General features: G+C 51.9%; 31 protein-coding genes and 2 pseudogenes (1 of these 33 cut by a window edge). 23 read left to right on the top strand and 10 right to left on the bottom strand.

Going from position 1 to position 42,457, the window contains the following annotated elements; translation table 11 throughout:
* Positions 1 to 452: 452 nt before the first annotated feature.
* Entirely contained in the window at positions 453 to 1,859 is a 1,407-nt protein-coding gene (gene abnB / locus HYD27_RS05890) for an arabinan endo-1,5-alpha-L-arabinosidase AbnB (RefSeq protein ID WP_219212487.1), read from the top strand.
* A gap of 184 nt (positions 1,860 to 2,043) precedes the next feature.
* On the opposite strand, the gene fabF is transcribed toward abnB, so the two are convergent.
* The gene (fabF, locus tag HYD27_RS05885) at positions 2,044 to 3,285 is read right to left on the bottom strand and encodes a beta-ketoacyl-ACP synthase II (RefSeq protein ID WP_219212484.1); all 1,242 of its coding nucleotides are present in this window, start codon (positions 3,283 to 3,285) and stop codon (positions 2,044 to 2,046) included.
* Positions 3,286 to 3,546: 261 nt separating this feature from the next.
* On the opposite strand from fabF, the gene HYD27_RS05880 reads away from it, so the two are divergent.
* Together HYD27_RS05880 and HYD27_RS05875 are read left to right on the top strand one after the other, a co-directional pair.
* Positions 3,547 to 4,404, top strand: coding sequence for a helix-turn-helix transcriptional regulator (locus HYD27_RS05880; RefSeq protein ID WP_219212482.1), 858 nt, complete (start codon positions 3,547 to 3,549; stop codon positions 4,402 to 4,404).
* Between the two features lie 110 nt (positions 4,405 to 4,514).
* Complete coding sequence (locus HYD27_RS05875; RefSeq protein WP_219212481.1) at positions 4,515 to 5,618, top strand: citrate synthase/methylcitrate synthase; 1,104 nt, start codon at positions 4,515 to 4,517, stop codon at positions 5,616 to 5,618.
* A 96-nt stretch (positions 5,619 to 5,714) separates the two neighbouring features.
* Here HYD27_RS05875 and HYD27_RS05870 read toward each other — a convergent pair whose 3' ends face one another.
* Positions 5,715 to 6,002 carry a hypothetical protein gene (locus tag HYD27_RS05870; RefSeq protein WP_219212479.1) on the bottom strand — a complete coding sequence of 96 codons (288 nt, stop codon included), beginning with the start codon at positions 6,000 to 6,002 and terminating at the stop codon, positions 5,715 to 5,717.
* 260 nt (positions 6,003 to 6,262) lie between these two features.
* On the opposite strand from HYD27_RS05870, the gene HYD27_RS05865 reads away from it, so the two are divergent.
* On the top strand, positions 6,263 to 7,030 hold the full coding sequence (locus tag HYD27_RS05865; RefSeq protein WP_219212536.1) for an exodeoxyribonuclease III: 768 nt from the start codon (positions 6,263 to 6,265) through the stop codon (positions 7,028 to 7,030).
* A gap of 181 nt (positions 7,031 to 7,211) precedes the next feature.
* On the opposite strand, the gene HYD27_RS05860 is transcribed toward HYD27_RS05865, so the two are convergent.
* Together HYD27_RS05860 and HYD27_RS05855 are read right to left on the bottom strand one after the other, a co-directional pair.
* A complete protein-coding gene (locus HYD27_RS05860; protein ID WP_228744996.1) occupies positions 7,212 to 8,678 on the bottom strand; it encodes a serine hydrolase domain-containing protein in 1,467 nt (488 codons plus the stop codon).
* Positions 8,679 to 8,779: 101 nt separating this feature from the next.
* Positions 8,780 to 9,913: a VanZ family protein gene (locus tag HYD27_RS05855; RefSeq protein WP_219212474.1), complete on the bottom strand. Its 1,134-nt coding sequence runs from the start codon at positions 9,911 to 9,913 to the stop codon at positions 8,780 to 8,782.
* Between the two features lie 139 nt (positions 9,914 to 10,052).
* Between HYD27_RS05855 and HYD27_RS05850 the strand changes: the two genes are divergently transcribed.
* The 4 genes and pseudogenes from HYD27_RS05850 (at position 10,053) to HYD27_RS05835 (ending at position 14,477) form a co-directional block, all read left to right on the top strand.
* Positions 10,053 to 10,400, top strand: coding sequence for a hypothetical protein (locus tag HYD27_RS05850; protein ID WP_219212473.1), 348 nt, complete (start codon positions 10,053 to 10,055; stop codon positions 10,398 to 10,400).
* A 215-nt stretch (positions 10,401 to 10,615) separates the two neighbouring features.
* Positions 10,616 to 11,848 (top strand): aminopeptidase, encoded by a 1,233-nt coding sequence (locus HYD27_RS05845; protein WP_219212471.1) that lies wholly within the window; start codon positions 10,616 to 10,618, stop codon positions 11,846 to 11,848.
* A gap of 969 nt (positions 11,849 to 12,817) precedes the next feature.
* A pseudogene (locus HYD27_RS32895) lies at positions 12,818 to 13,354 on the top strand (sigma-70 family RNA polymerase sigma factor).
* Positions 13,344 to 14,477 (top strand): DUF4179 domain-containing protein, encoded by a 1,134-nt coding sequence (locus HYD27_RS05835; protein ID WP_219212469.1) that lies wholly within the window; start codon positions 13,344 to 13,346, stop codon positions 14,475 to 14,477. The pseudogene HYD27_RS32895 and the gene HYD27_RS05835 overlap by 11 nt, the downstream one beginning before the upstream one ends.
* A 12-nt stretch (positions 14,478 to 14,489) precedes the next feature.
* On the opposite strand, the gene modD is transcribed toward HYD27_RS05835, so the two are convergent.
* The gene (gene modD, locus HYD27_RS05830; RefSeq protein WP_219212467.1) at positions 14,490 to 15,335 is read right to left on the bottom strand and encodes a ModD protein; all 846 of its coding nucleotides are present in this window, start codon (positions 15,333 to 15,335) and stop codon (positions 14,490 to 14,492) included.
* A 22-nt stretch (positions 15,336 to 15,357) separates the two neighbouring features.
* A complete protein-coding gene (locus HYD27_RS05825) occupies positions 15,358 to 15,903 on the bottom strand; it encodes a GNAT family N-acetyltransferase (RefSeq protein WP_219212464.1) in 546 nt (181 codons plus the stop codon).
* A gap of 163 nt (positions 15,904 to 16,066) precedes the next feature.
* On the opposite strand from HYD27_RS05825, the gene HYD27_RS05820 reads away from it, so the two are divergent.
* The 7 genes from HYD27_RS05820 to HYD27_RS05790 all read left to right on the top strand — a co-directional run bounded on the left by HYD27_RS05820 (position 16,067) and on the right by HYD27_RS05790 (position 25,476).
* On the top strand, positions 16,067 to 16,402 hold the full coding sequence (locus HYD27_RS05820; protein WP_219212462.1) for an antibiotic biosynthesis monooxygenase: 336 nt from the start codon (positions 16,067 to 16,069) through the stop codon (positions 16,400 to 16,402).
* Between the two features lie 460 nt (positions 16,403 to 16,862).
* Positions 16,863 to 18,104: a sugar ABC transporter substrate-binding protein gene (locus HYD27_RS05815; protein WP_219212460.1), complete on the top strand. Its 1,242-nt coding sequence runs from the start codon at positions 16,863 to 16,865 to the stop codon at positions 18,102 to 18,104.
* A 166-nt stretch (positions 18,105 to 18,270) separates the two neighbouring features.
* Entirely contained in the window at positions 18,271 to 19,125 is an 855-nt protein-coding gene (locus tag HYD27_RS05810; RefSeq protein ID WP_228745004.1) for a carbohydrate ABC transporter permease, read from the top strand.
* Positions 19,126 to 19,169: 44 nt separating this feature from the next.
* The gene (locus HYD27_RS05805) at positions 19,170 to 19,994 is read left to right on the top strand and encodes a carbohydrate ABC transporter permease (protein ID WP_219212456.1); all 825 of its coding nucleotides are present in this window, start codon (positions 19,170 to 19,172) and stop codon (positions 19,992 to 19,994) included.
* Between the two features lie 43 nt (positions 19,995 to 20,037).
* Positions 20,038 to 21,030, top strand: coding sequence for a LacI family DNA-binding transcriptional regulator (locus HYD27_RS05800; protein ID WP_219212454.1), 993 nt, complete (start codon positions 20,038 to 20,040; stop codon positions 21,028 to 21,030).
* Between the two features lie 15 nt (positions 21,031 to 21,045).
* Positions 21,046 to 21,804, top strand: coding sequence for an alpha/beta hydrolase (locus tag HYD27_RS05795; protein WP_228744994.1), 759 nt, complete (start codon positions 21,046 to 21,048; stop codon positions 21,802 to 21,804).
* A gap of 285 nt (positions 21,805 to 22,089) precedes the next feature.
* Positions 22,090 to 25,476, top strand: a complete 3,387-nt coding sequence (locus tag HYD27_RS05790) for a cellobiose phosphorylase (protein ID WP_219212453.1) — start codon at positions 22,090 to 22,092, stop codon at positions 25,474 to 25,476.
* 1,290 nt (positions 25,477 to 26,766) lie between these two features.
* Here the strand turns inward: HYD27_RS05790 and HYD27_RS05785 are convergent.
* The 4 genes from HYD27_RS05785 to HYD27_RS05770 form a co-directional block, all read right to left on the bottom strand.
* A complete protein-coding gene (locus tag HYD27_RS05785; RefSeq protein WP_219212451.1) occupies positions 26,767 to 27,819 on the bottom strand; it encodes a suppressor of fused domain protein in 1,053 nt (350 codons plus the stop codon).
* A gap of 71 nt (positions 27,820 to 27,890) precedes the next feature.
* Positions 27,891 to 29,030, bottom strand: coding sequence for a toxic anion resistance protein (locus tag HYD27_RS05780; RefSeq protein ID WP_219212449.1), 1,140 nt, complete (start codon positions 29,028 to 29,030; stop codon positions 27,891 to 27,893).
* Between the two features lie 179 nt (positions 29,031 to 29,209).
* Positions 29,210 to 30,898 carry a vWA domain-containing protein gene (locus HYD27_RS05775; RefSeq protein WP_219212447.1) on the bottom strand — a complete coding sequence of 563 codons (1,689 nt, stop codon included), beginning with the start codon at positions 30,896 to 30,898 and terminating at the stop codon, positions 29,210 to 29,212.
* Between the two features lie 14 nt (positions 30,899 to 30,912).
* A complete protein-coding gene (locus HYD27_RS05770) occupies positions 30,913 to 31,605 on the bottom strand; it encodes a hypothetical protein (RefSeq protein WP_228744993.1) in 693 nt (230 codons plus the stop codon).
* A 588-nt stretch (positions 31,606 to 32,193) separates the two neighbouring features.
* On the opposite strand from HYD27_RS05770, the gene HYD27_RS05765 reads away from it, so the two are divergent.
* The 8 genes and pseudogenes from HYD27_RS05765 to HYD27_RS05730 form a co-directional block, all read left to right on the top strand.
* Positions 32,194 to 33,156: an EamA family transporter gene (locus tag HYD27_RS05765; RefSeq protein ID WP_219212445.1), complete on the top strand. Its 963-nt coding sequence runs from the start codon at positions 32,194 to 32,196 to the stop codon at positions 33,154 to 33,156.
* Between the two features lie 380 nt (positions 33,157 to 33,536).
* Entirely contained in the window at positions 33,537 to 34,490 is a 954-nt protein-coding gene (locus HYD27_RS05760; RefSeq protein WP_483874570.1) for an ABC transporter substrate-binding protein, read from the top strand.
* 233 nt (positions 34,491 to 34,723) lie between these two features.
* A complete protein-coding gene (locus tag HYD27_RS05755) occupies positions 34,724 to 37,108 on the top strand; it encodes a polyprenyl synthetase family protein (protein WP_219212441.1) in 2,385 nt (794 codons plus the stop codon).
* A 149-nt stretch (positions 37,109 to 37,257) separates the two neighbouring features.
* A pseudogene (locus HYD27_RS05750) lies at positions 37,258 to 37,398 on the top strand (class I SAM-dependent methyltransferase); the annotation flags it as partial.
* A 254-nt stretch (positions 37,399 to 37,652) separates the two neighbouring features.
* Positions 37,653 to 38,261 carry a universal stress protein gene (locus HYD27_RS05745; RefSeq protein WP_219212438.1) on the top strand — a complete coding sequence of 203 codons (609 nt, stop codon included), beginning with the start codon at positions 37,653 to 37,655 and terminating at the stop codon, positions 38,259 to 38,261.
* A 65-nt stretch (positions 38,262 to 38,326) separates the two neighbouring features.
* On the top strand, positions 38,327 to 41,191 hold the full coding sequence (locus HYD27_RS05740) for a Na+/H+ antiporter subunit A (protein WP_219212437.1): 2,865 nt from the start codon (positions 38,327 to 38,329) through the stop codon (positions 41,189 to 41,191).
* Positions 41,191 to 41,526, top strand: a complete 336-nt coding sequence (locus HYD27_RS05735; RefSeq protein ID WP_219212434.1) for a Na(+)/H(+) antiporter subunit C — start codon at positions 41,191 to 41,193, stop codon at positions 41,524 to 41,526. Before HYD27_RS05740 ends, HYD27_RS05735 begins: the two co-directional genes overlap by 1 nt.
* Positions 41,523 to 42,457: the 5' portion of a Na+/H+ antiporter subunit D gene (locus HYD27_RS05730; RefSeq protein ID WP_219212432.1), read on the top strand. The gene runs 544 nt beyond the window's last position; the window shows 935 of its 1,479 coding nt (coding positions 1-935); its start codon is at positions 41,523 to 41,525; its stop codon lies beyond the right edge, outside the window. Before HYD27_RS05735 ends, HYD27_RS05730 begins: the two co-directional genes overlap by 4 nt.

Raw genomic sequence — 42,457 nt, 5'->3', positions numbered from 1 at the left:
GCAGGTTCTCGGCCCTCGTCTGCGATTGCCACCGCAATTTTTTCTTTAGACACATCCAAACCGACGTATTTTATGGTATTCTTCATAGTAACAGCTCCTTTCGCATGTAGCTCTGAAATGGTGGTTTCCACTTCCATTTTAACCTACGGTGTGCGAACAGGGGCTGCCTTTCGTTCATCATAACTTGTGTTTCTGCCGGGTCTCAGCGGCAGGGAGAAGGAAGACACGCTTTCAAAATTCAGATTTATATGTTTTACCTGAAAGCGATATGCAGTCCACGCTGCTTCGGAAGCATACGCTCCTGTTGAGGGCAGCGCAGACGTTTCCGCTTGTGACTGAATAGATAATATAGTTTATATAATAATAAAATGAAACTAATATACATAAATAAAACTATTGACTATTTCAGATTTTGGCAGCAAAATGAAAGGGTATACATAGGAGGCTGAAGCATGAAAAAGAGAACATTTTCCGGACTGTTGTCGTTATCCTTACTTACTGCCTGCAGCAATAGCATCCCTGAATTCACGAATGCGTCTGTGCATGATCCATCCGTAATCAAGGTGGACGATACGTATTATGTCTTCGGCTCCCATCTGGCTTCGGCCAAATCGAAAGATCTGATAGCCTGGTCACAGCTGTCTTCGGGGGTGGCCGACGGCAATGTGCTCATCCCCAATGTAATTGAGGAATTGAGTGAGACACTCCGGTGGGCCCAGTCAGACACTCTGTGGGCACCGGATGTCATTCAGCTTGCAGATGGAAGGTTCTATATGTACTATAATGCCTGCAGGGGAGATTCTCCGTTATCGGCAATGGGCATCGCTGTAGCCGACAAGATCGAAGGGCCTTACAAGAACAAAGGGATTATTCTCAAATCCGGCATGGCCGGCACCGGCGACGACGGGGAAATTTATGATGCCACGGTGAAGCCGAATGTGGTGGACCCGGATGTGTTTTTTGACAAGGATGACAGGCTGTGGATGGTCTACGGCTCCTATTCCGGGGGGATCTTTATTCTGGAGCTGGACCAGGCAACGGGTTTTCCGCTGCCGGATCAAGGCTATGGCAAGAAGCTGCTCGGCGGCAATCATGCCCGGATCGAAGGCCCTTATATGCTGTACAGCCCTGAAACCGATTACTATTATTTATTCCTCTCTTACGGCGGGCTGGATGCAAACGGCGGATATAATATCCGTGTTGCCCGCTCCAGAAATCCGGACGGGCCTTTTGAAGACGGGGAAGGCCAAGCGATGATTGATGCGCAAGGCACAGCAGGCGTACTGTTCGATGACCCGGCTTACGCTCCCTATGGAGTGAAGCTGATGGGCAGCTTTGAATTCCTGGCTACTGGGGAAGAACCGGAAGCTGTCGGGGCTGGATATGTCTCTCCGGGCCACAATTCGGCGTATTACGATGCCAACACCGGACAATACTATCTCATCTTCCATACCCGTTTTCCTGGCAGGGGAGAGGAGCATGAGGTGCGGGTGCATCAGATGTTCATGAATAATGCGGGCTGGCCGGCAGTTGCTCCACACCGCTACAGCGGCGAGAAGATCGGGAAATACACGGCCCGGGAGATCAGCGGCGGATATAAATTCATTGATCATGGCAAGGAGATTACGGCAGATATTGCCGGATCGGAGCAGATTGAATTAACAGCTGACGGGAGGATCACTGGGGCGGTTGCAGGCAGCTGGAAGCTGGCTGGAGACCATGAGGCTGAACTGACTCTTGACGGAGTGGTGTACAGCGGGGTGTTTTTGCAGGAATGGAGTGAAGCTGCAAGCGGCAATGTGATGACGTTTACGGCCGTTTCAGCGACTGGGGTCTCCCTCTGGGGAAGCCATAATTGACCGGGGAAGGAATATTGGCCGGTAACCTGGCAATGGACTTTGATCCGTTCATGATGCTTCGGGATAATGGTGCAAGATTTGGAATCAAGCAGAGGTGAGCGACTATTATGCCCCCTGCCCCTTCTGCCGGAAGGAGCGGGGGGTTTTTTGCCAAAATATATGAACTTGTATGGTTGCACTATAATTATCCTTCTGAATATTTCCGCAGGACAATGACAGCATTATGGCCTCCGAAGCCGAAGGAGTTGGAGATTCCGACGTTCAGGTCCGCTGTGCGGGCGGTGTTCGGCACATAATCCAGATCACAGGCTTCATCTGCCTCCTCCAGATTGATGGTAGGCGGGATGAGTCCTTCTTGGATACTTTTAACCAGTGCAATGGCCTCAAGCCCTCCTGCGGCACCAAGAGCGTGCCCGGTCATCGATTTATTGGCCGTAACCGGAATCCGGTAGGCCTGTTCACCGAACAGCTTTTTGATCGCCATGGTCTCTGACCGGTCACCCGCCGGGGTGCTTGTGGCATGGGCGCTGATCACATCGACTTCATCCGGATGGACTCCGGCCTCGCTCAGGGCCAGCTTCATCGCCTGATAGGCCCCTATGCCTTCCGGATGGGTGGCCACCATATGGTAGGCATCCGAGCTGGCCCCGTAACCCGTCACCTCGCCGTATATCACGGCATTCCGCCGCAACGCATGGGACAGGGATTCCAGAATGACAATCCCGCCGCCTTCACCGATGACAAACCCGTCGCGCTGCGCGTCAAAAGGGCGGCTTGCCTTGTGCGGCTCCTCATTATGCGCGGAGAGTGCTGTCGCATTTCCAAAGCTGGCCAGTGATATCTCGGTAATTGCCGCTTCGGCGCCCCCTGCAATAATCACATCGGCCCCGCCGCAGCGGATCAGCCGGAAGGCTTCGCCTATAGCCGTATTGCCAATGGAGCAGGCGGTTACCGGGGACAGCGCCGGCCCCGACGCACCCAGCTTAATGCTGATCAGCGCCGCAGCCATATTGGAGATGAGCATCGGTATCAGCGTGGGACTTACTCTCTCCGGACCGCGGGACCGCAGCACCTCGCCCTGCTCCATTAAGGTCTGAATGCCTCCGACCCCGGAGCCAACGTATACTCCCAGCCGTTCCCGGTCTATCTTGTCCAGCTGCAGCCCGGAATGGGCCCACGCGTCTTCGGCAGCGGCCAGCGCGAACTGGCTGAACCGGTCCATCCGCCGCGCCTCCTTGCGGCCGAAGCGGCCTTCAGGATCGAAATCCTTCACGGCTCCGGCAATTTTTGTCTTGAAATGTGCGGTATCAAATGAAGTGATCGGCGATATCCCCGACTCACCTGCAGTCAGGCGCTTCCAGTACTGGTCTACTGTGTTTCCAAGCGGCGAAATCAAGCCCATGCCGGTAATTACTACGCGTTCCATTATAAATCCCCCTAAAAGTTTTGTTAGCATTGACTACTGTGGCCTTGCTTCGGCAAAACTGGCTTCGAAAGCATAAACTTAGTTTTGTTAGCATTGACTACTGTGGCCTTGCTTCGGCAAAACTGGCTTCGAAAGCATAAGCAAGCTGCCATGATCGTGATACGTTTATTTTTTCACTTAATTTATCCTATTACAAGTTGGCATTTATCATAGTATAATTACTACTATCCAAACATAGATTCAGGAAGAGGCGTATCGATCATGGCTACTCAGACAAGGCTGCAGGCCTTATCGGATTTCTTAAAGGCGCGGCGGGCGGCGATATCCCCCGCTTCCGCGGGGCTCCCCCAGGGCGCACGCAGGCGCACTCCGGGTCTGCGGAGGGAAGAGGTTGCACAGCTCGCCGGAGTGAGCAATACCTGGTACACCTGGCTGGAACAGGGCCGGGATATTAAAGTATCGCCTTCCGTATTGGATTGTATTGCCGCCGCTTTGCAGCTAACCCAAGATGAGCGCAGCTATTTATTTGCCCTGGCGCTGGAGAACGGCCCCGGGGCTGCGCCTTATCCGCAGGAGGAAATTTCCGTGATCAGCCCTTCCCTGGAGAAGATTCTCCAGGAGCTGACTACCTGCCCGACCCTGATCTCGGACCGCCGCTGCGGCATTGTGGGCTGGAATGAGGCGGCGGCCCATGTCTTCCTTGACTTTGCCATGCTGCCGCCGGAGGAACGGAATATGATCTCGCTGCTGTTCGCGCGCAAGGAATTCAAGCGTCTCGCCGTGAATTGGGAGCAGTTCGTCCGAGGGTATCTAGCGATCTTCCGAGCCTATTACGGCCGGTATGTGGAGGACCGCTGGTATGATGATTTCATTGCCGAGATGAAGCAGCGGCACCCGGAGTTCAACGGGCTCTGGGAGGAGAGCAGGGTCAGTTCGGCTCCGGATGTGGTCCTTGAATTCCGGCATGCCAAAGCCGGCAAAATGCTCTTCCATCTGACCTCGCTTCAGGTCCATGGCAGCACAGACCTGCGCTGCAGCATTTATACGCCGGCGGGGGATTCCAATACTGAAGCCAAGCTCAAACAGCTTATGGATCAGCAGGTCCAGGAGCAACGATAAAATATATTTATGAATTCATAAAAAATTATAAATATGCAATATTGGATTTGAAGTTTATACTCCTATTATTATGTTCAATTCTTATTGAATCGGAAAAGGGGCAAAGAATAATGGCAAAAGTGACCGGATTGGAAGGCGTAGTTGCAGGAGAGACTGACATCGGCTTGGTGGATGGGGAAAAGGGTTATCTGGTATACCGGGGATATTGGGCAAAAGAGCTTGCCGTGACACGCGGCTATGAAGAAGTGGCTTATTTATTGTGGAATGGGCATCTGCCGTCAGCGGAAGCGCTGGAGCTGCTGAAGAGCGAGATGGCCGCGTCCCGGCAGCTGCCGGAGTACATCCGCCGGATGATTGATCTGATGCCCGCTTCCGTGCCGACGATGCTGGTGCTGCAGAGCACAGTGGCCGCTCTGGGGGAGCAGGGGAACACGGCTTGGCCTCCGGCTCAAGGGCAGGCGGTAAGATTGGCGGCGATCCTTCCGACGATCATTGCATACAGATACCGTACGCTACAGGGATTACCACCTCTGGAACCGTTATCAGAACTTGGGCATGCCGCCAACTATTTATATATGCTGACTGGACTTAAGCCGACGGAAGCCCATGTACAGGCGCTCAGTGCTTACCTGATTCTGTGCATGGAGCATGGCATGAATGCTTCAACCTTCGCCGCCCGCGTGGTGCTGTCTACCGAATCGGATATGTGCGCTGCGGTCAGCGGAGCGATCGGCGCCATGAAAGGGCCGCTGCATGGCGGTGCACCTTATGAGGTGATTTCCATGCTTGAGGACATCGGGACGAAGGAGCGGGCAGAGCCGTGGCTGCGCAATGCGCTGGAGGGCGGAGCCAAGATCATGGGCTTCGGCCACCGGATCTACAAGACCAAAGATCCACGCGCGGAAGCGCTGCAGATCGCGACCCAGGAAATGATCGGCAAAGACGCTTCCTTTGACCTGGCGCTTTATGTGGAAGCTACCGCTATCCGTCTGCTTGAAGAATACAAGCCTGGCCGCAGACTGTTCACCAATGTGGAGTTTTATGCCGCCGCCATTCTGAAGGCACTGGAGCTTGCGCCGGAAATTTTCACCCCGACATTCACGGCCGGAAGAATTATCGGCTGGACAGCCCATATTATGGAGCAGGCCGCCAACAACCGGATTTTTCGTCCGCAATCCGTCTATACCGGACCGATGCCCGAAAATGAGTTTTAATAAGCATGCCAAACATCCCCGTCCGGCAGGCGGCCAGGGATGTTTGAGCGGAGGAATGATCATGAGAGAGTATGAGGGGGATACTCTGGCATTATCTTAGAAATCTGAAGTTGCAACTTCGATTGTGCCGAATGCTGGCCCGGCAGCCGAGCTGAGAAGAGCGGCAACCAGCAGATCATTAACGGACAGTGTGAGGCTGTTCTGTGCAGGGATAATATAAGTGACGACAGCAGCGTTGACCCGGTAAATTACAAGATCCACAGGAAATGTAGAGTTGTTATTTACGGTTACAGCCGCATTGATGCCACCGGCAAGGTTTTCGTAGTAGGATTTGCCCACAGAGGGAGCCAGATTGAAGAATTGTTGCGGCAACAAGATAGCCATGGTAACGACCTCCTTTTCATTTTATAGAATATTCTATTCGGCTAATCTCTTATTGCATTGACGAATGTCTTGGGAGATTAGCACAATTTAATAGCTGCCTAATAGATGCCGGTGCAGCCGGCAATTAGCCCCTTCCATGGCGGAAGAGGGCTGTTTGTGATTCTATGGAATATAGTGGAAGTGAGCCGGACAGGACATTCAGAAGCTTATAGTATGTTAAACTGAGAATAATTCTGTTAATAGTAAGGAGAGTAAAGATGATCAAGCTGGTGTCCTGGAATGTGAACGGGCTAAGAGCCTGTGTGAGCAAAGGCTTCATGAATTACTTCAAAGAGGCTGCCGCAGATATCTTCTGTGTTCAGGAGACTAAGCTTCAGGGAGGACAGATTCTGCTGGAGCTGGGAGAAGAGTACGTGCAGTACTGGAATTATGCGGCCAAAAAAGGTTATTCGGGAACGGCGGTTTTCACCAAAATCAAGCCGCTCTCGGTAAGATACGGCATGGAGGAGGATTCGGAGCCCGAGGGACGGATGATCACATTGGAATTTGGCGGCTTTTACCTGGTGAATGTCTATACACCGAATGCCAAGCGCGATCTGACGAGACTGGAGTACAGAATGGAATGGGAGGACCGTTTCCGCAGCTATCTGCTGGAGCTGGACCGGAGCAAGCCGGTGCTGGTGTGCGGAGATCTGAATGTTGCCCATCAGGAGATCGATTTGAAGAACGCAAAGGCCAACCGCGGAAACTCAGGCTTCACCGATGAAGAGCGGGGGAAAATGACGGCATTGCTGGAGTCGGGCTTCGTTGATACGTTCAGACACCTGCATCCCGATCAGGAGGGAGCGTATACCTGGTGGTCCTATATGCCAAAAATCAGGGAGCGGAACGTGGGCTGGCGCATTGATTACTTTCTGGCCTCCACACGGCTTGCACCGCAGCTGGAAATAGCGGGGATGGAGTGCGGTGTAATGGGCAGCGATCACTGTCCGGTAATTTTACAGCTTGAGGAAGGCATACCGGAATAATACGCTGTATTAGCGAAACTTGAACAAGGGCCGTGCATCCCGCAAGGGGGTGTATGGCCCTTTTCTTAAAAATAGAATTTATATGCTTTGCACATTAAATGATGATCCTTCTATTTCCCTCTGAAACGCCCCGTCCCTTATAAGGACGGCGCAGCCGTTTCTGCTTGTCCGCAGCGAACGTCTACGCCAAATGTCCGACGGTTACCGCTTCCAGATCTTTGGCGGACATGGAGACATTGAATTGCTGCTTGAGCACAACGGAAGATTCTCCAAAAGTTGCTTCCATGCTGAGACAAAAAGGAGTTTCCACGAACAGCAGAGTCAGCTTAAGCTTGTCTTCGGTGGTCCAGGTAAAGCTTGCCATAATCAGGTTCGTAGCATGATTCAGAATTTGGGCGGAGCTTTCTGCCCATTCGCCGCGGCCAAGAGTGACCGTCTGTTCACCTGACATGGCTTGCAGCGTTAACACAGCCTTGCTGTCGTCAAAAGAAACCGCAAAACTGCCCAGCTGCAGCGGATTTTCCTCCAGTCGATATGCGTTGCCGTCCACTACGCTCTCCAGCGCTGAAGCGGAATGCGGCCGCTCGGGCGGAATGGATAAATGATCGAGAAGTGCTGTAAGCTCCGCTGCAGCGGCAGAGCCGCTCCCAGTGTCCCCCGGTTCCGTTTTCATGGCAGGCAGCAAATGCTCCCATACCCCGTTCATAATACTCTGCATGTCACTGCTGCCGCTTGTAATGGCCAGTACGGCATCCTGCTCCGGCATCACTATGCAGAATTGTCCAAAGGCTCCGTCGGCACGGTACGCTCCATGGCGGCAGCGCCAGAACAGATAGCCGTAGCCCTGTGACCAATCGCTGGTGCCGGCATCGGTGCTGCCGTCATGATTGTCGATTTGCCTGGAGGTTGCGGAAGCAATCCATTCCCTGGACAGAAGCTGTCTGCCATTCCACATCCCCTGCTGCAAATAGAGCTGTCCGAATTTTGCGATATCCTCGGTCGTGACGCTTAATCCGAATCCTCCGGCATTGATTCCCCGCGGGCAGGATTCCCAGGTTGGATTGCTGATTCCCAGCGGAGCAAACAAGCGGGGCTCCAGATATTCCAGCAGGGTGAGACCGCTTACTTTTTGCAGAATGGCAGACAGCATGTACGTTGCTCCGGTGTTGTACAGAAAATGGGTACCCGGGGTCTTCAGGACGGGAAGCTCCAGGAAGGCTCTGGCCCAGTTTCCGTCTTCGCTGCCCAGCATATGTGAAGCCGTGTCCTCTGTGTGTCCGCTTCCCATCATCAGCAGATGGCTGATGTCCATCAGTGCGAGCTTGGGGCTGATTTCCGCTGGTGCATCTTCGGGAAAGAAGCCAACAACCTTGTCCTGCAGCGAAAAAAGCCCTTCCGCCGCTGCCAGCCCTACCGCCGTTGAGGTAAAGCTTTTGCTAAGTGAAAACAGGGAATGCGGCAGCTCCGGCCGGTAGGGCGACCACCAGCCTTCCGCCGCGACTGTGCCATGGCGAAGCAGCATGAAGCTGTGCAGCCCGAGCTGCTGCTGCTCCATAGCATTTAGGAAAGCGGAGATTGCCGTTGACGGTACTCCTTGCGCTTCGGGCAGGCTTCTTGGCAATGGGCTTGCCGTTCGGACAGTTTTCATAATCATATCTCCCTTGATCAATAAGAATAAGAGCATTGTCTACTATATTATACCGGTTTAGAACATGAAACAGGGAGCCTTCATCGAGACTACCTGTTCTGTTATACGGAATCTGCCATGGCGTTTTCGTGCTGCTTGTGCTGCTTGTCGGGCCAGGCAATGATGCTGCGTGTCCGGCTCAATTGCTCATACACGAGCACAGGGTTCCGCTGGAATCCCCGGATTAACAGGTGGATGAAAAAGATAAAATCCATGAGCACTGCCGCGCCGTACAGAATTCCCGTCCATTGCCGAGGCAGACCGGGCAGAAAGGAAGGGGCAAAGAGAATACCATTTGCTCCCAGCAGAATTCCATACAGGAGCATATATTTTACAATCAGGCCCCATAACCGGTTGTGGCCGGGCTGGGCGCTGATCCGGATGCGTACGATCCATTTGCCGAAGGTCCGCCCGCAGGTGCAGGCCGGGACAAGCACGAAATAAAATGCGGTTGTAATCCAGTAAGCGCCCGGCAGCTGCCACGAATGGAGCAGCAGGAAGGCGGTCATCCAGATTGGGGCATCCAGCAGAAAGGCGATGCCCCTGCGGGTATACGTGACTCTTTTGGCCGATAAATCAACCCGGCTATCCAGCTGTTCGATACGCGGAAGCAGTCCGGATATCCAGAGCGCAATCCGGTAGCCCATAATTCCGCCAAGGGTGTTGGTAATCAGGTCGTCGACATCGAAAATCCGGTAGGGATAATCAAAGAAGCCGTAGATGCCCGTAATCTGGGTAAGCTCGAACAGAAGCGAAAGGATAAAGGAGAGCAGAATGCAAACCACCCAGCGTGTCCGGAAATAATACCCGAGGAATAAGCCGAACGGCACCAGCAGCACCACATTGAAGAGGGCTTGCAGGAATTCCGGCAGCTGCAGGAGCAGCAGGTAGGAAGCGGGGTCCTCCGCGTTAAAGGCGGAGCTGCGCCTGATATCCTGAATGAATTGGAGCGGGATGTGCTGGATCATGCTGCCGGAAGGCGGGAGATTATGCCGCGAAGCCGGCATCGGGAGCATGACCAGATAGAAGGCGTTCAGCAAGTAGAGCAGCAGCAGATAAAGAACAAGCGCTCTGACTTTGTTGATATAGCCATGCCTCCGGTATTGAACAACCATAAAGGGGAGCGTGAACAGCAGCGCCGCCACCGGAAAAGACATGAATGCATAGGAGATTGGAAAAAGATAGGATTGAAACATGGTCCACCTGCCATATGTAGGGTAGTAAATGCAGTGCAATTCAGACATTTCAGATATTATAGTGTTCATTGAGCAAGATCACAACTTATTTATTGTGCTTCCCCGGCATACATATGTCTGGAGAGGAGTGTGAAGCAGCATGGAGAAGAAGGTGCAGCAATATTATAAGCTTAAGATCAAGCAAAAGGAGCTTGAGAAGGAACTGGGCGAGCTGCGTCAGGACATCCTGGCATACTGCGCCGAAAAGGGGGAAACGGACAGCGAGATCGGCAGCTACAAGGTGAAGCTGGTCACGCAAAACCGTAAAGAATATGATGATGACAAGCTGTATCAGACTTTATCCGACCCAGAGGTATGGCGGCTGCTCTCCAAAGCCGACCCCGCGAAGATTGCCGGTCTGACCAAGCTGAATATCATCCAGGAAGACAATATCTCGCATACCTATAAGGTTAAGAAGGTTACATTGCTGCAGGTGGAGAAGAAATAGGCCGAGGCTTTTTTCAGGAGCAGAGATGAATAAATATACATTGGAAATGAATAAGGATTAAAGCCGCGGCAGCCGGCAAGAAAGCTGAAGCGACTCTTTGAGAGGCAATGTTTACTGCAAAAAAATCGCCACCTCCGGCATTTTGCGTTAAAATAACAGAAGTGTTTATCTTTCTGTCAGATAACAGCAATCAAAGATACGGAGGAAACGAAGCGATGAAGGATTTTGATATGATGCTTGAGAAATACGCAGATCTGGTTGTTAAGGTCGGAGTGAATGTGCAGCCCGGGCAAGTGCTGATGATTCATTCGCCGCTGGAAACTGCCGGGCTTACCCGCCTGATTGTAGGCAAGGCGTACGAAGCTGGCGCCAAATATGTGCTTGTGGATTGGGATGACGAGAAGGTAACACGCATTCGCTACGAAAAGGCTGCGGACGATTCTTTTGAATACTATCCGGCGTGGCATGCAGATATGCTGGAGGGCTTCGCGGAAGAGGGCGGAGCCATTTTACATATTAAAGTGCCTGATCCGGAATTGTTCCGCGGCATCGACTCCCGGAAGGTGTCAGCCGCAGTGAAGGCGGCGGCCGTTGCACGCAGGAAATATCAGAGCTACACCCGCAATAACCGGATCAGCTGGTCGCTGATTAAGGCGCCTACGCGGGCGTGGGCAGACAAGGTTTTTGCGGACCTTCCGGAGGAGCGGCGTGTGGAAGCCATGTGGGAAGCCATATTCCAGATGAACCGCGTCGGCAGCGAGGACCCGGTAGCCGCCTGGCGCGCGCATATTGCCGATCTTAAGAAATCCCAGGAACGGATGAATGCCAAACGCTACAAAAGCCTGCATTACCGCGCTCCGGGCACGGATCTGCATGTAGAGCTTCCGGAGGGGCATCTCTGGCGCGGCGGCGGCGGCGAGAATGCGGGCGGGGTATATTTTGTGGCAAATATGCCAACAGAAGAAATATACACTATGCCGCACCGCAAGGGAGTCAACGGTACAGTGGCAAGCACGCTTCCGCTGAATTTGAACGGACGGCTCGTGGAGGGCATTACGATTACTTTTACCGATGGCAAAGTAACGGCTTATGATGCCGCATCCGGACGGGAGCATTTAACCTCACTGCTGGAAACCGACGAAGGAGCCTCTTATCTGGGGGAAGTGGCCCTGGTGCCGCATGATTCTCCTATTTCACGGCTGAACAGAGTGTTTTATAATACCGGCATCGACGAGAATGCTTCCTGCCACTTTGCGCTCGGCAGTGCGTACCCGGTGAACATCGAAGGCGGAACCTCGCTCGGCAGCGAAGAGCTGCTGGCACGCGGAGCCAATGTGAGCTTGACGCATGTTGACTTTATGGTTGGCTCCGCAGAGCTTGATATCGACGGCGAATTGGCCGACGGCACCATCGAACCCGTCTTCCGCAAGGGAAACTGGGTGCTGTAAACCGCTGTGAACCACGGCAGATTGTACGGACAGATTGCATGCGACAGGCTGAAGAGGCTGCAAGCCCGCTTTAAGGTGGGCTTTGCAGCCTTTTTTGAAAGATAAGAATTTATCCTGGATTTCGAAAGTAAGTATCCACAAATCATCTAAAAAAGCTCTACACGAAGGGATGTCTTGCTACAAACAGCTTGCACCCAATGGGTGAAGGAAAAAGAGGGGTTATCCCTTGTCCGATCTGGATGGGTTCCATTCACTTTCGGAATTCAGGATGAATGGAACCGGAGAGCCTGAACAAGCTGATGAAAAGCAAGGAGGTTCATAAGGAACGAAAGCGAAGTGGAAAAAGTAACACTAATGGGCTGGAATTCTGGCATTAACAGGCTTTAGTGGGATTTTGTACACTTAATGGAGGCCCGCTCGCCCCATACGGCTGATTTCAGCCCAATTAGTTGTACTTTTTCCCACTAGGGATGATCCGGAATCCGAATGCGTTACCTTAGTTGTACTTTTTACCACTAAAATAGCTGCCCTTTGGATGAATGGTCAAGTTCATCTCAATGTAGGCGTATTCCTCTGCAAGGGAGAGAAACGGATCGATTAGGGTTCCTTTTTCCCACTAACGCAAGTGAAAAAGCGGCCGGGCGAATATGAAGTGAACTATTCCACTTGGCTTCCCGCCTGGCTTCAGCAGCCAGCCTTACACCTGAAATGCAAACAGCTGCGCTGCCCGGCCAAGGACGGCGCAGCCGTTTCTGCTTGAAAGATAAGAATTTATAGGTTTGACGCTATCCATTATCCTTCTATTTTTGGAGAAACGGATGCCGCCTCTTTAAGAGGACGGCGCAGCCGTTTCTTCTCAGGATAATAGTTCACTCATTTTGCGTTAACGGCATAATTTGAATCCCGCGAAAACTGTTTAGGCGAGTTCTCCGTCTTAAACAATATACAGAGAAGCAAGGAGGGGAACAGATGATTACTCCCAAGGCGGAAATGAAAAAGCTCGCCGGCGCTGTGGCGGAGGAAGATAATGGCTTTTATGACTCCGTGATGGAGCACAGTGACCAGCTGTACCATATCGCCTACAGCTATTTGCGGAACCGGAGTGACGCGCTGGAAGCCGTACAGGAAGCCACCTGCCGCGCCTGGATCAAGCGGGCTACACTGAAGGACCCGCAGGCGTTCAAATCATGGATGATCCGGATTCTGATCTAAGTCTGCATCGATGAGCAAAGAAGAAGGAAAAGGTCTGTGCCGACACCGGAGGCGGCGATGCAGGAGCCCGTCATGCAGGACAGCAGCCGCAAGCTGGAAATGCTGTGGGCTGTGGAGCAGGTGAAGCCGAAATACCGCCATGTGCTGCTGCTGAAGTACTATAACGACATGACCTTGCCGGAGATTGCGGAATTGCTCCGGAAGCCGGAAGGAACGGTGAAAACCTGGCAGCATAAGGGGCTGAAGCAGCTTAGAACCATTATGAAGAATCGGGGTGAATGGAATGACCGGTAGCAGCGAAGAGCAAGCCTTGCTGAACGATGCTGTCCGCCTGCAGGAAGAACTGGACAGGGATGCAGTCAGCACCGCCTTAAGAACGGCAGTCCAGTCAGGAATGGAGCGGGGGGAGCGGAGGATCAGGAAGCGGTTTTTCTCCAAAAGCATGGGACTTGGCATCACCGCAGCCGCAATAACCGCAGCTGTACTGTTTATACTTCCGTATCTTCTGCCCGTTCCGCAGCCTGCCGGCCAACCGGAGTCAGCCGACTGGGGAGAGCTTGAAGCATTCAGGGACAATGCCGTATTTGGCATGGATGTACCTACGCTGGACTCGGCAATCCGGAGCGGATATATCCAGCTGGTGAACAAAACGGCGGAAAGTGAAGGATACGCAATTACGTTGAATGCCATTGCCGCAGATGAAAACAGGATTATGTTCCTCTATACGGCAACCACCGACGACAAGCAGGAGATTTACAGCATTAACAGTGCTAAGCTGAAAAACACGGCCACTGGCAGCTATCTGAGCACGACGGGTCAGGCGGGCGGCAATGTGAAGATTCCGGAACCGGAGAAACATCATATATTTTACGGACGGGGCGTCGTTGAAATGGACCGTACTGAAGCTTTTCCGCAGCAGCTGGAGGCGGAGTTCAGGATCGCATCAGTGGACCCGGGCAAAATGGCCGATCCGAAGACAGGGACGATTATGGCCGATATGCATTATTCTCCGGTTCTGAAGATTGTCTTTACGCTTGATCCCAAATTCAAGGAAGCTCAGACAACGATTGTGAAGCCGGATCTGCCGTTTACCTTGAACGGGCATGACGTGGTTCTCAGCCAGGTTGAAATCTCTCCTCTGCTGATCCGGGCGAGAGTTGCGCTGAAGAATCCGGAGGATAATGACTGGGAAATCCGAAATGAAATCTTCGGAAATACGAGTTTTGAAGGAATTCTGTCAGAGGTTGATGGAAAACCGCTCCAGCTCAGCCCGGTTTCAGGCAGCGGTACGGAGGACGGCTTTGAATATGCCTTCGCCAGCAATTGGCTCGACCATCCGGAATCTCTTGTGCTTAAGATCCGGGATGGAATGGGAAGCAAGCAGCAGGAATATAATCTGGAAATGTATAGTGAATAACGGGTGATGCTGCTATACCGGACCGATGTTTACACTCATATCCATCGTTCCCGCAAAAAAGAGGCTGCTGGTCACAAGCGCATTGACCCCGCTTCCGGCGTACTCTCCGGCGTTTCTCTCATCAATCCCGCCTGCTGCCAGCACAATGAGCGCCGGATTAACGGCTTTTAATTCAGCAACGGCTGTACGGAGCTTCTCCGGTGAGAGCTTGTCAAACTGAAGCGCGTCCACACCTGCCTGGCATAAACGAAGGGCGGACTCCAGGGAATCTGTCTCCACGAGCAGTTTTTTCTCCGGAACCTTGGCCTTAAGCTCGGGGATATGGGGGATAAATCCGTCGAGTCCTCCGAGAAAATTCATGTGCTGGCTGAATACGAGCAGGCTTTCCGACAAGCCTAGACGGTGAGGGAAGGCGCCGCCGCAGCATACGGCTTTGACGGACAGCTGCTTGGTTCCGGGGAAGCTCTTGCGTGTGCTTACAACAGAGACGGCAGGATTGGCCGCCTTCACGATGTCGACGACGCGTTTGGTTTTGGTTGCGATGCCGGAGCAGCATTCCAGCAGGTTCTGGGTGACCTTCCAGGCCATATGCAGCGCATCTGCGGCTCCGGCAGCTTCAAGGAAAACCTCGCCCGGTTGAATAAGCTGGCCCGAGGGCAGGCTGGAAGTGACCTGGACCCCCATTTTTGCCAAAATGCGCGAGGCTTCCTCCGTTCCGCACAGAACAGCCTCCTGCCTGGAGAAATACTGCATGAACCCGCGCTCCTGGCGGATGCCAAGCGTCCAAGTGGTCAGATCGCCATATGGCAGATCCTCGCGGATGATGTTGTCGATCGTTTCATCGGACAGGTAGATCATGATTTAGCCTCCACTCCGTTCTTTACGCGTTATCAAAGCTGAAGATCAGCATCTCTCCATTGTATGTAGTCCCAAGCTTCTCTGCATAATTGCCTTTGGTATAGCCCGATACGGTTTTTCTCCAAAATTTCTGGCCGGCGGCATTCTTCTCCGCAGGATTGGTGAACAGCTCCCACCGGCCTTTGAAGCGTTCAAAAATTTGGACAGCGGCCTGCTGCGCATAACCCAGGCCTCTATAGGGCTGCAGTACAAAAAACTCATTCACAAAATAATCGACTCCCGCATTGCAGTGGGGCGGGGTAGCCACAAAGGCGAAGCCGGCAGGATTTCCCCCAGCCCTGATTAAAAAGGGATGCAGACATCCCGGCTTCTCCCACCAGATGCTCTGTACATTGTATTGATCGGCAAGGGTTCTAATCTCGTTGCTCTCCTCAAAAATTCCATGCGGGTTGAGGACCGGCCCGTTTGTCAGTCCATAATGCCCGGACAAGTCATGCAGGTACAGCGGGTACAGATTTTTGATGATATAAGCCTCTTCCGGCGGGGCGGGTTTTGCTTCTATTTTCATATCATACCAACTTTCTCTGATTATGCTGTTATTTTTATCAACTGTATATTGGTTTGCATTGCGCCGCAAGGGAGAATTCCGCTATCAAAAAGTACGGCCTAGCATTGATAACGATTATCAATTAAAATAAAGGAATAAATTAGATTCCTAGGAGGAAAAGCCATTGTTCATTCAAACCCGTTCAATTTCAGTCGAAAAAGGAAACAGCGGTAAAGTCGTTGAACGCTTCAGCACACCCGGAGCTCTTGATGAGATGGAAGGGCTGATCGATATCAGCGTAATGGTCAACAAAAAGGCCAAGGAGAACGAGGAAGTGCTGCTTCTGATCCGCTGGGATTCGGAAGAGGCATGGAAGAATTGGGAGAAGAGCGAGGCGCATTTGCAGGGGCACCGCAACAGCAGAGGACAGGAGAAGCCGTCTTATATGATCGGCACAACGGTAAATATGTACGAGGTGCAGGCGGTAAGACCCGGCAAGCTGCCGGGTCAGCGCTCTTAATCCGCGAAGAAGCCCACGGCGCAGGTATGCTTGCCTTAATCCCCGCATATCTGCCGCCTTCAGATGGAAGCCTTGATCGGGCGAAGACCGCCCCCCCTCAGACTCTTCTCCAAAATTTTTCGCCTGAAGCGCCGCGATAGAGCGGCAGTGAACTTTTTTGGACTGCCTACTTGAAATCGCTAACAGCAAGTCATATAATAAATAAGTCGAAACGATTCGATAGAAACGAGAAGTGAACGGACGGTACATCTGCGAAAGATCTCCTTTTCGAGAATAATTGTAGGAAAAGTGGTTTTGGAGCTCCTTATTTAGGTTAAAACGATAATGAGTTCCATGGTTTGCACTTTACTTCTATAGATAAACTCGAAATTTTTTTCAAGGAAAATCGAAACGTTTCGATGAAAGGGCTTTATTCATGGTTTTTGAATTTTTGCAGACACTAAAATAGGGGTGAAAGAAATTGAAGAAAAAGACAGGTATAGTTGCTGCAGCAGTATTGATGAGCTTCTCCCTGATCGCTGCCGGCTGCGGGAACTCGGATAATTCAGCGTCAGGCGGCAGCAAAACATTGAAGGTATGGTTCATGGGTACCTCCGATACCGTAACGCCGATCACGAAAATGTATGAGGATAAGAATCCCGGTATTAAAGTGGAAGTGCAAGCGATTCCTTGGGATACCGCACATGATAAGCTGCTGACCGCCGTGGCATCCAAAAATGGCCCAGACGTGATCCAAATGGGTACGACCTGGATTCCTGAATTTGCGGCTGCCGGAGCGTTGAAGGATATGGCGCCTTATATTGAACAGTACCCTAGTATGAAAGCGGACAACTTTTTTGATGGAGCGGTTCAAACGACCAAATACGAGGACAAAACTGTAGCTGTTCCTTTCTATGTAGAGACGCGGGCGATGTTCTACCGTACGGATCTGCTTGGCGAGGTTGGCTATCCGGAAGGCCCCAAGACCTGGGATGAGCTGAAGGATGCCAGCCAAAAGCTGGTAGCCAAGGGTGGAGCCGGACATTACGCTCTGCCGATTGAAGGCAAGGATTCCATCTTCACTGCGATTTTTGCCTGGCAGAACGGAAGTGAGCTGATTGACAGCAGCCGTCAGCCGCAGTTCAATCAACCGGCTTATGTGGACACCATTAATTACCTGAAGAGCTTCTACGATGAAGGGCTGTCCCCTCTGGGCACCGATCTGGACACTGTAGCCGCATTTAAGGACGGCACAATGGGCATGTTCATCAGCGGGCCCTGGATGATTCAGACGGTAAAAGAAAAAGCGCCGGAAATTGACGGCAAATGGGCGGTTACCACGCTGCCGGCCAAAATAAGCAACACCTCCTCCATTGGCGGTGCCGACCTGTCCATCTTCAACTACAGCAAAAATCCGGACGAGGCCGCCAAATTTATTGCTTTCATGGCTGAACAGGATGCACAGCTGAAATATTATGAAACCTCCAACTCCATGCCGGCACTGAAAGCGGCTTGGGACAACGATGCGCTGAAGGACCCGATGATTGCAGCTTTCGGCAAGCAGCTTGAGAATACCCGCCCTGCTCCGACAGTGAGAGAGTATGAAGAGATTGCCCAGGCAGCCATGGCCTCGTTCGAGCAGATTACGGTCGGCGGCGCGGACACACAGACCGAACTCGACAAGCTTAACGCCAAGGCAAATGAACTTCTCGGCAATAAATAAGCATTGACCCTGCCAGGCATACTGCCGGAATCTCCGCAGCGAAGAGATCCGGCAGTGTGTGTGTTCGGCCTTGTCTTGATCTATGGAAGAAAGTGCAAGAAAGCGAAGGGATGTGAGCACCGTGAGTTCATTTGTGAAGCAATGGAACAAAAATAAATATCCATATATGTTTATCGCGCCTGCCGTACTGCTGTTGACCGTCTTTTCCATCATTCCGATTATTATCGCGCTGGTCATCAGCTTCACCGATATGGATTTGGTGGGCCTCGCGGATTATTCCAATATCAGCGGCGTGGGCTTTGCAAATTACATTAATATTTTCAAAGATCCGGTATTCCTGAAATCGATGTACAATACACTCATTTATGTAATCATTGGTGTGCCGCTCGTGGTGGTCGCTTCCATGGGAGTCGCGCTGCTGCTCAATTACGGAACAGGCTGGCTGTTCAAAAGCTTCCGTGTGATCTACTACATGCCGTCCATTACCAATATTGTGGCTGTAGCGGTGGTTTGGGGATACCTGTATAACGGCAGCTATGGCTTATTCAACTACATTCTGTCTATTTTCGGACTTCCGGCGCAGCAATGGCTGCAGGACCCGACACTGGCGAAGCTGTCACTGATTTTGCTGGCATTCTGGAAATCCATCGGGCTTAATATGATTATTTTCCTGGCGGCACTGCAGGGCATTCCCCGCTCCTATTACGAGGCGGCTGAAATTGACGGGGCGACCGGCTGGAAGAAGCTGCGCTACCTTACGGTTCCTCTGCTGGGATTCGCTACTTTCTTTGTGACCATTACGACTTTGATTGGCTGGATTCAATTCTTCGAAGAACCGCTGGTGATGACCAAGGGAGGACCGCTGAATGCAACGATGTCGATGGCACTGTTTATTTACAACAACGGCTTCCAGCTCAGCAAGTTCGGCTATGCGGCTTCCGGCTCGTTCGTGCTGTTCATCATCATTATTATAGCGACACTCATTCAATTCGCGGTCAAAAAGAAAGAAGTGGAATATTAAGCTTCAGCTTGAGGGCTGCCTGCTTAAGAAGGAGGGATACTTTCATGGCGCTAAAAATGAAAAATATGGAAAAAGGTTTAATGATCGCCCTGCTCATTATCGGAGGCTTGCTGATGATGGTGCCTTTCATCTGGATGATCGGCTCTTCCTTTAAGCCCGAGAATGAATTTACCGTCATTCCGCCAACACTCATTCCGAGCCGCCCGACATTCTCCAACTACCGGGATTTGTTCGTGAAGATGGACTTTTTAATCTATTTGAAAAATACGCTGGTTATCGTGCTGTGCTCCTTTGCAGGGCTGTTTCTGAATGCGATGGCCGGCTATGCTTTTGCCAAGTTTGATTTCCCCGGAAAAAACAGGTTCTTCTACGTTATTCTGGGCACGATGATGATTCCCGGACAGGTAACCATGATTCCGACCTATCTGATCATTAACCAGATGCATCTGGTGAATACGATGGCAGGCATTGTGCTGCCCGGTCTGGTGGGGGCGTTCGCAATCTTCCTGTTCCGCCAGTTTATGACCACGATCCCCATGGATTTGCTGGAGGCGGCAAGATTGGACGGAGCGGGCGAGCTGCGGATTTTTTTCCAGCTGATGGTGCCGATTGTGAAGCCGGTCTTTGCGGTCCAGGGCATCCTGACCTTCATCGGGGCCTGGAACAGCTTCCTCTGGCCGCTGATTATCGCCAATGACGAGAAGCTGTACACCTTATCCGTAGGGCTGTCGCTGCTGAAGGGGCAATACGGTACCCAGTTCGGCCTGCAGATGGCCGGAGCCGCCTTTATGGTCGTGCCGATCATTATTATATTTATCTTCTTCCAGAAGCACATCATAGAAGGATATACCATCTCCGGCATAAAATAATATAGAGAAGCATATTGCATTACCTCGGGAAGGATTGAAGCAAATGGCAACGATCAAGGATGTGGCAAAGCTGGCCGGGGTGGCCTTGTCTACGGCTTCATACGCCATGAGCGGCGACAGCAAGGTGAGCGCCAAGACAAGAGAAAAGGTGCTGGAGGCTGCAAGGCAGCTGAACTATCAAAAAAATGGCTTTGCCATGGATTTGAAGAGAAGCCGCACGAATACCATAGCCCTCATATTGACGGATTTATCCGGTCCCTATTATTCGGAGCTCATCCGCAGCATTCAGGATGTGGCTTTATCCAATTCTTATGATCTTATAGCCTGCAGCTCCATGGGCGGCAAAGACTCAACCGCTGTAAGATTTCTGCTGGAAAAGAGGGTGGATGGGGCCATTGTGCTGGCCCATAACATTACGGATGAAATTCTCCGGGCGGCGGGAAGCGCCAGATTTCCCATTGTGGTTATGGACCGGCTGATTAACGGCGAAGGCCTTATTAACGTTGTGGTCGATGGAGAGCAGGGCGGCTACCGGGCGACGCGCTATCTGATTGAAAAAGGCCATGAGGCCATCGCCTATATCAGCGGTCCGGCGAACTCGTATGACAATGCGCTGCGCTACAAAGGATATTTGCGGGCCATGCATGAAGCCGGGCTTCAGGAGAAAACCAAGTGGAAGATAAGCGGCGGATTTATCCGCCAGGGCGGATACAAAGCCGCCAAAATGATGCTGATGCAGGGCGAGCTGCCCACAGCCGTCTTTTATGCCAACGACGAAATGGCGGTCGGGGGAATGAAGGCGCTGGAGGAGGGCGGAGTTTCCGTTCCGGGCGATATTTCGGTGATCGGCTTTGACGATATTCAGCTGGCCGAATATATTCAGCCGCCGATGACAACCATCCGCCAGCCGATGTATGAATCGGGATCTTTGGCCGGACACCTGCTGTTCCAGATGCTGAACGGCGATGCCGTCAATGATTTCTATAAGCTCAAGATTGAGCTGATTGAACGCAAGTCGGTCAAATCCCGCAATTAAACGGAGATGATGGAATTGGCTTTGATTCAAATGTCGTTATACTCGGAAGTTCTGGGCATGTCTACGGACATTGGTGCCGTGATTCCGCTGAATGCCTGTGCGCTTAAGGAGCGGGACGGCAAGCTTCCGGTCCTGTATCTGCTGCATGGGCTTGGCGGGGATCACAGCGAATGGACGCGGCAATCCGGCATTGAGCGCTATGCCGAAGAGAAGGGGCTTGCGCTCATCCTGCCGCGGGCAGACCGCAGCTATTATATGGATATGAAGCAAGGCGGCGCCTATTTTACCTACCTGAGCCAAGAGCTTCCCGGCCTTGTATGCAAGATTTTTGCCATCTCCCGCCGCAGGGAAGACACCTTTGCCGCGGGCATCCCGATGGGCGGCTATGGAGCGTTTAAGCTGGCGCTCCGCTGCCCTGAACGTTATGCAGCCGCGGCAAGCCTGTCCGGCGGCGTGGACATCGCCGGCCGGATAAGCGGACCGAATGGCTTCCAGCCGGGAGAAGTGCAGCGGATTTTTGGCGCCGCGGCGGAGCTTGAGGGAAGCAGGGACGACCTGTTCGCGCTCTTGGACAACGCAGCCCTGTCAGGGAGCCAGCCCCGGCTGTATCAATGCTGCGGAACGGAGGATTTCCTGCTTGAAGGCAACCGCCGTTTTCGGGACCATGCAGCCGCCGCGGGTCTTGAGATTACGTATGAGGAAGCTCCCGGGGAGCATGAATGGGGGTATTGGGACCGCCAGGCGCGGCGTGTCTTGGAGTGGCTGCCGCTGTAAGGTGCAAAGGATGGGCCATCATGGCAATAGCTATTGAAATGAAGTGAAACGTTTATGATTTATGAGGTTGATATATAGATAAAATCATACTGATAAAGATATAGATAAGGAGAAACGTTTCGTTTCATTGGAGGGAAGCACCTTGCCGTTGTTCTGTTCAACGGACGTCCGCTGAACCTGCATGGGATATACGGTGCGGCGGATGCGGTGCTGGAGGCCTGGTTTGTTGTAACCCAATCCATAATTAGCGGCCTTACGCCGCTGCAGATAAGGAAGTGAGAAGAAATGACAACTGCAACAACCCCCAAGCTATCGCTTCAAAAGGGTGATTTGACCTTTACATTTCTGGAGAGCGGTGACCTGTATCAGGCTTTTGGCGGCAAAATAATGATTAACCAGCTGTTGTCCAACAGCGTCGACGGGGCACCGGGCAATTTATATGCAAGGCTTCACCTGGCAGACGGCATTCAGGCGTTTCCGCTGCTCGGAGTGAAATCTGGCAGCCGCTTCCGCCGGGAAGGCGACCGCCTGGTATGGCAGGGCGTAATTTCAGCAGGGAGGGCGGAACCGGGAGCAAAAGAAAGGATCTCCTATCAGGTGGTCTTCTCTATGGCGGATAACGGAGTATGGTTCTGGGATGTCTCGATCGATGGCAGCAGTGTGCCTCTGGATGTGATCTACACCCAGGATGTGGGAATTGCTTCCCCCGGCGCTGTTACAAGCAATGAGGCTTATCTCTCCCAGTACATTGATCATGCGGTTTTTGAAGACAAGGACAAAGGCTATGTGGTATGCTCCCGCCAGAATCAGCCGCAGGACGGGAAGTTTCCGTATCTTCAGCAGGGACTGCTGGGCGGCTCAGCCGGCTATTCCACCGACGGGTTTCAATTTTTCGGCTTATCCTATAAAGAGACCAACAGGCCGGAGGCTTTGTCCCGGGACAAGCTTGCGAATAAGATTTACCAGTATGAATTTGCTTATACGGCGCTGCAGTCTGAGCAAATCATATTGGAAGGTCCCAGCCGTTTCACCTTCTACGGCCTGTTCCGCGGGAATCATCCGGCAGCGGTTACGGAGCTGGAGTACGGCCCGTCTGTGCAGGAGGCTTGGCAGCAGATCCAATCTGCAGGCAGTCTGCCGTCTGAAGGGGAGTGGCTGGACCGTGTATCGGCAAATCCGCAGGCCGGTGATCCGCTGCAGACCCTGCCGCTGACCGGAGCCGAGCTGGATGCGCTGTTTCCGCACAGGTTCCAGGAGGAGCATGAGAACGGCAAGCTGCTGGCCTTCTTTACCGAAGGCTATGAGCATGTTGTACTCAAAGACAAGGAGCTGCTTGTTGAACGTCCGCATGGACATATACTGATGAGCGGGGATAACGCACGCATGAATCCGGAGATCATGACCACAACCTCTTACATGTACGGAATCTTCAATTCACAGGTGCTTGTCGGCAATACCAATTTCAATAAAATGATGTCCAATGCCCGCAGCGCATTAAATGTCTACAAAACCTCGGGTCAGCGGATTTACGTGCACACGGAAGGACAATATCACCTTCTGACGATGCCGTCCCTGTTCGAAATCGGTTTTAACTATGTGCGCTGGCTGTACAAGACGGCAACGGATACCCTGGTGATTACCAACTATACAACGATGGATGAGCCGGAAGTGAGACTGCATGTCCGTTCGGCAAAAGGCACCGCGTACCGCTTCCTGATCACCAACCAGATTACAATGAATATAGCGGAATATGAGGTTCCCTACGGGATGTCACAGCACGCGGCAGATGGAACGCTTGTCTTCCGCGCAGCGGGGTCAGGCACAAGCGCGCAGGTTTACCCGGAGCTGGCCTACCGGATGCAGCTGAACGGTGCGGCTTACCGGCTGGGCGATGAGTCCATGCTGGTTGAAGGGCCCGCCCGGGGCAGTGCATCCCTCGTGGTTATGGAGCTGGAGGAGAGCGCAGACTGGACCCTGACCATTCAGGGAATGCTGGAGGGCAGGGAGAGACCGCTTAGCCCGACCTCTGTTGAATCAGAGATTTCACGGTACCGTGAATTTTTAGCCGGAGTGATGAACGGCTTCAGGCTGACGCAGCCGGGCGGAGGCGAAGGTGAGCTGTTCAAGGTGAATGCGCTGGCCTGGTGGTATACCCACAATATGCTTGTACACTATTCGGTGCCCCATGGTCTGGAGCAATACGGCGGTGCCGCATGGGGAACCCGCGACGTCTGTCAAGGACCCGTGGAATATTTCCTGGCTACCCGTAAATACGGGCAGGTGCGGGAAATTCTCCTGACAGTGTTTGCCCATCAGTATGAGGATGACGGCAGCTGGCCGCAATGGTTCATGTTCGATAAATACACGCATATCCAGCAAGAGGAGAGCCACGGGGACATCATCGTCTGGCCGCTGAAGGTGCTGGGCGATTATCTGCGGGCGACCCGGGACTATGAAGTGCTTGAGGTGCAGCTGCCGTATACCCGCAAGCACAGCTTTGATTTTACGGACCGGACAGCTTCGCTGCGGGAGCATGCAGTCAAGGAACTGGATTATATTAAAGCGAACTTCCTGCACGATACCTTCCTGTCCTCCTACGGCGATGGAGACTGGGATGATACCCTTCAGCCGGCCAATGTCCAGCTCAAGCAGTACATGGTCAGCAGCTGGACAGTTGCATTGACTTATCAGACGGTGCTGGGACTGTCGGGCGCGCTGCAAGCTGTGGATGCCGCATGGTCCGGAGAGCTGCAGGAGCTGGCGGAAGGCATCAAAGGCGACTTCAACCGCTATATGCTGGGAACCGGTGTGATTCCTGGCTTCCTTTACTTTGAAAATCCGGCTGCTGCCAAGCTGATGCTGCATCCCGAAGATCAGGAGACCGGCATCCAGTACCGTCTGCTGCCGATGACCCGCAGCATGATTGGGGAGCTGCTTACACCGGAGCAGATGGAGGAGCATTACCGGCTGATTCAGGAGCAGTTCCTCTGCCCGGACGGTGTGCGTCTGATGAATCATCCGGCACAGTATGCCGGCGGAGTCAGTCTGCACTTCAAGCGTGCGGAGCAGGCGGCGAATTTCGGCCGTGAGATCGGACTGCAATATGTGCATGCCCATATCCGTTTTGTGGAGGCTATGGCCAAGATCGGCAAGCGGGATCAGGTATGGAAGGGCCTGGCCGTCATTAACCCGATCGGCATCCGCGAAGCGGTGCCGAATGCGGAGCTGCGGCAGAGCAATTCCTATTTCAGCAGCTCGGACGGCAAATTTGCCAACCGCTATGAGGCGCAGGAGCGCTTCCGGGAGCTGCGTGACGGATCGGTTCCGGTCAAAGGGGGCTGGAGAATCTATTCCAGCGGTCCGGGGATTTACATGAACCAGCTGATCACAAGTGTGCTGGGCATCCGTGAGGAGGGCGGTGACCTGATCGTCGATCCGGTATTGCCGCAGGAGCTCGACGGTACCCGCCTGGACTTCGGCTACGGCGGCGCGCATGCCGTGTTTGTCTACCATTGCGCCGGGGGCGGGCTTAGCTCGGTTAAGGTGAACGGCCGGGAGGTCCAGGCTGAACGTCTGGGGAATCCGTACCGTACCGGCGGACTGCGGATCAAGCGGGCTGATTTTGACCGGCTGCGGAGCGCGGAAGGCACGGTAGTGGACATTTACATGTAAGACTGAAAAAGCGGCCAGTGGCGCTTGTATCCGAGGGGGAATACAAGGCGCTTACCGGCCATACGTATCTTGATAGGCCATTCTTCACTGTTCAAATTCAAAGGATATAGATTTTATATTTTCTAATTGCATAGCCGTATGGTCCATCGCCTTTGTAGGGATTATGCCCAAGACTTTGTAATCTTTCAAGTGCTGCTGGATTGGATGCCCCAAAGGAAATTCCTATATACTGGTATTTCCTAAGGCTGATGCTTGGCAATTATAAATAGAAGTAGCATCAGCTAAATGCGCATAATTCCTGGGGGAATTACGATTGAATCATATATATACGCTGGCTGTGACAGTGCTTGTGCCGATAGCGCCGCCCATAAATGCAGTTACAGTAACAGTTCGACCAAACACAAGACGGCCCATCAAGGCAGATTGAAGCTCTCGCACTGTCCTTATAAGGACGGTACCCGTTTCCACTTGCGTAGGAATACGCAGGCTTTTGGAGTGGACGCTCCGCGAACGGGGCGTTGTCCGGGTCGCTGTGCTCTCCAGATTTATTTCATTCCTCTTAGGAGCTGCGAGGAAATGAGTACCCGCTTTTGTTGACAAAATCTCCACGGTTTTGGGAGTTTTGTCAACAATGTAGCGGTACTTTATTTCGTCGCAGTATCTTGGCGGTGAAAATCCGGAGACCCAGGCGGCCGCGGCCGCTGTTCCGCGGGTCCGTCCGCTCCGCTGTTTAAGCGGGAGGCGGTTCTGTAATCTTTAAAAAACACAATAAAGAAACTTAATGTATATGAAATGAACCGGCGAACCCGAACAAGCTGATGGAACGCAAGGGAGAGGTTCATAGGGGACTGAAGCGAAGTGTAAAAAGTAACACTAATGGGCTGGAATTTTGGATTTAAAGGGCTTTAGTGGGATTTTGTACACTTCATGGAGGCCATCTCCCCCCATATGGCTGATTTCAGCCGAATTAGTTGTACTTTTTCCCACTAGGGATGATCCAGGATCCGAATGCGATGGATTAGTGATCCTTTTTACCACTAAAATGGCTGCCCTTTTTATTAATGGTTCAAGTACATCTTAATGTAGGCGTATTCCTCTGAAAGGGGGCGAAACGGACGATTAGGGAGCCTTTTATCCGCTAACGCTTGCGAAAAAGCGGCTGGGGGAATATGAAGATACCTTTTCCACTTGGCTTCCCGCCTGGCTTCAGCAGCCAGACTTACACCTGAAATGCAAACAGCTGCGCTGCCCGGTTAAGGACGGCGCAGCTGTTTGGCTTGCCATGAGTGCTTATCCAATTGTCTTCACAACATTTCCTTCGCTATCGGTAATGTGAGTGGGCACGATCCGGACCGCCAGCTCCGGCCAGCCGGAGAGCTGATGCAGTCCCGCCACCGGCTGGAGAATTTCTGAAAGGGCTGCGGAGACCGCCTCATCCAGCTTGAGGATCATCAGCTCCCCGCGTATTTCGAGGCCGTGTCTGTCTCCTGCCTCGAAGCTGACGGTGACCTCCGGTCCGGCCAGAGTTAAAGAGCGCCCCTTGAGCAGTCTTCCCCGCAGCAGCTTGCCAACGATTTCGGCCTGCTTGGCCCCTAACTGCAAGGTATGGACGGAATCGCCATCCGGGCTCTCCCAGGCGAGCTGATCGACATACAAAGCGCCGGTATTGGAGCCATCGCTTTCACTGCCCAGCCGTACAGCCTCAGATATTGAAGGCAGCTTCAGCAGTGAATCCCGCTGCAAGTCGCTGATATACAGCGGCATATGCTCCGCCATTTCCGCCAGGACTCCAAGCGTGTTCCAGACCTGCATTGCCAGCAACTCGTCATTGGTAATGCCCACAACCTGTATGAACTCCACTCTGCCGTTTGGGGTATCGAGCACCGGCAGCTGCGGGTCTCCAATAAAAGCCAGCGCAGTCAGCATTGTATCCGTTTCAAGGGCTATGGGGCCGTTGGCATCCATATAATCCCCGGAGCGGAAGACATTGCCGCTGTTAAACACGTAACGTCCCAGGTTCTGCAGCAGATTCAGCGCCCAGGCCGGGGGCTCTTCCTCCGTAGCCGGCTTGAACAGCCGGAAGGTCAGCTCAAAGCCGTAGCCGCTGTGTTCAGGGTCTTCCGTTTCTTTTTCATAGAGCTCCGAGAAGCCATAGGTTACAAAATGCCAATGGGGAAGCGGCCCGCTTACTTCATATACACTGATTCCATTCAGCGGATCAGGTCCTCCGAGCATATAAGGTATAGCAGTTCCATAGTGTTTGAACTCTTGCTCTCCATAGAGCCGGCCCAGGGCTTCATCAATGGCATCCCAGCCGGCTGCATTTGCTTCTTCTTCGCTCATCTGCGTCCCCTCCCAGAATGTGGTCGGGAAATAGTTTATCATGTTGAATTGGCAGACTCAAATCTCTGCCGCTACAGCCCGAGCGAGTTGCCCCGCTCCAGCCGCTGGATCTGCTGTTCGCCATTGTCGGCCAGCTCCCGGAACTGATTGATCGTCTCACGCATTCTGGGCAGCGCCTCCTGCTTGTAGGTGCTGATGGAGTCCAGGGCGGACAGAACGTCTGTAAAAGCCTGTTTTAACGTATCAGGAGAGATTGTAGTCTCCATAGATTGCTTTTGAATCGCCGCGCCTTGCTCCTTAAGCATTCTTGAGGTGCCGCTGATCAGATTGTCTGTCGTTTGGTTGAGCAGCTCAATTTTTTTGAGCACAATCTTCTGGTTATACAGCGCGCTGGCGACCGTGACCGATATTTTGAGCGCCGAGACGGTTACATTTCTTGCTCTGTCGACGCCCCGGATCAGCTCCTTGTTATTACGGATCACGACCTCGATCGCCATGATTCCCTGCTGATTCACTACAAGCATCTGCTGCAGGTCCATAACCCGCTGGCGGAGAGGGAAGAGGACCTCCTCGGTAATGAAGCGGATTTTGTCCCCGGACTCCCCGCGCACCTTGGCCGCTTCGATCTGGTGCTCGATTTCCTGGTCCATCAGAATGCCAAGCTGAATTTCCTTTTGCAGTTTTTTGGTGAGCTCCCGAAGGGCTTGCTGTTCAATTTCAAGAGTGGTGTTGTCATTCTTTAAGATGGATTTGCCTTTATCCAATGAAAGAATGATATCGGAAATAACGGCATCCGCTTTTTGATATTTGGCGAAATAAGTACGGAGTGGATTGAAGAATTTGCCCAGAATCCCGTTTTTGGCAAAATCCACTGCGCTGGGGTCCAGATCCTTCAGCTGCAAGTGCAGCTCTGTCAAGCCTTTGGCGACCTGGCCGCCTTCATCCCCGGTCTTGGACAGATTTCCTACAGACACCTGGAGAAGGGAGTTTTTCTCCGAGGAGGAGCGCATGGTATTCATCCCGAAGGTGTCGATGGATTGCAGCACGGATTTCCGCTTCTCCAGAGAGTCGATATCCAGCTCCAGAATGCTTGCGACATTGCTGGCGGCCAGCTCCTTCAGCTGGGTAACCTCCTCGGGCTCCGGTTTCACCTGCTCCTCAATGACCGATTTGAGCGTTTCCTGACTGGGGATTTCCATGGTAAATGTCATAACAAGCCTCCTTAAAAGTTTTATGAAGCTTTACATCTTCGAATAATCTTCGCAATAAAACTCGCTTCGGAAGCGTAGGCCAGGTTTTATGAAGCTTTACATCTTCGAATAATCTCCGCAATAAAACTCGCTTCGGAAGCATAGGCCAGGTTTTATGAAGCTTCACTTCTCCGAATATTCTACATCTGCACGTTCAGCAGATTGCCGATCTTGTAGACCACATCGTCTGTATCCGCATTGATATTCGCCGCCTCATTAATGCTGGAGATGCTCTCCAGCGCCTTGATATTCGCATTATAGCCGATGGTGTAGACTGGAATTTTGTAGGTCTCAATGAGGCTCCGGATATCATCCAGCGAATGGCCTTCATTGGTCTCTCCGTCACTTAGAACGAAGATCAGCGGCTTCATGCCGGGATTGGCGGCGATTTGGTCCTGGAGCATTTTCATCGCCACAATCATTCCGTCAAAAGTAGCGGTGCCTCCGGCAGCCTGCAGGCTGTTAATCGCGCCGACGAACATCGATTGCTGATTGGTATCGTATTTGGCAATTGGCAGGTTGATCGTCACTTCGCTGGAGTAGGATACAAAGCCTATGCTGTTGTCCTTTCCCAGAAACTTCTGGCCCTTAAGCAGCGACTCCTTCATTTGGTTCAGCGGTTCCCCGGCCATGCTTCCCGATACATCGGCTACAAATACAGCCGCAATCGGCTTGCTGCCATCCTTTTTCTCCTTCCAGAGCTTCTGGGCGGAGGAAAGGATGCTGCCTTCAACCGGGGCCATTTCCGAGACATAATCATCCAGGCCGTTGAAGCCTTTATCCGCAGCCAGCTTCTGATTGGAGGCTTGCTCCGTGAATTCGGCGAACGCCTTGATAATGTCCACCTTCTCTTTGGGCAAATTCCCCAGCGCGTAGAGCGGACTGTCATGCCGTACCCCAAACGGCGTAAACACATAGCCGCTCTTCAGATCCGCCGCATTGACAAAGGTCTGATATTCCAGAACAAAAGCATCCAGTGCGCCGGTCTTGGCCGCATCCCGCATTTGCAGGGTGGTTGAAGCAATGAACGGAACATTTGCCTGGAAACGCTCAAAGCCCTGAACCGCCTTGTCGCTGAGCAGATCCGAGCTGTCAAAGGTGCCAAGTGCGGTTACCAGGAAATTCAGTCCTGTGGAGCTGGCGAACGGGTCGGTGTAGCCCATGGACAGCTCGTTGCCTGCGATGGCGTCCGTAATAGTTTTGACATTCAGCGAGCCATACTTGCCGACCAGCTCATCATATTTCTTCTTGCCTGTCACCACCCCGGCCACATTCCCGGTCAGACGCTTCGAGATAAGCTCGGCAGGTGTGCCGTTCGCCTTGACCATTTCACCCCACAGCTCGTTGGAAGGGGTAAAAGCATCAGGAATGTACCTGCCGGACCTTATGTAGTCGGCAGCCGTGCCTGAGGCGATGTTGCGGATTTTGACCGAGGCCTGCTTGCCGCCGACCATCGGCTTGGCATCATTGAAGGCCGTTGCCACTTCGTTCAGCCAGCCGTCATTTCCCGTGCCGGATTTCTCGGTGGATGAGAAGATCTCCACGAAGCTCTCCGTTGTATTTTCCACGGAAATCGGGAACTTGGAGATGTCGGGCAGCGACTCGCCGATATCTGCCGGGTCCAGGTCGATCTGGCCTTTTACCGTTTCTGCCACTGTTACATTAATATCGTTGTATAGTTTGTTCAGCCTCTTACCGGCATCTTCCGCCGAGATTTCCTTATCGGATTTGCCCAGATTGGCGGTCAGTGTGATCCCGAAATAGACCAGAGCAAATACGGCTGCTGCAATCACCACGAGTATGGTCAGTTTTTTGCCTTTTCCGGCCATGTGCATCTTCCTTTCTAATTCTGGTAGAGCTTCGTCTGCCCGATCAGGGCGCTCAGCTCTTTCATGCAGGGCATTTCTTCAACTGCTGTGTAATCCGTGCTGTCCAGCAGGGAAATCTCCAGCAGCAGCTGGTCCAGTTTGAGCAGAATTTCTTCATTGGCCCCCAGATAGCCGGTTACATGGGAAAAATATTCATTGTACAGCTCGGTTTTTCTCTGCACAAGTGTATCGGAGAAGGGCTTCGGCTTCTGCCGGTTGGTGAACAGGGTGAATTCCGACGCATCGAATACGCTAAGCTTGTTCAGAATCCCTCTAACGTTCAGATAAAAAAGCTTCTCGACTTCACCAATCACTGCCTGAAACTTCCGGTAGCTTAATTCGGTGGGCTCAAACCGCTCTCCCAGCACTTTCAGCAGGGTCGATTTCTTCTTATCAAGCCGCTCCAGCTGATCCAGGGCAAGCAGGACGTCATCCCTCAGCGCCTTCACATTCCGGTAGCGGCTCAGCCCGGTGATATAGTCCTCCCGGGTTTCCAAATGTCGGGCAGAAGGAACAGCGGGTGCTTTGAAGAGAAGTGTATAGCTCCCGTACAGCACGACAAGCAGACTAATAATCAGCAAGGTTACGCCTGCAGCGGTCTCAATGGCACTTCCGCCGGCAATCTCCAGGCCCAGCAGCCCGGGGGATAACACGACAATATTCAGCAAGGCTGTTCCGGCAATAAGTCCTAACAGCTTAACGGGTCCATAACGATTCAGGATTTACACCTCCTCTGAGCGTATATTTTGACGGGGAGCCTTTGGATTCATTTTATCAGAGAAGATCGGGTTTAGCTCCGAATTATTGCCCGATATGGGGGAGGGAGGCGGAAAATAAGGTTAATAATATGTTTTGTTACGTGAATCAAATCTGACATGTTTCAAAAATAACAGAGCTTACTGAGGAAATCAGATTACAGAGTGTATGGGTTGAGCTGATAGCGGCCGATATTTTCAGGAAAAATACGGGGTGAAATAAAGGATGGCCGGCTGGATTCCAGCTTCCACAAATTTAAAGAATTATGGGTTGACATCAGCTTACTTGCCATGTAACATATGAACAGTCGTCATGCATATAATTACATACCGTTCTCGTATAGCCTCGCAGCCGATTGGCATCTACAGGGCGAGGGTTTCTACAGGAAGCCTACTCTTCCTAACTACGATGACAAGGATCATTTTTCAGGGTCCTTGTCCCCGCAGTTAGGTTTTTTTGCGTGTCACGGCTTATTCGGAAGATTCAGGAGGATATGCAACATGAAAGATTTCAAGTATTTAATATCCGTGCTGGTGGGAGCCATGAGCTACGGAATTTTATCCACAATAGTTGTACTGGCTTACGGAGAAGGGTATCAGCTCGGTGAAGTGGTTGGCACGCAGCTGTTGACCGGCTGCATCCTTGCCTGGCTGCTGGCGCTGTATACAAAGGTCAGACAGACGCGCAAACTGCGCAGCGAAGGCATTTCACCCGCTGCAGCGCGGAAGGCATCGCCAGCACTTACGTGGAAGCAGAGGCTGCTGCTGATGCTGGCGGGAGCGCCTACGGTGGTAACGGGTCTGGTCTACTACCAGTCACTGCGTTACATTCCGGCTTCGCTGGCCATCATTCTGCTGTTCCAGTTCACCTGGATCAGCGTGCTGGTTCAGGCGGTCAGCAAGCGCCAGCGTCCCGACAAGGTAACGCTGCTGACATTGCTGCTGCTGTTCGGCGGCACATTGCTTGCCGCAGGAATCATGGACCAGGGCGCAGCGCATTTCAACGTTCTGGGGCTCACGCTGGGCCTGCTGTCCGCAGTAAGCTATTCCATGTTCATTATCTTCAGCGGCAAAGCCGTTCCCTCGGCACATCCCGCATACCGCAGTGCATGGATGGTTACCGGCGGTCTGCTGCTGCTGTTCGTTCTTTTCCCGCCATACTTTCTGTTTAACGGCCTTTTGTGGGGACAGCTGCTGCTGTTCGGATTTCTATTGGGCTTGTTCGGGGCTTTTATTCCCCCGGTATTGTTTGCGGTTGGTGTCCCGCATATTGGGGGCGGAATGGCAGGCATTCTCGGTGCGGCCGAGCTGCCGGTTGCCGTGCTGCTGTCCTCGTTCGTATTGCATGAGCGGGTAAGCGGACTGCAGTGGACCGGAGTTGTGCTGGTGCTGCTGGGCATCGTGCTTCCCGGGCTGTACAAGCTGCGGTGGCGGATAGCCGACACCGCGGCCTCACGGATATAGTCTGCATTACTCAGGCAGAGTGTCCTTTTGCCGTTCAACTGGATTAACAGCGCGTGCCGGGCTCCGCCCGGTGCGCGCTGTTTGCTGTGTGCGTGGAGTTCAGCCCTCCGCCGTTCTTACTCCAAGCCGGCTTTATATAGCTTGAACCTGTAAATGATCTGCTCCGCAGAAGCCTGGCTGCAAGGGTCTCCCGGGAGCAGCCAGTGTGGAGTGCATAGCGCACAGCTGTATGTTTCGTGAATTGCAGCCCCCTCACAATACGAAGATCGTCCAAATTATTTGCGGATAAAATCCATGTTCAAATATCACGGATGAAACTATGATTATACCGATAATGATTATCATTATTAATAAGATCTGGGGTGGGGTAGTAGGCGATGATGAAAAGATTAAAGAGTTTGGTGCTAGCCAGTGTAATGGTATTGGGAATCGGATCTGCCGTAAGCGCTGGTGCGGCGCCTGTAAGCGTAGCGAAAGCAACGGCTACGCAGAAGATTACCTATAAAGGAAAGGTCTATACGGTTCCTGCAAAGACCGATAACATTGTCATTGTCGGCGCACTGGAGGCTTTTGAAGACGCATTGGTGCTGAATTTCAAACCAAAGGGGGCTCCTACTGTCGGAGGGGAGTTTCCGGCCATGTTCTCCAAAATTACGAGCGGCGTTAAGCCCATCGGCGAGAAAATGGAGCCAAATCTGGAGACCATATTGAAGCTCAAACCGGCTGTTATCCTCAGCAGCACCAAATTCCCGGCAGAGACAAATGAGAAGCTGGCGAAAATAGCCACTACAATTCCTGTATCCCATATCTCAACGGATTGGATGAACAACCTGAAGCTGCTGGCGGCCCTTACCGGCAAGCAGACGGAATCGACACAAGCGATTCTGAAATACCAGAGTGAATTAAAAGCAGCCAAGGCGAAGCTTGCTCCGAAGTTCAAGGACAAGAAGGTCGTGGCGGTCCGCATCCGTGTAGGCAATCTGTTCATCTATCCGCAGGATGTCTTCTTCAACCGGTCCCTGTACGCAGATCTTGGTGCAGCTGTACCTGGTGAAGTGCTGAAAGCAAAAGCGCAGCAGAATATTTCGCTGGAGGCCTTTGCGGCGATGAACCCGGATTACCTGTTTGTCCAGTTCTCGGCAGATGAGAATACGGATAATCCGAAGGCGCTGGAAGAGCTGCAGAAAAATCCGATCTGGAAGAATCTGAAGGCGGTCAAGAGCGGCAATGTGTATGTCAATATTGTAGATCCGCTGGCCCAAGGCGGAACGGCATACAGCAAGTTCTCATTCCTGGAGGCCTTGATGAAAACCAAGCTGTATACAGGGAAGTAAGAATACCGAGAATAATAAGGGAGCTGCAAGCCGGCTCTCTTTTTTTGAAATATAGAATTTATATGCTTGGCACAGGCACCCAAACTCTTGGGTGTCTTATTTTGTGGTATGCATTCATTTTTCGTAACCATCCAGGTCCTTAGCCGTATAAAAATAAAACCATCATCCGAATTGCTTCCTCAGGATGAAATGCACCGATGATAAACAAATAAGAAATTGAGGTTGTGCATCGTATGAATGAAAAATTTAGAAATCATGCCAGCACCAGCTATCGCATGGCAGAGCAGAAGGCAGCCCTGTATTTTTCATCCCTCTATGATCAAGTCATGGACAAATCCTATGTGGCTGCTCTTACAGAGGATATCCAAAAATGGAAGAGAAAGCATGTCCGTCGCTTTCCGTGGGCAGCTTTTATATCGAAGGGGAACAGCAAGCCGGATACCCGTGATTATTACAGATATATTCAATGGCTGAGTAACAGTGGTAAATTGGATGAATATCTGAGCCGGAGTGTCTCTTATATTTATATGAGGGATCTGGGCAAGGCTGTGGATTCTCCTGTCACACAGGCCCGCATTCAGCGTGCGGCTGCGGACTTGAAGAAATATCTGCTTCAGTCCATCAGCGCTGATAAACCGGATCAGCCGGAGTCTATGAATCTGGCAGGGGTGTACCGCTGGGCCCAAAAGGAAGGCATAGAAGCCGCCGCAATCTGGGTATTCAACAAGCTGAGGTCTGTTGCAGCGAACATTCCCGAGGGAATGAATGCGGAGCATGCCCAGCGTAAGCTGATCAAGATTATAGCCGGTGTTGTTCTGCATGTAATGGAAGAAATGGGCGACGGAGTTCCACCGGCGGAACGGTCGGTCAGACTGGACGAAGCGATCAGACTTGGTTACTCCTATGGCCTAACCTATCCTTTTATTGATGATCTGCTTGATTCACAGGTGTTGAACTTTCAAGAAAAAGAACAATATTCCGGTATGATACGCACAGCGCTGCTCACTGGAACTGCGCCTGAGCTTGGCGAATGGCAGGGGGACAACAGACGGCTGATTCATTATATACATTCGGAGCTCTCGGAGGCCTTTGAGTATATTAAGGAGCATCAGGAGCCTGACACCAGGCAGACGTTTTTCGGGCAGTCCTATATCTTTTTTCAAGCTCAGGATATCGACCGGATTAAGGTTTTGTCGCGAGCTGATTATACCAATGAAGAGCTGTATCTCCCCGTTATTTTGAAGTCTTCTTCGTCCCGGCTGATTGCCCGTTCCATCATTAGCGCTCCTGAGGATGAGGGGTTTGAGCAGCGGACCTTCTTTTTTGGCATCTATAATCAGCTTGCCGATGATTTTGCGGATATGGCCGACGATATGAAGGACGGGGCGGTAACGCCATATACCTATTATTTGCAGCATCGGGACCAAAGGCCGGATCTTATCAATCCCTTTGAGCTGTACTGGGCGGTCATTTTCCATCTGATCCATAACGTGTATGATGCGAGTCCCAAGGCCCGAGAGGTGATGCTTGACCGTGCAGTAAACGGGCTTAAGCGGTATAGAGAACGTGCAGGGGCGGATAAATATAATGAAGCAATGAAGATTTTTGCATCCGGCAATCCGGAATTCAACCTTCTCATCCAGACAATGGTGCGCAAAGCCGGCGATGTGGATTTCTTCGACAAGCTGCTCCGGGACCGGATGATCTTCCAGTTGAAGAATGATGCCAAGGAAAAGGAAGATTTTTTTAACACATTGAAAAATGTCCGCGCTCAAATTAATAGCCAATTGAAATTTATCAAGCCACAGGGAATTCCGGCAATGAAGGAACAGCTTATTGATGCTGCAAATTACAGCCTCGAAGGGGATGCGAAGCGCGTGCGTCCGATCCTGGCCTGGGTTATGGGCGTCAATGGCTATGGCTTGGAGGCAGCCTCAATCGTGCCGCTTCTGCGGTCCCTGGAGTATATGCATACCGCTTCGCTGATCTTTGATGACCTTCCCTCCCAGGATAATGCATCTACCCGCAGAGGCCGTCAGACCTTGCATGAGATTCACAGCAGCGCCATAGCAGAATTAACCGGTCTGTATCTGATTCAGAAGGCCATTGGGGAACAGGCGTCTCTCAACCGGTTCAATGCCGAAACCGTCCTTGCCTTGATGCGTTACTCGGCCCAAAAGGCAGAAGAGATGTGCATGGGGCAGGCTATGGATTTGGATTCAAAAGGAAAGGCGCTCACGCTTGAGCAGCTGAATATGGTTTGTTTTTACAAAACAGGATTGGGGTTTGAGGCCTGCCTGGTTATGCCGGCCATGCTGGCACAGGCCAGTGAGGCGGAAATTCATGCGCTCAAGAAGTTCGCTTATCATCTGGGGATTGCTTTTCAAATCAGAGATGATCTGCTGGATGTGGAGGGAGACACGGAGGTGCTCGGAAAACCGGTTGGCCAGGATGCGGATAATAACCATTCGAATTTCGTATCCGTTCTGGGTCTGGATGGTGCCGGTAAAGCGATGTGGGAACATTATTGCCTCGCCATGGAAGCCGAGAGAGAGGTGCCCCGCAATATCACTTTTCTGAAGCATTTAATGAATTATGTGGTAAGCAGGGACCGTTAACAGTCATTATATGTTGAATTTACAGCTCCATCTGGTGACAGCCTGCGGTGGAAGGCACTGCGGTCAACGGTCAAATAGTCTGCCAGATCACTCCTGCTGAACGGAATTTCGAAATATGGCGAATTGTTTTTTTGCTTGGAGCTGTAAATATCCATGTCAGACAGGGAAACGCCATGAAGCTTCCTTTTGACGATAACAGCTTTGATGCAGTACTCAACGAGTCTATGCTGACGATGCTGAACCAGAGTGCAAAGGAAAAGGCGGTGGCCGAATATTTCCGTGTTCTTAAAAAAATTAATTACCCCATCTTCCGTGCCTGAGAGAAGAAGAGGAGACAAAAAGCCCGCGTGGACGCGGCCGGCTATCGTAACAATTTTGTCTTTTTCATGTCCGTAAACTTTACAATCAGCATCTGAATAGATATAATTTAATTATAACTTTTAAGGGTTTGAAACAACAGAAAGGGGCCTAACGCCAGTAGGCTCCTTTTGTATTTCTTGCCCATGTTAACAGGAGGGCGAAGGTCATTCACAAGGAAAAGATTATGGTATGTGTTCATTATGGTCCGCACGGGGAGCGTTTAATCCGGCGTGGTGTCCAGCTATCGGAGATGATCGGGGCGCCGCTATATGTGCTCAATGTGGATAGTTCGGACAGTGATGAATATAACCAGAGCAAAGAAATGTTTATGGCGGTCTGGAAGCGTCTGGCCGAGGAAGCCGGGGCAGAGTTTATGGTCCGCAAACGCCGGGGACGCAAGACAACGGACGTAATTGTTGAAGCAGCAGAAGAAAAAGAAGTCACTCAGATCATTATCGGGCAATCGGCCCAAACGCTGTGGCAGGAACTGACCAAGCGCAACTTTGTCAATGAGCTTATCAGCAAAATGAAGATGATGGATCTGCATGTTGTTGCTGTTCAACGGATGCGCGCCGGTCTTGAAGAATCGCATGAAGAAGGCGTAATCTCCTATCTGGTGAAGAAGGGGGACGTCTACCAGCTCAGCGATGAACCGGAAGGCAACGATTCAATCAAAGGAAAATATTTTCACGAATTGCATACGGAATTTGAGAATGGCTTGTTCAGAATTGAGCAAGATGGTAAGGCAAGATATCTGCATATCTGCGAAGGGACACTGACCGATCCTTTATAATCGGCTTTGTCTTCCGGAAGTAAGTACCAATGTTCACAACTTGAAAAGTAGAGTGAAAAGGAGGCTTGCCTTTGCTTCATATAACCGTACTTGTTCCGTTTCTTCTGGCCCTGATGACAGCACTTCTACGCGGGAGGATGCGCAAGCTCCATAGAGGATGGCTTGTACTTGCCGCACCGCTGGTGTTGTTCATTTATTTCTTGAGCCGGATTCCGGTTATCAAGGGAGGGGAGTCCGGATATGAGACTGTATCATGGATTCCGTCCCTTGGTATTGATCTGGTGTTCCATCTGGATGGATTAAGCTTGCTGTTCGCATTATTAATTACGGGAATGGGTACGCTTGTAATCATTTATTCCATTTTTTATCTGGACAAACGCAAGGAAGAGCTGACCCCGTTTTATGTGTATCTCCTGTTATTTATGGGGGCGATGCTTGGGGCAGTGCTGTCCGACAACCTGATGGTCTTGTACGGATTCTGGGAGATGACGAGTGTATCGTCATTCCTGTTGATCGCTTACTGGCACCGAAGACAGAAGTCACGCTACGGCGCACTAAAGTCGATGCTGATTACGGTCTTCGGCGGTCTGGCGATGTTCGCAGGCTTCCTGATGCTGTATGTGATGACAGGTACCTTCAGCATCCGCGAGATCTGGAGCCAGGCCGGTGATATTAGCGGACACTCGCTGTTCATTCCGTCGCTGCTTCTGGTATTGCTTGGCGCCTTCACCAAATCGGCCCAGTTCCCTTTTCATATCTGGCTGCCGGATGCAATGGAAGCACCAACTCCGGTCAGTGCTTATCTGCACTCGGCGACTATGGTCAAAGCTGGTCTATATTTGGTCGCGCGTTTCAGCCCGGTCTTCGCGGGGCAACATGAGTGGTTTTGGATTGTGTCGGGCGTCGGCCTGATCACCTTGATCTATGGATCGATCCAGGCGATGAAGCAGACGGACCTGAAGGCTCTGTTAGCCTATTCTACAATCAGTCAGCTGGGACTGATTATGGGATTGCTTGGAATGGGGTCAGCGGCTTCGTTTTACACGGGTGAAGAGGCTGTTTTCTTCACCGCCGCAACCACGGCGGCCCTCTTCCATTTGATTAATCATGCCATATTCAAAGGTTCGCTGTTTATGGTGGTCGGGATTGTCGACCATGAGACCAATACCCGCGATCTGCGCAAGCTGGGAGGTCTGGTATCTCTGATGCCGGTGACCTTCACAGTGGCGATGATTGGCAGCTTTTCCATGGCAGGGCTGCCGCCGTTCGCCGGATTCTTGAGCAAGGAAATGTTCTTTACGGCTGTTCTGAATATCAGGGAGCTGGATATCCTTAACATTCAATCGTTTTTCACAATCTTTCCGGTTCTGGCCTGGATTGCGAGCGTATTTACCTTTACCTACAGTATGATTATGGTCTTCCATACCTTCTTCGGCAAATACCAGCCGGAGAAGCTGGATAAGAAACCGCACGAGGCGTCGTTTGGGCTTCTGCTTCCTCCTGTCCTCCTGGCACTGCTGGCCGTTGTGATTGGCTTATTCCCGAACATGCTGTCCAAGACACTGATTGTTCCGGGGATGAGTGCCATTCATCCGCAGCTGGCGGCAAGCTCCCCCTTTTATGTGAACATTTATTTCTGGCATGGCTTCACAACCGAAATCTGGATGACTCTTGGTGTTGTAATACTTGGGATAATCGTTTACCGTCTATACGGCCGCCTGAGTCTCGTTGATAAAGAGTGGGGTGGAGGATACACTCTAAACCAAGTCTATGACGGCAGCATCCGGCTGGTAGAACGGTCGTCCCGTTCGTTGACCGGACTGTATATGACAGGCTCCATGCGTCATTATCTTATGTACATCTTTACATTGCTCATTGTTGCAGTAGGCGGATCAATGCTGTACACGGAAGGAATTACGTTTGGCCAAGGGGAATATGCCCCGATCTCCTTCTTTGAGGTGGTTGCAGTACTGGTCATGCTGGCCGGTGCGCTCGCCATTCCGTTTGCAAAATCCAGAATTTCGGCGATTCTGTTGACGGGAATGGTTGGATATATGGTGACGCTGCTCTTTATCCTGTTCCGGGCGCCCGACCTGGCGCTTACGCAAATGATCGTCGAAGTCGTGTCGGTCACGCTGTTCCTGCTCTGTTTCCGGCATTTGCCCAGACTCACACGCGAGAAGGTCAAATTCCGGTTGAAGCTGCCGAAGCTGATAATTTCCATCGGGTTCGGTGTAATAATGATGCTTGTAGCACTGGCGGCTCTTGGCAGCAGCCCGTTCGAGTCCATTTCAAGCTACTACGTGGAGAACAGCTATACTCTGGGCGGCGGCAAAAACATTGTTAATGTGCTGCTTGTTGATTTCCGCGGCTTTGATACCATGTTTGAGATCACGGTGCTTGGACTTGTCTCACTGGCCATTTATTCCATGATTAAGCTGCAGCTTGAACCGGACAGTAAACCCGCTCTGGTGAAGAGTGGGCTTGACGGGAACAAGCCGCGCTTTGCCCGCAGCAACGATGTGCTGCTGCAGTCGGTGGCCAAAGTGGCATTCGTGATCATCATTACATTCTCGCTGTACTTATTCTTTGCCGGTCATAACAATCCGGGGGGCGGCTTTATAGGGGCGCTGATGGCTGCTGCGGCGCTCGTGCTGCTCTCGATTGCGTTCGGTGCGGAGTTTGTGGAGAAGGTACTGCCTGTCGATTACCGTAAATTAATTGCGGCCGGGATTTCAATAGCATTTCTCACAGGGGCAGGCTCCTTTGTGTTCGATGTTCCCTTCCTTACCCAGGCCTTTGGATATTTCGAACTGCCGATTATGGGCAAAACGGAACTTACCACAGCGATGCTGTTCGATCTGGGAGTATACCTGTCGGTTATCGGTGTCACCATGAATATTATTTTTACGATCGGGAGGGATAGCTGATGGAACTCCTTATTGTCCTGGCGATCGGTGTCTTATTTACTGTTGGTGTGTATCTGGTCCTCTCCAAAAGCCTGCTCCGCATCCTTCTGGGGACGACGCTGCTGACTCACGGCGTTCATCTGCTGCTGCTGACCATGGCGGGCCTTAAGACTGGCGCTTCCCCGCTGCTTGGCGAGAAAGCGGACGCTTATGTCGATCCGCTGCCCCAGGCGCTTATTCTCACTTCGATTGTAATCAGCTTTGGGGTTTCAGCATTCTTCATTGTACTGGCCTACCGGGCATACCGCTCGGCAGGGATGGATGATGTGGAAGGAAGCAAGGGGGAGAGAGAATGAACAACCTGCTGGTGCTGCCTCTGCTCATTCCGGCATTTACGGCGGTCATATTGATTTTTCTGAAAGACAGGATTAACCTGCAGCGTATTATCAGTGCAGTCAGTGTATTTATGAATATTGCTGTTGCGGTAGTCATTGTATATCAGGTAAGTACGAATGGGATTCAAACGCTGTATATGGGGGGATGGATGCCCCCTTATGGCATCGTCTTTGTTGCTGATATGTTTGCGGCGCTGCTGGTATTGACGACGTCGGTTGTAGGCGCAGCCTGCCTGTTCTATTCCTTCGCGAGTATCGGTGAACAGCGGGAGCGGTTTTACTTCTATACGTTTTTCCATTTCCTGCTGACCGGTGTGTTCGGGTCCTTTCTCACCGGAGACCTGTTTAACCTGTTCGTATGCTTCGAGGTACTGCTGGTCGCCTCATATGCTATGATTGTGCTGGGCGGGACCAAGGTCCAGCTGCGTGAGACGTTAAAATATATACTCGTCAATGTGATTTCCTCCAGCTTGTTTGTAGCGGCAATCGCCTATCTATATGCAGCGACAGGTACGCTTAATATGGCTCATCTGGCAATGCGTGTGGCCGAGGCCGGGCAGGGCGGTGTTATGAATGTTATTGCAGTGCTGCTGCTGCTGGTATTCTCGCTCAAAGCCGGTCTGCTGCTGTTCTTCTGGCTCCCGGATTCATACAGTGCTCCGCCTTTGGCAGTAAGAGCATTGTTCGGGGCTTTGCTGACCAAGGTGGGGCTGTATGCCATCACGCGCACATTCTCGCTGATTTTTGTTCACGACCCGGGCCTGACGCATACGCTGATCGGCTGGATGGCCGGAGCAACGATGATTCTTGGTGCCGTCGGGGCGCTGGCTTACAATGATCTAAGCCGGATCTTTAATTATAATATTGTGATCAGTGTGGGCTTTATTGCTTT

Source organism: Paenibacillus sp. S150, assembly GCF_019352175.1.
Classification (GTDB): Bacteria; Bacillota; Bacilli; order Paenibacillales; family Paenibacillaceae; genus Paenibacillus_AQ.
Note: the sequence above shows the minus strand (reverse complement) of the source record. Positions and strands in the feature narration are given on the sequence as shown.

Coding starts and splice junctions, on each gene's coding strand:
- HYD27_RS05880 (WP_219212482.1), top strand. CDS start 3,547: ATGGCTACTCAGACAAGGCTGCAGGCCTTATCGGATTTCTTAAAGGCG.
- HYD27_RS05810 (WP_228745004.1), top strand. CDS start 18,271: ATGTTTATCGCGCCTGCCGTACTGCTGTTGACCGTCTTTTCCATCATT.
- abnB (WP_219212487.1), top strand. CDS start 453: ATGAAAAAGAGAACATTTTCCGGACTGTTGTCGTTATCCTTACTTACT.
- HYD27_RS05765 (WP_219212445.1), top strand. CDS start 32,194: ATGAAAGATTTCAAGTATTTAATATCCGTGCTGGTGGGAGCCATGAGC.
- HYD27_RS05835 (WP_219212469.1), top strand. CDS start 13,344: ATGACCGGTAGCAGCGAAGAGCAAGCCTTGCTGAACGATGCTGTCCGC.
- HYD27_RS05860 (WP_228744996.1), bottom strand. CDS start 8,678: ATGAAAACTGTCCGAACGGCAAGCCCATTGCCAAGAAGCCTGCCCGAA.
- HYD27_RS05875 (WP_219212481.1), top strand. CDS start 4,515: ATGGCAAAAGTGACCGGATTGGAAGGCGTAGTTGCAGGAGAGACTGAC.
- fabF (WP_219212484.1), bottom strand. CDS start 3,285: ATGGAACGCGTAGTAATTACCGGCATGGGCTTGATTTCGCCGCTTGGA.
- HYD27_RS05870 (WP_219212479.1), bottom strand. CDS start 6,002: ATGGCTATCTTGTTGCCGCAACAATTCTTCAATCTGGCTCCCTCTGTG.
- modD (WP_219212467.1), bottom strand. CDS start 15,335: ATGATCTACCTGTCCGATGAAACGATCGACAACATCATCCGCGAGGAT.
- HYD27_RS05855 (WP_219212474.1), bottom strand. CDS start 9,913: ATGTTTCAATCCTATCTTTTTCCAATCTCCTATGCATTCATGTCTTTT.
- HYD27_RS05850 (WP_219212473.1), top strand. CDS start 10,053: ATGGAGAAGAAGGTGCAGCAATATTATAAGCTTAAGATCAAGCAAAAG.
- HYD27_RS05735 (WP_219212434.1), top strand. CDS start 41,191: ATGGAACTCCTTATTGTCCTGGCGATCGGTGTCTTATTTACTGTTGGT.
- HYD27_RS05845 (WP_219212471.1), top strand. CDS start 10,616: ATGAAGGATTTTGATATGATGCTTGAGAAATACGCAGATCTGGTTGTT.
- HYD27_RS05760 (WP_483874570.1), top strand. CDS start 33,537: ATGAAAAGATTAAAGAGTTTGGTGCTAGCCAGTGTAATGGTATTGGGA.
- HYD27_RS05785 (WP_219212451.1), bottom strand. CDS start 27,819: ATGAGCGAAGAAGAAGCAAATGCAGCCGGCTGGGATGCCATTGATGAA.
- HYD27_RS05790 (WP_219212453.1), top strand. CDS start 22,090: ATGACAACTGCAACAACCCCCAAGCTATCGCTTCAAAAGGGTGATTTG.
- HYD27_RS05800 (WP_219212454.1), top strand. CDS start 20,038: ATGGCAACGATCAAGGATGTGGCAAAGCTGGCCGGGGTGGCCTTGTCT.
- HYD27_RS05780 (WP_219212449.1), bottom strand. CDS start 29,030: ATGACATTTACCATGGAAATCCCCAGTCAGGAAACGCTCAAATCGGTC.
- HYD27_RS05825 (WP_219212464.1), bottom strand. CDS start 15,903: ATGAAAATAGAAGCAAAACCCGCCCCGCCGGAAGAGGCTTATATCATC.
- HYD27_RS05755 (WP_219212441.1), top strand. CDS start 34,724: ATGAATGAAAAATTTAGAAATCATGCCAGCACCAGCTATCGCATGGCA.
- HYD27_RS05745 (WP_219212438.1), top strand. CDS start 37,653: ATGGTATGTGTTCATTATGGTCCGCACGGGGAGCGTTTAATCCGGCGT.
- HYD27_RS05775 (WP_219212447.1), bottom strand. CDS start 30,898: ATGGCCGGAAAAGGCAAAAAACTGACCATACTCGTGGTGATTGCAGCA.
- HYD27_RS05805 (WP_219212456.1), top strand. CDS start 19,170: ATGGCGCTAAAAATGAAAAATATGGAAAAAGGTTTAATGATCGCCCTG.